The 57,671-nt window shown below is 71.1% G+C and carries 43 protein-coding genes and 2 pseudogenes (2 of these 45 only partly in view); 29 read left to right on the top strand and 16 right to left on the bottom strand.

Going from position 1 to position 57,671, the window contains the following annotated elements:
* On the bottom strand, positions 1 to 458 hold the start of the coding sequence (locus JYA75_RS02900) for an MBL fold metallo-hydrolase (RefSeq protein ID WP_029547011.1). It extends 1,093 nt beyond the left edge of the window; only the first 458 of its 1,551 coding nucleotides appear in the window; it begins with the start codon at positions 456 to 458; the stop codon falls past the left edge of the window.
* Positions 459 to 631: 173 nt separating this feature from the next.
* Between JYA75_RS02900 and JYA75_RS02895 the strand changes: the two genes are divergently transcribed.
* Together JYA75_RS02895 and JYA75_RS02890 are read left to right on the top strand one after the other, a co-directional pair.
* Complete coding sequence (locus JYA75_RS02895; RefSeq protein WP_006944520.1) at positions 632 to 1,393, top strand: lysophospholipid acyltransferase family protein; 762 nt, start codon at positions 632 to 634, stop codon at positions 1,391 to 1,393.
* A 70-nt stretch (positions 1,394 to 1,463) separates the two neighbouring features.
* Positions 1,464 to 2,285 (top strand): Cof-type HAD-IIB family hydrolase, encoded by an 822-nt coding sequence (locus JYA75_RS02890; protein WP_029547012.1) that lies wholly within the window; start codon positions 1,464 to 1,466, stop codon positions 2,283 to 2,285.
* A gap of 128 nt (positions 2,286 to 2,413) precedes the next feature.
* Here JYA75_RS02890 and JYA75_RS02885 read toward each other — a convergent pair whose 3' ends face one another.
* Complete coding sequence (locus tag JYA75_RS02885) at positions 2,414 to 4,522, bottom strand: N-acetylmuramoyl-L-alanine amidase (protein ID WP_203329673.1); 2,109 nt, start codon at positions 4,520 to 4,522, stop codon at positions 2,414 to 2,416.
* A 317-nt stretch (positions 4,523 to 4,839) separates the two neighbouring features.
* Here JYA75_RS02885 and JYA75_RS02880 point away from each other — a divergent pair, with 317 nt between their 5' ends.
* Entirely contained in the window at positions 4,840 to 6,393 is a 1,554-nt protein-coding gene (locus JYA75_RS02880; protein ID WP_203329672.1) for a SpoIID/LytB domain-containing protein, read from the top strand.
* A gap of 15 nt (positions 6,394 to 6,408) precedes the next feature.
* On the opposite strand, the pseudogene JYA75_RS02875 reads toward JYA75_RS02880, so the two are convergent.
* Positions 6,409 to 7,395 (bottom strand): annotated as a pseudogene (locus JYA75_RS02875) (LLM class F420-dependent oxidoreductase).
* Positions 7,396 to 7,593: 198 nt separating this feature from the next.
* Between JYA75_RS02875 and JYA75_RS02870 the strand changes: the two are divergent.
* The 4 genes from JYA75_RS02870 to JYA75_RS02855 are packed head-to-tail and all read left to right on the top strand — an operon-like array spanning position 7,594 to position 10,586.
* Positions 7,594 to 8,634 carry an AvrD family protein gene (locus tag JYA75_RS02870; RefSeq protein WP_185713449.1) on the top strand — a complete coding sequence of 347 codons (1,041 nt, stop codon included), beginning with the start codon at positions 7,594 to 7,596 and terminating at the stop codon, positions 8,632 to 8,634.
* On the top strand, positions 8,631 to 9,695 hold the full coding sequence (locus JYA75_RS02865; RefSeq protein ID WP_185713450.1) for a beta-ketoacyl-ACP synthase III: 1,065 nt from the start codon (positions 8,631 to 8,633) through the stop codon (positions 9,693 to 9,695). The genes JYA75_RS02870 and JYA75_RS02865 overlap by 4 nt, the downstream gene beginning before the upstream one ends.
* Positions 9,676 to 9,927 (top strand): acyl carrier protein, encoded by a 252-nt coding sequence (locus tag JYA75_RS02860; protein ID WP_006937172.1) that lies wholly within the window; start codon positions 9,676 to 9,678, stop codon positions 9,925 to 9,927. The genes JYA75_RS02865 and JYA75_RS02860 overlap by 20 nt, the downstream gene beginning before the upstream one ends.
* The gene (locus tag JYA75_RS02855; protein WP_168578910.1) at positions 9,924 to 10,586 is read left to right on the top strand and encodes an HAD-IB family hydrolase; all 663 of its coding nucleotides are present in this window, start codon (positions 9,924 to 9,926) and stop codon (positions 10,584 to 10,586) included. The genes JYA75_RS02860 and JYA75_RS02855 overlap by 4 nt, the downstream gene beginning before the upstream one ends.
* Here the strand turns inward: JYA75_RS02855 and JYA75_RS02850 are convergent.
* Complete coding sequence (locus JYA75_RS02850) at positions 10,532 to 11,368, bottom strand: helix-turn-helix transcriptional regulator (protein ID WP_043801803.1); 837 nt, start codon at positions 11,366 to 11,368, stop codon at positions 10,532 to 10,534. The two genes, JYA75_RS02855 and JYA75_RS02850, sit on opposite strands and share 55 nt — an antisense overlap.
* A 102-nt stretch (positions 11,369 to 11,470) precedes the next feature.
* Positions 11,471 to 11,878, bottom strand: a complete 408-nt coding sequence (locus JYA75_RS02845) for a helix-turn-helix domain-containing protein (RefSeq protein WP_006937168.1) — start codon at positions 11,876 to 11,878, stop codon at positions 11,471 to 11,473.
* A 201-nt stretch (positions 11,879 to 12,079) separates the two neighbouring features.
* Between JYA75_RS02845 and JYA75_RS02840 the strand changes: the two genes are divergently transcribed.
* The 4 genes and pseudogenes from JYA75_RS02840 to JYA75_RS28670 all read left to right on the top strand — a co-directional run.
* A complete protein-coding gene (locus tag JYA75_RS02840; RefSeq protein WP_006937166.1) occupies positions 12,080 to 12,706 on the top strand; it encodes an NAD(P)H-dependent oxidoreductase in 627 nt (208 codons plus the stop codon).
* A 34-nt stretch (positions 12,707 to 12,740) separates the two neighbouring features.
* Entirely contained in the window at positions 12,741 to 13,445 is a 705-nt protein-coding gene (locus JYA75_RS02835; protein WP_185713451.1) for an AAA family ATPase, read from the top strand.
* 11 nt (positions 13,446 to 13,456) lie between these two features.
* Positions 13,457 to 14,431, top strand: coding sequence for an NADPH:quinone reductase (locus JYA75_RS02830; RefSeq protein ID WP_203329671.1), 975 nt, complete (start codon positions 13,457 to 13,459; stop codon positions 14,429 to 14,431).
* Positions 14,428 to 15,480: pseudogene (locus JYA75_RS28670) on the top strand (MFS transporter); the annotation flags it as partial. The gene JYA75_RS02830 and the pseudogene JYA75_RS28670, both read left to right, overlap by 4 nt.
* Positions 15,481 to 15,592: 112 nt before the next feature.
* On the opposite strand, the gene JYA75_RS02825 reads toward JYA75_RS28670, so the two are convergent.
* Complete coding sequence (locus JYA75_RS02825) at positions 15,593 to 16,723, bottom strand: glycosyltransferase (protein ID WP_185713453.1); 1,131 nt, start codon at positions 16,721 to 16,723, stop codon at positions 15,593 to 15,595.
* Between the two features lie 80 nt (positions 16,724 to 16,803).
* On the bottom strand, positions 16,804 to 17,283 hold the full coding sequence (locus JYA75_RS02820; protein WP_161994934.1) for a DUF2231 domain-containing protein: 480 nt from the start codon (positions 17,281 to 17,283) through the stop codon (positions 16,804 to 16,806).
* A 132-nt stretch (positions 17,284 to 17,415) separates the two neighbouring features.
* On the opposite strand from JYA75_RS02820, the gene JYA75_RS02815 reads away from it, so the two are divergent.
* The 14 genes from JYA75_RS02815 (at position 17,416) to JYA75_RS02750 (ending at position 39,642) form a co-directional block, all read left to right on the top strand.
* Positions 17,416 to 18,168: a MerR family transcriptional regulator gene (locus JYA75_RS02815; protein WP_006937156.1), complete on the top strand. Its 753-nt coding sequence runs from the start codon at positions 17,416 to 17,418 to the stop codon at positions 18,166 to 18,168.
* A gap of 73 nt (positions 18,169 to 18,241) precedes the next feature.
* On the top strand, positions 18,242 to 19,462 hold the full coding sequence (glf, locus tag JYA75_RS02810; RefSeq protein ID WP_006937155.1) for a UDP-galactopyranose mutase: 1,221 nt from the start codon (positions 18,242 to 18,244) through the stop codon (positions 19,460 to 19,462).
* Positions 19,459 to 21,387 (top strand): glycosyltransferase, encoded by a 1,929-nt coding sequence (locus JYA75_RS02805; protein WP_006937154.1) that lies wholly within the window; start codon positions 19,459 to 19,461, stop codon positions 21,385 to 21,387. Before glf ends, JYA75_RS02805 begins: the two co-directional genes overlap by 4 nt.
* Positions 21,371 to 21,907, top strand: a complete 537-nt coding sequence (locus JYA75_RS02800; RefSeq protein ID WP_006937153.1) for a phosphatase PAP2 family protein — start codon at positions 21,371 to 21,373, stop codon at positions 21,905 to 21,907. The genes JYA75_RS02805 and JYA75_RS02800 overlap by 17 nt, the downstream gene beginning before the upstream one ends.
* Positions 21,904 to 22,809 (top strand): decaprenyl-phosphate phosphoribosyltransferase, encoded by a 906-nt coding sequence (locus JYA75_RS02795; protein ID WP_006937150.1) that lies wholly within the window; start codon positions 21,904 to 21,906, stop codon positions 22,807 to 22,809. The genes JYA75_RS02800 and JYA75_RS02795 overlap by 4 nt, the downstream gene beginning before the upstream one ends.
* 58 nt (positions 22,810 to 22,867) lie before the next feature.
* On the top strand, positions 22,868 to 24,745 hold the full coding sequence (zomB, locus tag JYA75_RS02790; RefSeq protein WP_044476001.1) for a flagellar motor control protein ZomB: 1,878 nt from the start codon (positions 22,868 to 22,870) through the stop codon (positions 24,743 to 24,745).
* Positions 24,746 to 25,051: 306 nt separating this feature from the next.
* A complete protein-coding gene (locus tag JYA75_RS02785) occupies positions 25,052 to 26,062 on the top strand; it encodes an alpha/beta hydrolase family protein (protein ID WP_029547027.1) in 1,011 nt (336 codons plus the stop codon).
* 216 nt (positions 26,063 to 26,278) lie between these two features.
* Positions 26,279 to 28,186, top strand: a complete 1,908-nt coding sequence (locus tag JYA75_RS02780; RefSeq protein ID WP_221776167.1) for an alpha/beta hydrolase-fold protein — start codon at positions 26,279 to 26,281, stop codon at positions 28,184 to 28,186.
* Between the two features lie 152 nt (positions 28,187 to 28,338).
* Entirely contained in the window at positions 28,339 to 28,890 is a 552-nt protein-coding gene (locus JYA75_RS02775) for a DUF732 domain-containing protein (RefSeq protein ID WP_185713454.1), read from the top strand.
* 11 nt (positions 28,891 to 28,901) lie between these two features.
* Positions 28,902 to 29,864 carry a cutinase family protein gene (locus JYA75_RS02770; RefSeq protein ID WP_043801822.1) on the top strand — a complete coding sequence of 321 codons (963 nt, stop codon included), beginning with the start codon at positions 28,902 to 28,904 and terminating at the stop codon, positions 29,862 to 29,864.
* Between the two features lie 150 nt (positions 29,865 to 30,014).
* Positions 30,015 to 31,016 carry an LLM class F420-dependent oxidoreductase gene (locus JYA75_RS02765; RefSeq protein ID WP_029547031.1) on the top strand — a complete coding sequence of 334 codons (1,002 nt, stop codon included), beginning with the start codon at positions 30,015 to 30,017 and terminating at the stop codon, positions 31,014 to 31,016.
* Between the two features lie 169 nt (positions 31,017 to 31,185).
* A complete protein-coding gene (fadD32, locus tag JYA75_RS02760; protein ID WP_006941930.1) occupies positions 31,186 to 33,075 on the top strand; it encodes a long-chain-fatty-acid--AMP ligase FadD32 in 1,890 nt (629 codons plus the stop codon).
* A 50-nt stretch (positions 33,076 to 33,125) separates the two neighbouring features.
* Entirely contained in the window at positions 33,126 to 38,090 is a 4,965-nt protein-coding gene (gene pks13 / locus JYA75_RS02755) for a polyketide synthase Pks13 (protein WP_185713550.1), read from the top strand.
* Between the two features lie 7 nt (positions 38,091 to 38,097).
* Positions 38,098 to 39,642, top strand: a complete 1,545-nt coding sequence (locus JYA75_RS02750) for an acyl-CoA carboxylase subunit beta (protein WP_006941932.1) — start codon at positions 38,098 to 38,100, stop codon at positions 39,640 to 39,642.
* 96 nt (positions 39,643 to 39,738) lie between these two features.
* Here the strand turns inward: JYA75_RS02750 and JYA75_RS02745 are convergent, their stop codons facing one another.
* The 5 genes from JYA75_RS02745 to JYA75_RS02725 all read right to left on the bottom strand — a co-directional run bounded on the left by JYA75_RS02745 (position 39,739) and on the right by JYA75_RS02725 (position 48,427).
* A complete protein-coding gene (locus JYA75_RS02745) occupies positions 39,739 to 40,695 on the bottom strand; it encodes a hypothetical protein (protein ID WP_185713455.1) in 957 nt (318 codons plus the stop codon).
* A 165-nt stretch (positions 40,696 to 40,860) separates the two neighbouring features.
* Positions 40,861 to 41,301 carry a hypothetical protein gene (locus JYA75_RS02740; protein WP_006933304.1) on the bottom strand — a complete coding sequence of 147 codons (441 nt, stop codon included), beginning with the start codon at positions 41,299 to 41,301 and terminating at the stop codon, positions 40,861 to 40,863.
* Between the two features lie 123 nt (positions 41,302 to 41,424).
* Complete coding sequence (locus JYA75_RS02735; protein WP_050034384.1) at positions 41,425 to 44,736, bottom strand: arabinosyltransferase domain-containing protein; 3,312 nt, start codon at positions 44,734 to 44,736, stop codon at positions 41,425 to 41,427.
* A 61-nt stretch (positions 44,737 to 44,797) separates the two neighbouring features.
* Positions 44,798 to 48,049 carry an arabinosyltransferase domain-containing protein gene (locus JYA75_RS02730; RefSeq protein ID WP_185713456.1) on the bottom strand — a complete coding sequence of 1,084 codons (3,252 nt, stop codon included), beginning with the start codon at positions 48,047 to 48,049 and terminating at the stop codon, positions 44,798 to 44,800.
* A 108-nt stretch (positions 48,050 to 48,157) separates the two neighbouring features.
* Positions 48,158 to 48,427, bottom strand: a complete 270-nt coding sequence (locus JYA75_RS02725) for a helix-turn-helix transcriptional regulator (RefSeq protein ID WP_006933309.1) — start codon at positions 48,425 to 48,427, stop codon at positions 48,158 to 48,160.
* 39 nt (positions 48,428 to 48,466) lie between these two features.
* On the opposite strand from JYA75_RS02725, the gene map reads away from it, so the two are divergent.
* From map to JYA75_RS02710, 3 genes are all read left to right on the top strand, one after another.
* Positions 48,467 to 49,234, top strand: coding sequence for a type I methionyl aminopeptidase (gene map, locus JYA75_RS02720; RefSeq protein WP_006933310.1), 768 nt, complete (start codon positions 48,467 to 48,469; stop codon positions 49,232 to 49,234).
* A gap of 72 nt (positions 49,235 to 49,306) precedes the next feature.
* Positions 49,307 to 52,081, top strand: a complete 2,775-nt coding sequence (locus tag JYA75_RS02715) for an FAD-binding and (Fe-S)-binding domain-containing protein (protein ID WP_050034385.1) — start codon at positions 49,307 to 49,309, stop codon at positions 52,079 to 52,081.
* An 82-nt stretch (positions 52,082 to 52,163) separates the two neighbouring features.
* Positions 52,164 to 52,583 carry a DoxX family protein gene (locus tag JYA75_RS02710; RefSeq protein ID WP_050034386.1) on the top strand — a complete coding sequence of 140 codons (420 nt, stop codon included), beginning with the start codon at positions 52,164 to 52,166 and terminating at the stop codon, positions 52,581 to 52,583.
* Between the two features lie 60 nt (positions 52,584 to 52,643).
* On the opposite strand, the gene JYA75_RS02705 is transcribed toward JYA75_RS02710, so the two are convergent.
* From JYA75_RS02705 to JYA75_RS02695, 3 genes are read right to left on the bottom strand one after another with little or no spacing between them, the layout of a single operon-like run.
* Positions 52,644 to 54,557, bottom strand: coding sequence for a galactan 5-O-arabinofuranosyltransferase (locus JYA75_RS02705; RefSeq protein ID WP_006932743.1), 1,914 nt, complete (start codon positions 54,555 to 54,557; stop codon positions 52,644 to 52,646).
* Between the two features lie 39 nt (positions 54,558 to 54,596).
* The gene (locus JYA75_RS02700; RefSeq protein ID WP_043800442.1) at positions 54,597 to 55,394 is read right to left on the bottom strand and encodes a decaprenylphospho-beta-D-erythro-pentofuranosid-2-ulose 2-reductase; all 798 of its coding nucleotides are present in this window, start codon (positions 55,392 to 55,394) and stop codon (positions 54,597 to 54,599) included.
* Positions 55,394 to 56,818 carry an FAD-binding oxidoreductase gene (locus JYA75_RS02695; protein WP_006932747.1) on the bottom strand — a complete coding sequence of 475 codons (1,425 nt, stop codon included), beginning with the start codon at positions 56,816 to 56,818 and terminating at the stop codon, positions 55,394 to 55,396. The genes JYA75_RS02700 and JYA75_RS02695 overlap by 1 nt, the downstream gene beginning before the upstream one ends.
* Positions 56,819 to 57,024: 206 nt before the next feature.
* On the opposite strand from JYA75_RS02695, the gene JYA75_RS02690 reads away from it, so the two are divergent.
* Positions 57,025 to 57,447, top strand: coding sequence for a GtrA family protein (locus tag JYA75_RS02690; RefSeq protein ID WP_006932748.1), 423 nt, complete (start codon positions 57,025 to 57,027; stop codon positions 57,445 to 57,447).
* Between the two features lie 76 nt (positions 57,448 to 57,523).
* On the opposite strand, the gene JYA75_RS02685 is transcribed toward JYA75_RS02690, so the two are convergent.
* Positions 57,524 to 57,671: the final stretch of a GtrA family protein gene (locus tag JYA75_RS02685; protein ID WP_006932750.1), read on the bottom strand. It continues 338 nt past the right edge of the window; only the last 148 of its 486 coding nucleotides appear in the window; its start codon lies off the right edge, out of view; the stop codon is at positions 57,524 to 57,526.

The following is a 57,671-nucleotide window of genomic DNA, read 5'->3' as shown; positions in this document are numbered from 1 at the left end:
TCGTTCATGTTGAACACCGTGGTCTCGCCGTCCGAGACGACGAGGCCGGAGTCGCCGATCGGCCCGTCCGCGGGCGCGCGCAGGGCGATGATCATGACGTCGAGGTCGCCCTTGGGGCCGCTGACGGTGTGCTTGACGGAATCGGTCGTCTCGAGGAACTTCGTGAACCCGAGCTGCTCGAGGTCGCGGCGCAGGTCCGGGACCGGGAAGTCGGGCAGCAGCACCGTCGCGTCCTTGTTGACGTGCTTGCTCAGGTTCTCCGGGTCGAAGTGGTCCTTGTGCAGGTGCGAGACGTACAGGTAGTCGACGTCGCCGAGCTTGTCCCAGTCCAACTGCGTGTTGTCCGGGAAGGGGAACCACGACGCGAAGTACGCGGGGTTGACCCACGGATCGCACAGGATCGATCCCGCTGCGGTCTGAATGTGGAACCCGGCGTGTCCGACGCTGGTGATCTGCACTTCGTTGCCTCCTGACGTGCTGACCGACGTACCACCCAGCGTAGGGGGACGCCGGTGCGGCGCCGCGCCCAGGCGGTGAACCCGGGCCGGATACGGGCCTTTGATCCCGAATCGGGCGGGCGGCGGACATCGGGCGGAGCCCGCAGCCGCCGATCCGGCTACTCTGACCGACTGTGGAACCCTTCTACCGGACCGTCATCGGCCTCGCCCGGACCGTCTTCGCCGCGCAGGGACTGAAGTTCACCGTCACCGGCGCCGAGAACATCCCCGCCGTCGGTGGCGCCGTGATCGCCATGAACCACGTCGGCTACATGGACTTCACCTACGCGGGCCTGCCCGCCCGCACCTCCAAGCGCTACATCCGGTTCATGGCGAAGAAGGAGGTCTTCGACCACAAGATCTCCGGTCCCCTGATGCGGGCCATGAAGCACATCCCCGTCGACCGGGCCGACGGCGCCGACTCCTACCGCGCGGCGGTGGCGGCGCTGCGTGCGGGCGAGCTGGTCGGGGTCTTCCCCGAGGCCACGATCAGCCGCAGCTTCGAGATCAAGGGCTTCAAGACGGGTGCCGCGCGGATGGCGCTGGAGGCGGACGTGCCGATCATCCCCGTGGTGATGTGGGGGTCCCAGCGGGTGTGGACGAAGGGGCACCCCAAGCGCCTCGGCCGCACGAAGACGCCGATCTCGATCGCCGTCGGCGAACCCATCGCGCCGAACGCGTCGGCGTCGGAGCTGACCGCGGAGCTGCACGAGACGATGGAGCGCATGCTGCGGGAACTGCAGGGCAGCTACGTCCACGAAGCCGGTGCGTACTGGGTGCCCGCCCGGCTCGGCGGCACCGCGCCCACGCTCGCGGAGGCCACGGCGCTCGACGACGCCGACACCGCCGCGCGCAAGGCCCGCCGGGCGCAGAAGGATGCCGGCACCGACCGGTGACGACGACAGCCGCGGTGAGGCCCGGGTCGTCCGGATGCGCCGTGTCGCGGCGGACCGGCACAATGGCGAAGTGAGCCGAGATCTGCCGAGCCTGGTTGCCACCGACGTCGACGGCACCCTCATCGACGACGAGGAGCGCGTCTCGGACCGTACCCGCGCGGCGGTGCAGGCCGTGGTGTCCTCCGGGACGCCGTTCGTCCTGGCCACCGGCCGTCCGCCGCGATGGATTCCGCCGGTGATCGAGCAACTCGGCTTCGCGCCCATGGCGGTGTGCGCCAACGGCGCGGTGCTCTACGACAGCGCCGCCGACCGGGTCCTGAGCGCCGCCGTGCTCTCCGCGGACGAGCTGGCCTGGGTTGCCGACGTCGCCAACAGCGTGCTGCCCGGCTGCGGTCTGGCCGCCGAGCGGATCGGGGCGAGCGCCCACGACGCCGCGACGCCGCAGTTCGTCAGCGCCCCCGGCTACGAGCATGCGTGGCTGAATCCGGACAACACCGAGCTCGCCGACCACGAGGTGATCGCCGAGCCGGCGGTGAAGCTGCTGATCCGGATGGCGTCGGCGACGAGCCACGAGATGGCCGAAGCGCTGGCCCCGCAGCTCTGCGGCCTGGTGGACGTCACCTATTCCACGGACAACGGCCTGATCGAGATCTCCGCCTCGGGGGTGACGAAGGCGTCGGGCCTGCAGCTGATGGCCGAGCACCTGGGGGTGGCGGCCGACGGGATCGTCGCGTTCGGGGACATGCCCAACGACATCCCGATGTTGTCGATGGCGCGCCACGGGGTCGCGATGGAGAACGCGCACCCGGACACGAAGGCGGCCGCGGACGAGGTCACCGCCACCAACACCGAGGACGGGGTAGCCCGCATCCTCGAGCGTTGGTGGCGGTGACGGCCCCGGCGAGGGGACCGGCGGCCGGCTAGGGCACCGGCGGCCGGCTAAGGCACCGGCGAGGGGACCGGCGGCCGGCTAGGGCACCGGCGGCCGGCTAAGGCACCGGCGAGGGGACCGGCGGCCGGCTAAGGCACGGGCGCCGGTGCCGGCGCTTCGGGCACGGGCGCCGGTGCCGGCGCTTCGGGAGCGGGTGCCGGTGCCGGCGCTTCGGGAGCGGGTGCCGGTGCCGGGGTCTCGGGGGCGGGGGCGGGCGCGCCGGCGGGCTGCGGCGCCGCCTGTTCGTACGCGTCGTTGTAGGCGCGCAGCACCTTCGTCACCGCACCGGTGAGTTCGTTGAAGATCAGCGAGCCGAACTCGAAGTCCGAACGCCAGCCGTCCGGCACGCGGTACTCGTCGCTGGTCGGCAGGCCGAGCTCGCCCGCGTCGAGGCCGCTGCGCTGCCACGTCTTGTAGATCTCGCCGAGCACCGTCCACACGCCGCCGTTCGGCGAGGTGTAGATGGCGCCGTTGACGAACTCGGCGCGCTCGTAGCCCGCCTTGGCGGGCAGGATCCCGGACACGGCGGTCCCCAGACGGCCGGTCTCGCCGCCCTCGGCGATCCACTTCTGCGCCAGCGGCGAGTTGTCGGTGAGCCGGATCAGCTCTCCGACCAGGTCCGCCACCTTCTCGGCCGAGCCGGTGTCGGGCAGGCGGTCCGCCGATCCGGTGGCCGGGGCCCCCGCGTCGACGTCGGGCAGCTGCGCGCGCGGACTGTCGGTGACGAGGTCGGACGAGTCGTCGCTCGGGGTGCTGGGCGTGGTGCTCTGTCCGGCCGCGGTGGCCGCGGCGATGTCACGGATCTCGTCCATCTTCGCGTAACCGGAGTCGCCGGGGCAGCTGGTGTTGCCGACGTCGCGGTGCGCGAAGATGATCGGCAGGTCCACGGCCGCGCCTTGGGGGTACGGGGTGAACGACGTGCCCTCCGAGTACATGGTGGTCTCGCCCTTGGGGTCGAGACCGGCCTTGGCGAGCCGCCAGCCGAGGAAGCGGCCCACCGCGTCGACCGTGGCCTTCGGCGGTTCGACGTTGGAGAAGTCGCCCATCATCGCGATGCCGACGGTGTTCTCGTTGAAGCCGCCGGCGTGCGCGCCCTGCACGGGCTTGTCCAGGCCGCCGGCGCGGCCTTCGAAGATCTGGCCGTAGCGGTCGACGAGCACGTTGTAGCCGACGTCGCACCAGCCCAGGGTCTGGGCGTGGTAGGCGTAGATGGCCCGCACGATCTCCGCCGATTCGGCCTTGGAGTAGTCGTTGCTGCCGGCGGTGTGGTGCACGGTGGCGCCGCCGAGCTCGTCGTCGTAGGTGGCGTCCTGGCAGCGGATGGACTCGTCGGCGCCCCACTGGGCTCGGGTGATCACCTTCGGTCCGGACCCTCCGACCGGACCGGCGATGTCCTCGAGCGCGGCGTCGGCGCTGCTCGACCCCGGGTTGATGAGCACGGCGCTGACGTCGTCGGCGGCGGCCCGCGCGGGTTCCTGGGCGTGCAACGGCCGTGACGACGACGCCGGCGCATAGCCCAGCTCCGGCTGGGCCGGAGCGGGCGCCGGTGCTGGGGCGGGTGCGGCCGGCGGCGCGGCCGGGGCGGGAATCTCGGCGCCGGCGAGCGTCGGTTCGGGCGCCGGGCGCGGAGTGAGCAGCACCTGCACGGCCTTGGTGGCACCGACGTAGATCGGTTCGGTGCCGGCCCGCTCGTCGGGGGTCCGGTCGGAGCGGCTCGTGTCGATCGGTTCGGTGGCCGTCCACGGTCCCCAGCTGCCGTCGTCGCGCTGGGCCCGGATGCGTGCGTCGGTGTCGGCAACGTCCTTCGCGGCCAGCGCGATCATGCTGAACGGGGCGTCGCGGGTGAGCTGCTTGACGGTGGCGCCGATGCGATCGACGACGTCGGCGGCTGCGGGTGCGGGCGCCGGGGTGGTCGACGGGGCGGGCGCGGTGATCTCCGGCAGGCCCGCGGCGAGTTCCTTCAGGCTCAGGTCCGGCAGGTTCAGGCCGGTGAGTTCGTGGATCGGGATCACGATGTCGGGCACCGAGGCGAGGACGACCTCGGCGATCTCGGGCGGTACGACGATGGGGACGGACTCGTTGGTGGAGCGGACGTCCGATGTGGTGCTCGTGACGCCGTAGACGGCGAATGGGCTGGCGACGGCCAGGGCGGCGACGGCACCCAGGACGATCGACGGCTTCGGTCGGCGATGCGGCACGGTGCTTCTCCCTGTCGGTGTTCGCGGCGGTCCTCGGCGGCCGGGCGGCGCTCGGCCGAGGCCGAGGAGCCGGCTCGAATCGAACCGAATCCTCCGTCATCCGGACGACCCGAAGTGCGGAACGGCCGAGAATCGTGTGCAACTTGTGATTCTGGTGTTACTGGTGTGGCTGTTGTTGCTTCATTCAGTCACTCTTGCCACACTAGTCGCAGACAACCTTAAGCCTCAACCTGAGCTTGAGGATCCGTCTCGAATGTCCGATACGCGCGGACCTGCGTCCGGGCGGCACACGGTGCGAGAACGAGGGAGTGCAGCGCATGCCACGAAAGTCCATCCGCCGGACCCATCGCCGGCGGCGTCTCGTCGTCGGACACCCCCTCCGCAACGGCTGGCGGCCCGCCACGGCCCGCGCCGCGGCGATCGGCCTCGCCCCCGCGCTGCTGGTCGGCGCCGCAATCGGCGGGGTGCTGCACGTGCACGCCGAACCCGACGTCGCCCAGGCCGTGGCCGCCGACACCCCCTTCACCTTCGTGGGCTTCGGTCACGGCCACGGTCGCGGCATGGGCCAGTGGGGCGCCTACGGCTACGCCACCGAGCACGGCTGGTCCGCCGACCGGATCCTCGGTCACTACTACGGCGGCACCACCCTCGGCGCCCTTCCCGAGAACACGATGATCGCGGTCCGGCTCGTCGGGCAGGACGACGCGCCCCTCGACGTGTACTCCGACACCGGGATGACCGTCGCCGGCCGGCAGACCGGGCCGGGCGAGGCCGCCCACCTGACGCCCACCGCGGACGGGGGAGCGGACGTCGTCGTCACCGCCGGTTGTTCCGGCGAGGTGCTGTGGCAGGGCCGCGCCGACCTGCCGTGGGTGGACCCCGTCGACATGGGCGAGGCCCGGCCCGTCGCCGAACACCTCAAGCTCTGCGGCAACAGCGCGCCCTACCGCGGCTCCCTCGGTGTCGTCCTCGACGGCTCCGCGCCGCGCACCGTCAACCGGCTGTCGATGGAGGACTACCTGCTCAGTGTCGTCCCGGCCGAGTCGCTGCCCAGCTGGGCCGACACCGGCGGCGCCGAGGCGCTGCGCGCGCAGGCCATCGCCGCCCGCTCCTACGCCGCGGCGGAGAACCGCTCGCCGCTGTGGCAGACGTGCGACAGCCAGAACTGCCAGGTGTACGCAGGGTCCGCCAAGGAGGACCCGCGCACGAACGAGGCGGTGAACTCGACCCGCGGCACCGTCCTCATGAAGGACGGCAAGGTCGTCGCCAGCGAGTTCTCCGCTTCGACCGGCGGTTACTCCGCCGGCGGCGCCTTCCCGTCCGTCGAGGACCTCGGCGACGCCGTCGCCCCCAACCGGCAGTGGGCCCAGACGATGACCGCCGGCGAGATCGGCACGGCCTTCGGCGTCGGCGAACTGCAGGCCTTCGAGATCGTCGGCCGCAGCAACCTCGGCGCCGACGGCGGCCGCGTCACCCACGTGCGCATCGTCGGTGCCGACCGCACGGTCGAGACCACCGGTGCCGAGGCGCGCGCCAAACTGGGCCTGCGCTCCGACTGGTTCACCGTCCAGGAGGGTGCCGACGCCACGGTTCCGCCGTCCACCCCCGCGCCCGAACCCGGCCCCGAGGTCGGCGACGAACCCTTCGAGACCGGGCAGGGCTCACCCATCGAGGAGAAGTACCTCGAGCTCGGCGGGCACGACGGCACCCTGGGCACCCCGGTCGGGCCGGAGCTCATGCTGCCCGACGAACGCGGCAAGTTCCGCGTCTTCACCGGCGGCATCATCGTCTGGACCCCCGACCTCGGCGCCCAGGTGATCGACGCGAGCATCATGCGCGAGTGGCTGCCGGGCACCGGCAGCGCCGAGTAGCGTCTCTTCCCCGGCTCACCGGCCGGCCAGCAGATCTGTGAGGGTGCGGCCGGTGAGTTCGACGATCCCCTCCTCGTGGCCGTTCGTCACGAGATTGACGATCAGTCGGTCGATGCCGTGCCGGAGCACCCGGTGATCGAACTCCTCGGCCACCTCCGCCGGTGTGCCCACGAAGTGCCGATCGGTGGCGGCCGCCGATTCGCGCTCCGTGAGCCGGCGGAGGTCGATTCCCCGGGCGAGCAGGAACTGCCGGTGCAGATCGCGGGCGCGATCGCCGTTCTCGTCGATCATCACGTAGCCGAGGTAACTGACGTCCAGGGACGCCGGGTCGCGGCCGAGCTCCGCGCATCGCGCCCGGACGGCCGCCAGCTTGCGCGGTATTTCGCGTGCGGCGCACAGGATATTGAGATGGTCGGCTCAACGAGCCGCGAAGGCGAACGTCCGTCGTTCGCCCCCGCCGCCGATCAGCACCGGCAGGTCGTTGCGCAGGCGGGGTTCGTTCCGGGCGTCCTCGGTGTGGTACCACCTGCCGTCCACCGAGGGGCGTTCGCCCCGCAGCATGGGCACGACGATCTCGAGCGATTCCCCCAGGCGTTCGAACCGCTCACGGAGCGAACCGAACTCGAAACCGTAGGCCCGGTGTTCGAACTCGTACCAGCCCGCCCCCAGCCCCAGCACGGCGCGGCCACCGCTGATCACATCGACCGTGGTGACCGTCTTGGCCAGCAGGGCCGGGTTGCGATACGTGTTGCCGGTGACCAACGCCGACAACCGGATCGACGTCGTCACCGCCGCGAGCGCCGCGAGCGTCGAGTACGCCTCGAGCATCGGTTCGTCGGGCGAACCGATCAGGGGCAGTGGATAGAAGTGGTCCATCACGAACACCGTGTCGAACCCGGATCTCTCGGCCGCGCGGGCCTGGGCGGCGATGGTGGGGAAGATGCCGGTGGCCGGTCCGGGATAGGTGAAGTTCGGGATCTGGTAACCGAGTCGGATGCTCACGGACCGCAACCGTAGCGCCTCCGAAGTGCCTGTGCGCCAACGAAAGGTGACGCGGATGCCGGCCGAACCGCGTCGGGGCCGGTCGCAGCGTGGTGGTGCCGACACCAGGATCGGCACACCCTGGCTGGGGCGGCGACGCCGGTTCACGATGGTGCCGGACACCGTGTTCGGACACCGATGTGATCTGGGGGTAGACACATGGCAGCGGCCGTGGCACAGGGCAGTTTCACGCTGGACTCACCGAGCCGATACCTCGGTCCGGCCGAGGACAGGTTCTTCGGGGCCGGCTATCGCCGAGTCCGGCAGAACCTCCGCTTCGCCGGTCTCCTCGACCATCCGGCGACCGGGATCAGGGCGAATGCCGGCGTGGAATGCCCGTCGGACTGGTCGACGAAGGGTACGACGGCGCAGCGCCCGCACCTGAGCACGATCGACGTTCTGCTCGTCGCCACGCGGGCGGCCGGCGCGGTGATCGGGGCCGCGTACGGTCTCGACGAGGCCGATCTGGCGGCGGCGTGGGTGCGGTCGGTGGTGATCCGCGCGGCCGCCGCGCCCGTCGAGCACGACCTCGGAAACCTGGACGTGACAGCCGAACACGTCCGATCCGAGGTGGAGCCCGGTCGTGCCGAGCACGCCGGACGGAGTGCGTGCGTGGACGCGGTGCGGGTGCGGGTCGCCGGCTTCGCGGTCGAGCTGGAGGTCGTCCACCCTGGAGTGGGGAGGCCCGCGTCGCGACTCGCCCCGGCCGTGGCCGACCGTCTGCTCGCCCACGCGGCCGGACCCTACGCCGACGGGTACCGCACCCACGAGATGCGCACGCGGGACATCCGCGTGGACGGTACCGTCGCGCACGCCCGGTCGAGGCTCGTCGCCGGCCCCGGCGACGGCATACCCGGTGCCGGACTGGCCGCGCGGTACGAGCCGCACGTGACGCTCGTCGACGCATTCGTGGAGACCCTGCAGCTCGGCCAGATCCTGATGTACGAACTCGACGGGATCGACCGCGCCACGAGCAACACGCTGTGGATGCGCCGCACGGTTCTGCACACCACCGATCCGGCCGTGCAGACCGAGGCCGAGGTGCCCGTCACCGTGGCGCTGGAGGCGCTCCGCTCCCTCGCCCGGGGCGGCGCGCTGTGGCGCGCGTGCGACATCGTCTCCGAGCGGAACGGCACCGCCGTGCGCTGCTCGGTCGCGCACGAACTGCCGGCGCCCGCCGCCGGATCGGATCTGCGGTGACCACCGCAGCGGGCGCCCGCGACCGGGGAACGCGCGCCGCCGTGATCGCGGGAATCGGCGGATACGTTCCCGGGGAGGCGATCCCCAATACGGCGTTCGAGCACCGCCTCGACACGAGCGACGAGTGGATCCGCCAGCGGACCGGAATCGGATTCCGGCACTTCGTGTCCGCCGGCACCGCCACGAGCGACCTCGCGGTGGCCGCGAGCCGGCGAGCCCTGGCGTCCGCGGGAGAACACGCGGTCGACATGGTGATCCTGGCGACGACCACCCCCGACCATCCCTGTCCCGCAACCGCACCCAGCGTCGCCAGCCGGCTGGGCCTCGGGCCGGTCCCGGCATTCGACGTCGCGGCCGTGTGCAGCGGCTTCCTCTACGCCCTGATGCTGGCGGAATCGACGATCCGCTCGGGCGGTGCCGAGCGGGTGCTCGTCGTCGGAGCCGACTCCTTCAGCACGATTCTCGATCCCGGGGACCGGAACACGGCGGTGATCTTCGGCGACGGAGCCGGCGCCATGGTGCTGCGGGCCGGACACCGCGACGAGGACGGTGCCGTACTCGCGACCCACCTGGGTTCCGACGGGGGACAGGCGGACTTGATCATGGTGCCCGGGGGCGGCTCCCGGGAACGAACCAGCGAATCCGCCTCGACCGGATGGAACCGCTACTTCACGATGCAGGGCAAGCGGGTGTTCGAGGCGGCCGTGGCGGCGATGTCGGAGTCCGCGGCCTCCGTCATGGGCCGGGTCGGCTGGACACCGGCGACGGTGGATCGCCTCGTGGCGCATCAGGCCAACCTCCGGATCCTCCGATCGGTGTCCTACCGGCTCGGGCTGCCCGCGGAACGGGCCCTCGTGCACCTGGACCGGGTCGGCAACACGAGCGCGGCGTCGATTCCCCTCGCCCTCGCCGACGCCGCCCAGCGGATCGGGGCGGGAGAACGCATGATCCTCACCGCATTCGGCGGTGGAACCACCTGGGGTGCGGCCGCGGTGACGTGGCCGCACCTCGTCTCTTCCCACTCTCACACAGGAGCGCAGGATGACTCTCTCGTATCGTGACATCGCGGCCGTCGTCGACGAGCACTTTCCCGAATTCTCCGGCCCCATCGACGAACACACCACCTTCGACGACCTCAGCTGCGACTCCCTGGTGCTCGTCGAGCTCGGGTCGATCCTGTCCGCCCGGTACGCGATCGACGTCGCGGAGGAGGACATGGTGGCGGCGCACACGTTCCAGGGCGTGGCGGACCTGGTCAACCGCCTGCGGGTGGACGACGTCGCGACGGCGTGACCGCACGGTGCGCGTTCGTCGACGTGGACGAGACGCTCGTCGCGCAGGTGACGCTGTTCTCGCTGCTACTGTTCGACGGCGCCGAGCGTGGCGCCGGCGGGCAGGCGCGGGCGCACCTCGCCGGACTGCGGTCGCTGAGGGTGCGCGGGGTGCCGCGAGCGGTGACCAACCGGGCGTACTACACGTGGTGGCAGGGTCGTTCGCTCGCCGAGGTCGCGGCCGCGGGCCGACGGTGGTTCGCGCGACAACTGTCCTTGGGCGGGTTCTTCCACGAAGCTGTGCTCGCGGACCTCGCCGCGCGGACCTCGGACGGTTTCGCGATCGTTCTCGTCTCCGGGTCCTTCGCGCCGGCCCTGGATCCCATCGCCGAACACATCGGTGCGGCGGCCGTGCTGTGCACCGACCTGGAGTCGTCCGCGGGGCGATACACCGGCGTCGTGCGCGCCACGATGCTGGGCCCGGACAAGGCGCGCGCCGTGGCGGCGTATGCCCGTGCCCACGGAACGGATCTCGGCCGCTCGATCGCGTACGGGGACCACGTCTCGGATGCGCCGATGCTCGATCTGGCGGGGGAACGCGTCGTGGTGGGGGAGGGGATGCCCGGTTATCCCGCGACGCGTTCGATCCGCACCGGCGTGTCCGAACCGGTGGACCGATAGCCGGATTCGGGAATCTGTAGAACGAGGGCCCGGCTCGGATCGGACCCGAGTGGGAACGAGACGGTGCGGAAGTCGATGCGTCCGAACTCCTCGTGGCGGAAGGCGAGGAGTTCGGGCGGTTCCGCGCACACGGAGCGTTCGTCCCACAGCGCGGCGAACACCTCGCTCTCCCGGCAGAGCCGGCGCGCGGTCTCGGCGAACACGGGATCGTCGACGTAGCGCGCCACCTGGAGACGGTACCGGCCGACGAGACTGCGCGCCGTGGCCTCCGGATCGCAGTACCGCTGTGCGCGACCGTCTTCCGTGAAGAACCGGACCAGGCAATTGGTGCCCGCCCGGACGTCGAGCAGGTCCCGGGCCGGGATGTTGGCCACGTCCACGCACCAGTGCCGGTTGACGATGTAGGCCGGCTCGCGGAAACCGTCGACGATGTACTGGAGCAGATCGTCGCGAACTGTGCTGCGCTGCTGCGTGTTCGGAGACCGGTCGGGCACACCCGCGAGCAGCCGCAGGTGGATCCGCTCCGCGTCGTCGAGGCGCAATGCGCGCGAGATCGCGTCGAGCACCTGGGATGAGACGTTGATGGGCCGGCCCTGCTCGAGCCAGGTGTACCAGGAGAGCCCGACGTTCGCCAGCGCCGCGACCTCCTCACGGCGAAGACCGGGCGTGCGCCGCCGGCCCGAGGCGACGAGGCCCACATCCGAGGGCGACAGCCGGGCCCGGTGTCGACGGAGGAAGATGCTCAGCTCGGTTCTGCGATTTTCCTTCGACGTCGCGTTCACAGGCGTGAATCCAATCGACGACGGTGCGGCAGGTCAATGCCGCCCGCCGTCGCGGGCGTCGACTGCGTTCGAAATCACAGGGAGTCGGTGCGGCGGACCACGTCACCCGGTGTTGCGGGTCGCGCGGTCGTACTCCTCGCGATGCACCAGGATGTCGGCGATGTTCGACTCCGCCCAGTCCTTGATCTCGGCGACGATCGGGACCAGGGACTCGCCGAGGGGCGTGAGGCGGTAGTCCACCCGCGGCGGGACCGACGGCGTCACCGTCCGCTCCACGACACCGTCACGCTCGAGGGTCCGCAGCGTGGTGGTGAGCATCTTCTGGCTCACGCCGGCGATCGTGCGGCGCAGTTCGCTGTGCCGCCGCGGGCCGTCCGTCAGGGCCGACAGGATCAGCGTCGCCCATTTGTTGCTCAAGGTCTCCAGCACCTGACGTGCCGGGCATCCGGCCAGGTAGATGCTGTACCGGGCCTTCTCCCGCTCGCGTCGTTCACCGGCGGTCGTCGTCATCGAATTCCCCCGTAACCGTTCCCCGCACCCGCGCCCCGCCGCAGCCCGGGAACCTCGAGGTGCCCGAGGCACTCGAAAGTGCCGTCTTGAGCTGCCGCGGCACGCGGATGATGCTGTCCCCTGCAGCCTAGCTGCGTGTGCGGGTGGCGGCCTGCTCGTCGGCACCCGCGGCCTGCGACGACATCTTCCGAGAGGATCCCGATGACCAAGCTCCTGCATGTGAACGCCTCTGCCCGTGGCGAACACAGCCAGTCCCTCGCCATCGCACGGGCCTTCGTCGAGGCGCTGGCGGATCGCCGGCCCGACCTCGAGGTCGACACCCTCGACCTGTTCTCCGCGGACCTGCCGGAGTTCGGCACGGTCGCCGCCGACGCCAAGATGGCCGTCTTCGGCGGTCAGGAACAGACCGCCGAGCAGAAGGCGGCGTGGGACGCGGCCCGGGCCGTGTTCGACCGGTTCGCGGCGGCCGACGTGTACGTGTTCAACGTGCCGATGTGGAACGCGGGTGTGCCGTACGTCCTCAAGCAGTGGATCGACATCGTCACGCAGCCCGGCTGGGCGTTCGGCTTCGACCCCGCCACCGGATACGAAGGGCTGCTGACCGGCAAGCGGGCTCTCGCCGTCTACACCAGCGGGGTCTACGCGCCGGGCGTGCCGCTCGAGTTCGGCGCGGACTTCGCCACCACCTTCTTCGACGACTGGCTGCGCTTCGTCGGCATCACCGACACCGAGGTCGTCCGGTTCGCCCCGACCGTTCTGACCGGCGCCCCCGACGAGGACCTGGCCGGCCACGTGGCGCACGCGCAGAAGCTCGCGGCCAACTTCTGACCACCGCGAACACCGCCACGGAAAGGCACGCGCAATGCGCTTGGGAATCTCGGGAACCTATTCCTCCGGAAAGACACTGACCTCCATCGCGTTGTCCGAGTACACGGGCATCCCCCGTACCCGGGCGAAGACGATGCGGGAGATCCTCCCCGAGGCCGCCCCCGGCAAGACGCTCGAGGAATGCACGTCCGCGGAGCTGCTGCAGATGATCGTCGTCCGGCACGTCGATCGGGCGATCCACGAACGGAACCTGTGGGACGGGTTCATCTCCGACGGTTCGTCGCTGCAGGAATGGATCTACGGCTCCGTCCGGGTCACCTACGGCATCAACCCGAACGAGTCGGTGGGCCTGGGCGAAGGGGTACCCGTGCCGCGCACGCCCGAACTGGCCTACTTCGAGGACGTCGTCGCCGAACTGGGCAAGGCGTTCAAGCGGCACGTGAAGGAGACGTTCGACGCCTTCGTGCACCTGCCCAACGAGCTGCCGCTCAGCGCGGACGGGCATCGTCCGGTCAACGAGCACTTCCGTGCCCGGGCCGACCGCATGCTCGAGGAGATCATGGCGGAACTGGCGATTCCGTTCCACGTGGTGGGCGGCGACCTGCCGGCCCGGTTGGAGCGGATCACCGAGCTCTTCGGCTTCACCCCGGTGCTGCCGGTCGACGTCGCCGTTGCCCGGGCGCTCGACGAGTACGCCGCCCTCGACACCCGCATCGAGACCGCACGGGCGGGAGTCTGACGGTGCCGGACATGCTCGCGGCGGTATACGAGCGCCTCGGCGCGGCCCGGGACGTGCTCGACGTTCGCCGGATGCCGCGACCGGAGCCCGGGCCCGGGGAGGTGCGCGTCCGCCTCCGGCTGTCCGCGGTCAACCCGTCCGATTGGCGGGCCCGGCTGCACGGCCGGGGGACGCCGCTGCAGTGGCAGATCCCGCACTCGGACGGCGTCGGAGTGGTCGACGCAGTGGGGCCGGGTGCCGATCCCGGCCGCATCGGTTCCCGGGTGTGGGTGTGGAACGCCGCGTGGCGGCGCCGGCACGGCACCGCAGCCCAGTGGACGTGTGTCCCCGATCGGCAGGCGGTGAACCTGCCCGAGCACGTCGGGGACGAGCTCGCCGCCGGGCTCGGCATCCCGTTCATGACCGCATGGCACGCCCTGTTCGCGGACGGTCCGCTCGACGGTGCGACCGTGCTGGTGGCGGGCGGGGCCGGCGCGGTGGGGAACGCGGCCGTGCAGCTGGCGAGCCGGGCCGGTGCCACGGTGCTGGCCACGGCGAGCACGGACGAGAAGGCACGGCTCGCGCGCGCGGCGGGGGCGTCCGTGGTGGTCGACTACCGCAGCTCCGAGGCCGCCGCGGCGCTGCGGGCCGCCGCGCCGGACGGCGTCGGGCGCATTCTGGAACTCGCCCTGGGACGCAACCTCGACCTCGACCTCGAGGTGCTCGCCGACCACGGCACCGTCGTCGTGTACGCCCCCGAACCCGAACCGCCGCCGATTCCCGTGCAGCGGTTGATGGCCCGGAACCTCCGAACCCATTTCATGCTCGTCTACACCATCGGTCTGCGAGCCCAGGAGGACGCGATGCGCGGCATCACGGCGGCACTCGAGGACGGCGCGCTCACCCCGTTGCCGACGGTGTGGTTCCCCCTGCACGAGGTGGCGGCGGCGCACGAGGCGGTCGAGGGTGGGGTGCTCGGGAAGGTCGTGCTGGGGCTGCCCGAATGACGGAGCCGGATCTCGCCTCGCCCCGGGACCGGTCGTCCGGCGAGGGGGATGCCGTGGCGGCGTTCCTCCCGGTCGTCGTACTGCTCGGACTCCTCGCGGTGCTCGTGCTGTCCCAGCTCTACGCCGTGATCCCCGTGTTCGGTGTCCTCGCCGACGACCTGGGCCTCGACGCGCAGCGGGTCACCGTGACCCACACCGCGTTCGGCATCGCCTATGCGGTGGGGTTCCTCGCCTGGGGCGCCGTCGTCGACCGCATCGGACCGCGGCGGACCCTGCTGACGGGTCTGGGTGCGCTCGTCCCGGCCACCGTGCTGGTCGCCACCGCCCGGGACGCGACGTGGATGATCGCCGCGCGGGTGCTGCAGGGCGCGGTGGCCGCGGCGTTCGCGCCTGCCGCCTTCGCGTACATCGGCACCCGGATCGCGGTGGCTCGCCGGGCGACGGCACTGTCGGTGCTCACCGGGTCCTTCCTCGCGTCCGTCGTCCTCGGGCAGATCGCCGCCCAGGCCGTGTCCGCGATCGCCGGATGGCGGTGGTTCTTCGGGATCGGTGCTGTCCTGTTCGCCGTGGCGACGGTGGCGGTGCTCGCCGCGGTCGACGACGAACCACCGCCGCGACCCGGCCCGCAGCCGGTGACGGCGGCCGTCGCGCTGCTCGGATCGGCACGCACCGTCGCCGTGCTGGCGGTCACCGCCACGGTGCTGGCCGGTTTCGTGGCGCTCCACACCGGCGTCCAACGCTTCGCCGTGGTGGGGGATCCCGACGATCTGCTGGTCTTCCGGGCGCCGGCGCTGCCGGCGATCGTCGCGGCACCGCTGCTGTCGGGTCTGCTCGGCCGGATCCGGACCGGGCACCGCATCGTCGTCTTCCTCCTCGTGGCGGCGGCCTGCGCGACGGTGGCGCAGGACGCGCCGGTGGCCGCCTTCGCCGCGATCACGTTCTGCGTGGCGGTGATCGCCCCCGCTCTGATCGCCCTCGTGCTCGACCGTTCGGGCCCGCACCGTGGTGCCGGGACGGCGCTCTACACCTGCGCGCTGTTCGCCGGCGCGGGGCTGGGGCCGCAGATCGCCGCGACGGCCTCGTCGTTCTCCGCGACCGCCCTCGCCGCCGCCGGCGTGTGGACGGGTGGGGCTGCGCTGGCGGCGATCTCGTCCGGCCGGCCTACCGCAGGGTTCCGGCCGGGTGCCCGGGGTCGCCGAGGACCGCGAGCATCCTGTCCACCGACGTCGCCCACCCGAACTGCTCGGCACGACGTCGCGCCGAGCGGCGCAGGAAAAGGTCGGGGGCGCCCAGCAATTCGTCGATCGCGTCGGCGAAGGCCGCGTCGCGGTCGGCGGACAGTACCCCGCACTGGGGGGTGAGGATCTCGGTGAGCGCCGACGACCGCGACGCCACCACCGGGGTGCCGGCGGCCAGCGATTCGAGCGCCGACAGGCAGAACGTCTCGTGCGGTCCCGGGGCCAGCGAGACGTCGGCGGTGGCGAACAGCGCGGCCAGCCGATCGGGGTCGCCGATGAATCCGGTGAACGTCACCGGGAGCCCTTTCGCCTTGTGCTCCAGGGCGTGACGTCGCGGCCCGTCGCCGGCGACGACCAGGTGGACGTCGTGCCCGCGCCGGTGCAGCAGGCGCGCCGCGTCGATGCTGCGCTCCGCCTTCTTCTCGACGGACAGCCGGCCGCAGTGCAGCAGCAGCCGGGACGAGTCCGGTAGGAGCCGCTCGCGCAGGCGGCGGTCGTGGCGGGCGGGGTGGAAGCGGTCCAGGTCCACGCCGAGCGGCACCCGCACCAGATTCGGCGTGCCGATGCGGGTGAACTCCGTGCTCGCGAATTCCGTCGTGCACACCACCGTGTCGTAGTCGGTGGCCATCCGCCGGTTGGCCAGGTCGGCGGCCCGCCGGGCGACCGGCGCCGGCAGCACCTGGCCGAGGAGGCGGTCGAGCCGCTCGTGGGAGACGACGACGCTGCGCACGTCGCGCCGGCGCGCCCACCGGCCGAATCCGCGCAGCGTCAGCCGGTCCGACACCTCCACCGCGTCGGGCCGCAGGCCGCGCAGCACGTCCGCGACGCGCCGCGGGTCGGCCACCCGGTACCCGCCGGTCCACGGGACGACCGGTGCCAGCACGGTGATCCGCAGGACCCCGTTGCCGAGCAGTTCCTCGCCGCGACGGGGTCCGGGCACGATCAGCGCGACGTCGTGCCCCCGAGCGGTGTACCCGCCGCCCCACTGGTGCAGCGCGGTGCGCAGGCCGCCCGACCGGGGGCCGTAGAAGTTGGCGAGCTGAACGATGCGCACCGTTCTCATTGAGCCGGGACGCGGCGACGGGTGCGGCAACGGCGCCGGGCGCCGCGGTGAACGCGCGTCGAATCTCTCCGTCAGTCGGCCGTCGCGGGGGGCACGCGGCCGGTCCACACGGCCTCGGCGCCGGACTCGCCGACCCGGACGGTCTGCACCGTCGCGCCCACCGCGGCGACGACGGCCAGCACCGCCGCGACGACCGTCAGGGCTCGTCGCCCGCCGCCGTCGCCGCGGCCGCGCAGCATGTGCGCCCCCGCGAGCAGCGCCGTCGCGGCGAACAACAGCGCGACGACGAGGGTCATGGTCTCGCCGAGTTCCTCATGGGCCTCGATCAGCGGGGTGTCGCCCAGGGCGCCGGCGAGCTGCTCGCCGGTCTCGGCGGTGAGCGGCGTCAGCACCAGCGCCGCGGCCGCCAGCACCACGACCGGCCACAGGAGGTGCCGGCGCGCGGCCGGCCACAGCGCGCACAGGATCAGCCCCGTCGACACCAGAGGCACCAGCACGACGACCGCGTGCACGAGCAGCGGGTGAGCGGGCAGTCCGCCGATCAGCGTCATACCGTTTCTCCTTCCGGCCGGAGCGTCCAGGGAAACCGTAGGCGCCGATCCGGACGAACGGGATCCGAACGGGCTTGACGTTGACGCGACGTCAAGACGCATCCTGGGCGTGCCCGACGAGAGAGGCCCGCGATGAAAGGCGAATGGTCCATCCAGGAACTGGCCCGCGCGGCCGGCGTCACCAGCCGCACCCTGCGGCACTACGGCGACGTGGGCGTGCTCGAGCCCAGCCGCACCGGCCCGGGCGGCATGCGGTTCTACGACGCCGACGCCCTGGTCCGGCTGCAGCGCATCCTGCTGCTGCGCGACCTCGGCCTGGGACTGCCGGCCGTCGCCGAGGTGCTCGACGGCCATCGCGACGCCACCGCGGCGCTGCGCGTGCATCTGGAACTGCTCGAGCACGAGCAGCGGCGGCTGGCCCGGCAGATCGAGTCGGTGCGCACCACCATCCGCAGAACCGAGAGAGGAGAGGAACTGATGGCGAACGAAGTGTTCGACGGATTCGACCACACGCAGTACCGCGACGAGGTGATCGAACGCTGGGGCCAGGACGCCTACGACAGCAGTGACCGCTGGTGGCGTGGCATGAGCGAGGCCGAGCGCGACGACTGGAAGTCCGTCGCGGCCCGCCTGGGCGCGGACTGGACGGCCGCCGCGGCCGCCGGTCTCGATCCGGCCGGCCCGGAGGGGCAGGACCTGGCCCGTCGCCACGTCGCGTGGCTCGGCAGCATCCCCGGTACCCCGGGCCACGGGGAGGAGCCGAACCGGGAGTACGTCCTGGGGCTGGCAGAGATGTACGTCGCGGACGAGCGCTTCGCCGCGAACTACGGCGGCCCGGCGGGTGCGGAATTCGTCCGGTCCGCCCTGCGGGCCCACCTGGCCTGACCCGTGCGCGTTTCCGGTCGCTCCCGCTACCGGAAACGCGCACGGCCCCACGGGTCGCCTACCCTGGTCTTCCGTGACTGCTGCACCCTCGCCCCAGCCTGCCACCCGTGAGTACGACCTGATCGTCGTCGGCTCCGGGTTCTTCGGACTGACGATCGCCGAGCGTGCCGCCACGCAACTCGGCAAACGCGTTCTCGTCGTCGAGCGCCGCCACCACCTCGGCGGCAACGCCTACTCGGAGCCCGAGCCCGAGACGGGCATCGAGATCCACAAGTACGGCGCCCACCTGTTCCACACCTCCAACAAGCGGGTGTGGGACTACGTGAACCAGTTCACCGACTTCACGAACTACCAGCACCGCGTGTTCGCGATGCACAAGGGCCAGGCCTACCAGTTCCCGATGGGTCTCGGGCTGGTGTCCCAGTTCTTCGGCCGGTACTTCAGCCCCGAGGAGGCGCGTGCCCTGATCAAGGAGCAGGCCGCCGAGATCGACACCGCGGAGGCGCAGAACCTCGAGGAGAAGGCCATCTCCCTGATCGGCCGGCCGCTCTACGAGGCGTTCGTGCGCGACTACACCGCCAAGCAGTGGCAGACCGACCCGAAGGAACTGCCCGCCGGCAACATCACCCGCCTGCCGGTCCGCTACACCTTCGACAACCGGTACTTCAACGACACCTACGAGGGCCTGCCCGTCGACGGCTACACCGCGTGGCTCGAGAACATGGCGAAGGACGAGAAGATCGAGGTGCGGCTCGACACCGACTGGTTCGAGGTGCGCGACGAGATCCGCGCCGCGAGCCCCGGCGCCCCCGTCGTCTACACCGGGCCGCTCGACCGCTACTTCGACTACGCCGAGGGCCGCCTCGGCTGGCGCACCCTCGACTTCGAGACCGAGGTGCTGCCCACCGGCGACTTCCAGGGAACCCCGGTGATGAACTACAACGACGCCGACGTGCCCTACACCCGCATCCACGAGTTCCGGCACTTCCACCCCGAGCGGGACGGCTACCCCACGGACAAGACGGTGATCATGCGCGAGTACTCGCGCTTCGCCGGCAACGACGACGAGCCGTACTACCCGATCAACACCCCGGAGGACCGGGCCACGCTCTCGGCCTACCGGGAGCGGGCCAAGCGGGAGGCCGCGGAGAACAAGGTGCTGTTCGGCGGCCGGCTCGGCACCTACCAGTACCTCGACATGCACATGGCCATCGCGAGCGCGCTGAGCATGTTCGACAACGCCCTCCTCCCGTACTTCGAGTCGGGCACGCCGCTGGCGGGGGACGCCTCGTGAGCGCCCGGCACCAGCTGGCCGAGCCCGTCGCGCCGGAATCCGAACTGCTCGGCAGGGCACTGCTGCAGCGGGTGATCCTGCCGCGCCCGGGTGAACCGCTCGACGTGCGCACCCTCTACCTGGAGGAATCGCCGACCAACGCACGGCGCGCGCACGCCGTCGGCCGGACGTCGCTGAACATCGGCGCCGAGTCCGAAGTGTCGATGTGCACCTACTTCAACGCCTTCCCGGCGAGCTACTGGCGACGGTGGAGCACGCTCACCTCCGTGGTGCTGCGGCTCGAGCTCACCGGCCACGGCCGGGCCGACGTGTACCGCTCGAAGGCCGACGCGAGCCGCATCCACGTCGAGGGCCGCGAGTTCTCCGGCGGCGCCCCCGCCGGGGACGACGCCGCGACGGTCGAGTTCGAGATCGATCTCGGCCCGTTCGAGGACGGTGGCTGGATCTGGTTCGACATCACCACCGACTCGGACGTCACGCTGCGCTCGGCGGGCTGGTACGCGCCGGTCGAGGCACCCGGCGAGGCGTCCGTCGCCGTGGGCATCCCCACCTTCAACCGCCCCACGGACTGCGTGAAGGCCCTCGTCGCCCTCGCCTCCGATCCGCTGGTCCTCGACGTCGTGGACGCCGTGATCATCCCGGACCAGGGCACCCGGAAGGTTCGCGACGAGCCCGGTTTCACCGCGGCGGCGGCCGCGCTCGGCGACCGGCTCGCCATCCACGACCAGGGCAACCTCGGCGGTTCGGGCGGCTACAGCCGCATCATGTACGAGGCGCTGAAGACCACCGACTGCCCGTACATCCTGTTCATGGACGACGACATCGAGCTGGAACCGGACTCGGTCCTGCGCGCGCTGGCGCTGTCCCGGTTCGCCAAGAGCCCGATGCTCGTCGGCGGCCAGATGCTCAACCTGCAGGAACGCAGCCACCTGCACACGATGGGCGAGGTGATCAACCGCGCCGACTTCATGTGGACGGCCGCGCCGAACGTCGAGTACGACCACGACTTCTCCACCAAGCCGCTGCGCGACCGCGAGCAGTCTCGTCTGCTGCACCGGCGCATCGACGTCGACTACAACGGCTGGTGGATGTGCATGATCCCGCGGCAGGTGGCCGAGGAGATCGGTCAGCCGCTGCCGCTGTTCATCAAGTGGGACGACGCCGAGTACGGGCTGCGGGCCCGCGCCGCCGGCTACCCGACCGTCACCATGCCGGGCGTCGCGATCTGGCACATGGCGTGGAGCGACAAGGACGACGCCATCGACTGGCAGGCGTACTTCCACCTGCGCAACCGCCTCGTCGTGGCGGCCCTGCACATGCCGGGCGACGGACGCGGCCTGGTGCTCGACACCGTCAAGGCCACGCTCAAGCACCTGCTGTGCCTCGAGTACTCGACGGTGGCGATCCAGAACAAGGCGATCGAGGACTTCCTCGCCGGCCCGGACCGCCTGTTCGAACTGCTGCCCACCGCGCTCGGGGAGGTGCACGCGCTGCGCAAGCGGTTCTCCGACGCCGTGGTGCTGCCGTCGTCGACCGAGCTGCCGCTGCCGTCCGGCGCCGAGGTCGGGGCGGTCGGCGAGCCGCGCGGGGCGGTGCGCAAGATGGTGCGGCTCGCCAAGGGCCTGGTGCACAACGTGCGGCCGGCGCATCCAGAACACCACCAGCGTCCGCAGCTGAACGTGCCGACCCTCGACGCCCGCTGGTTCCTGCTGTCGCAGGTGGACGGTGTGACCGTGACCACCGCGGACGGGCGCGGCGTCGTCTACCGTAAGCGCGACCCTCGGCAGGCACAGGCTCTGCTGTCCGAGGCCGTGCGGCTGCGCCGCGAGCTGGCACGCAGGTTCCCCGAGTTGAAGAACGAGTACCAGGCCGCGGTTCCCGCCCTGACGAGCAAGGAGGAGTGGGAGCGTGTCTTCGAGTCGTGAATGGCCGACCACCGAGGCGGAGATCCAGGTGCTGCAGGCCGTGCAGGCCACGGTCGGCTCCCGGCCGGGAGCGATCGCCGCGGCCCGTGGGCTGTCGCACTTCGGTGAGCACGCCCTCGGCTGGGCGGTGATCGGCGGCGTCGGCGCACTGGTCGACCGCCCGCGCCGGCGGCGGTGGGCCGGGGTCGCGGTCGGCGCCGTGGGCGCCCACGCTGCGTCCATCGTGGTCAAGCGGGTCGTGCGGCGTCCCCGGCCCGTGGATCCGACCATCCGGGTCAACGTGTCGACCCCGAGCCGGCTCAGCTTCCCGTCCTCGCACGCCACCTCGACGACGGCCGCTGCCGTGCTGCTCGGTCGGCTGACCGGGCTACCCTTACCGGCGGTGTTGGTCCCGCCGATGTTGCTGTCCCGCCTCGTGCTCGGCGTCCACTATCCGACGGACGTGCTGGCGGGCGCCGCGCTCGGCGCCGCGTCCGCCGCGGCCGTCGTGCGGGCCGAGAAGAAGTTTGGAGAGAGATGAGCGAGGAACCGGTAGCCGTCGCGGCGCCTCCGAAGAATCTGGCCGAGGGCATCGTCAAGGCGGTTCGCCCCCGGCAGTGGGTGAAGAACGTGCTGGTGCTGGCCGCGCCCCTCGCGGCCGGCTCGGCGACCGAGCTGGACGTCCTGATCCCGGTCGCCCTGGCCTTCGTGGTGTTCTGCATGGCCGCGTCGGGCATCTACCTGGTCAACGACGCGATGGACGTCGAGGCCGACCGCGCCCATCCCACGAAGCGGTTCCGCCCGATCGCCGCCGGCGTGCTGCCGGTGAACCTGGCCTACGGCATGGCGGTGGTGCTGCTCGTCGGCTCGATCGGCCTGTCGTTCCTGGCGAACTGGCAGCTCGCGGTGGTGATGGCGGTGTACATCACCGTCCAGCTGGCCTACTGCTTCGGGCTCAAGCACCAGCCGGTGCTGGACATCGCCATCGTCTCCTCCGGGTTCCTCATCCGGGCGATCGCCGGTGGCGTGGCCGCGGAGATCCTGCTGTCGCAGTGGTTCCTGCTGATCATGGCCTTCGGCTCGCTGTTCATGGCGGCCGGCAAGCGGTACGCGGAGCTGCGGCTCGCGGAGCGGACCGGCGCGAAGATCCGCAAGTCGCTCGAGTACTACACGGGCACCTACCTGCGGTTCGTGTGGACGCTGTCGGCGACGGCGGTCGTCATCTGTTACGGCCTGTGGGCGTTCGAGCGCGACCAGGCCAACGACACCAACTGGTTCGCGATCTCGATGATTCCGTTCGTGATCGCGATCCTGCGGTACGCGGTCGACGTGGACGGCGGGGAGGCCGGCGAACCGGAGGAGATCGCCCTGAAGGACCGGGTGCTGCAACTCCTCGCGCTGGCCTGGATCGGGGCGGTCGGCGGTGCTGTCTACCTCTTCTGACCTCGACGAGGATCTCGGCGCCCCGGCCCGCCGGCCCCGGCCGGCGGGCCGGGGCGGCATGCGGCCGTGGGTGCCGACCGCGGTGTTCTCCGGCGGAGTCGCGCTGACGGCCCTGCTGATGTTCTGGGGCGCGTGGGAGCGTCGCTGGATCGCCGACGACGGCCTGATCGTGCTGCGCACCGTGCGCAACCTGCTGGCCGGCAACGGCCCGGTGTTCAACGCCGGCGACCGGGTCGAGGCGAACACGTCGACCCTGTGGACGTATCTCGTGTACGCGGCGGGCCGGCTCAGCGGGGTGCGGCTCGAGTACGTGGTGCTTGCCACGGCGCTCGTGCTGTCGACCGCGGCGGTGGTGCTGGCGATGCTCGGCACTGGCCGGCTGTACCGGGGGCGGCTGCGGGGCAGTGGTGCCACGTTCCTGCTGGTGCCCGCCGGCATGTTCGTCTACATCGCGGTGCCCCCGGCCCGGGACTTCGCCACCTCCGGACTCGAGAGCGGGCTGGTGATCTGCTGGATCGCCCTGCTGTGGCTGCTGCTCGTGCGGTGGGCGACGGTGCCGGGGTTGCCGTCGACCCCGTCGGTGCTGGCGACGGCGTTCGTCGCCGGTCTCGGGCCGCTCGTGCGCCCCGAACTGGCGCTTCTCGCTCTTCCGGCCCTGCTCATGCTGTTCCTCGCGGCCGGACTCACGTGGCGGGTGCGGGTCGCCGTGGTGGCGGTGGCCGGTGCCGTGCCGGTGGGCTATCAGATCTGGCGGATGGGCTACTACGGTCTGCCCTATCCGAACACGGCGGTGGCCAAGGACGCGGGCGGGGCGAAGTGGGCGCAGGGCTTCGAGTACCTCGGGAACCTGGTGAGCCCGTACCTGCTGTGGCTGCCGCTGCTGCTCCTGCTGCTCGGTGCCGCGCTCGCGTGGCGGTACCGGGGACCCCGCGAACAGGACGCGCCGAAACGTGAATTCCGTCACAGGGACGGGTCCTTTCCGGCGCGCGCACAGCGCGCGCTGCGCACCCCCGCGGCCGTGGTCGTCTTCATGCTCGGCGCCGCATTGTTGCTCACGCTGTACGCCCTTCGCGTCGGCGGCGACTTCATGCACGGCCGGGTGTTGCTGCCGCCGTTGTTCTGTCTGCTCATTCCCGTCGCCGTGATTCCGTTGCGGGTTCCGCAGCGGGCCGAGATCGGCCGCACTCGCGCGACGGCCGTCGCGGGGGCGGCGGGGGTGCTGTGGCTCGGTGTGGTGGTGTGGTCGGCGATCGCTGCGAACACCACCGGCATGCCCGAGGGTGCGGTGGTGGGCCGCTCCGGGATCGTCGACGAGCGGGCGTTCTACGCCCTCAACACGGGCCACCTGCATCCCGTCCGGGCCGAGGACTACCTCGACTACCCGCGCATGCGGGCGATGGTCGAGGCGATCTCCAACACCCCCGACGGCGGGCTGCTGCTGCCGACACCGTCGTTCGACGCATGGGACGTCGTGCCGCCGCCGGGGCCGGTGCCGCCGGGCGGAGCCGGCCACACGGTCTACTTCCTCAACCTCGGCATGACCAGCATGAACGTCGGGCTCGACGTGCAGGTGCTCGACCAGATGGGGCTGGCGTACCCGCTGGCGGCGCACACCGAGCGGCTCGAGGACGGGCGCATCGGGCACGACAAGCTGCTCTACCCCGACTGGGTCGTCGCCGACACGGGAATGGTGGACGTGCACCCGTGGCTGCCGGCCTATCTGGACGAGGACTGGGTGGCGCAGGCGCAGGTGGCGCTGACGTGCCCGCAGACGCAGGAACTGCTCGCGTCCTCCCGCGCGGAACTGACGTGGCCACTGTTCAAGCGGAATTTCCGCAACGCGTTCGACTATGCGGACTACCGCTTCGACCGGGTGCCGAAATACGAGATCCAGCGCTGCGGCCTCGCGCTTCCGCCCCCGCGCGACGGGGGCTGACGCGGTCGTCCGGCCCGCGAATTACATCGATGTCGTTTTCGCCCCGGTGGGCCCGTGCGGTCCGCCGGGCGTATCTCGGTATGATCACAGTCGATAACGGATGTGTAACGCATCGGGGGTGCAGGCCGATATCGAAGCCGACACACGGTTCGTTGACCTGGGTTACCGGGGGTTTGTCAGAGCTCACGGTGTCCTTTACAGTCTTGACCGCAGTGTGACTTGTGACGGCCCGCTCGGTCGTCGCCGCCGGTATCCGACGGGGGACGCGCACGCGGACGCCGCAGATCGAGAAAGAGAGCATTGTTCATGCGTTTTGTCCCGAGGTTGTCGCAGCGCCTCCGCAGGCGCGTGCTCGGCGTGGGTGCCGCAGCCCTCGTTCTGCCGGTTGCCGCCGGCGTCGCCGGAAGCACCGCCGCGCTCGCCGCTCCCGCAGCCGCCGCCCCGATCTCGCATCGGGCACCGGCCGGCGGTTTCGAGGAAGTCTTCGTCGACTCCGACATGGGTCCGATCAAGGTGCAGATCCAGTGGGCCGCCCGCGGCGGTGACGCGGCGCTGTACCTGCTCGACGGCCTGCGTGCCCGCGACGACGCGAACGCCTGGAGCTTCGAGACCAACGCCCGCGACCAGTTCGCCAACGACAACGTCACCCTGGTGATGCCGGTCGGCGGCCAGTCGAGCTTCTACACGGACTGGTACGCGCCCAGCAATCTCAACGGCCAGGACGTCACCTACAAGTGGGAGACGTTCCTGACGGAGAAGCTGCCGGACTACCTCGCCACCCGCGGCGTCTCGCGCAGCAACAACGGCATCCTCGGCCTCTCGATGGGCGGCAGCGCCGCGCTGACCCTGGCGGCCTACCACCGCGACCAGTTCAAGTTCGCCTCGTCGCTCTCCGGCTACCTGAACCTGTCGGCCCCGGGCATGCGTGAGGCCATCCGCGTCGCGATGCTCGACGCCGGCCGCTTCAACGTCGACTCGATGTGGGGCCCGCCGTGGAGCCCGGCGTGGCTGCGCAACGACCCGTTCGTGTTCGCGCCGAAGCTCGCCGGCCTGTCGATGTACATCTCGGCCGCCAGCGGCCTGCCCGGCCAGCACGACACCCCGCAGGGCCTGGTCGGTGTCTACAACACGGCCAACGCCATGGGCCTCGAGGCGCTCGCGCTCGCCCAGACCCGCGCCTTCCAGATCAAGCTGGCCACCCTCGGCATCCAGGCCCGCTTCGACTTCCCGGCGCGCGGCACGCACTCCTGGAAGTACTGGGAAGAGGAGCTGTGGAAGGCTCGCCCCCAGATCCTCGAGGCACTGAACGCCTACTGATCGCGCCGAACTCCCCGGCGCACACTGACGGTACGCATGCCGCCCCACGACCCGCGAGGGACGAGGGGCGGCATGCGCCGTTTCGCGGATCGTTGACAAAAACCACACCCGTCACAGCGCGGCGCCCCCACCCGGCGCCCGTTCACGTGTAGAAACAGTCTTCGAGACGCGGGGCCCGGTCGCCCGCCGACGCCCCAGCAACGCAGAAAGTGAGCGATGCCGATGCGAACAGTGCTTGGCGGACGTCGAACGGTGCGCGCCCAGCAGCCGGCGCCGCGTGCCCGTCGGGGGCGGCGGGTCCTCGGGGCGGTCGCCGCCGCGCTCGTCGCGCCCCTCGTCGCCGGAACTCTCGCGGCCGGGGCCGCGTATGCGGAGCCGGTGGACCGCAGCGAGCCGACCGCCGTGCAGGCCCCGGCCGGGGTCACGGTGCAGCGCGTCGACTGGCTGACCGACCGGCGCGTGGCCCTGTGGGTGAACTCGCCGGCCATGGGCACCCCCATTCAGGTGCAGCTGCTGCTCGCCCGGGACTGGAACATCGAACCCGAGGCGCGGTTCCCCGCCGTCTACATGCTCGACGGCCTGCGCGCCCGCGACGACGAGAGCGGCTGGACGATCGAGACGGACGCCGAGGCCTTCTTCGCGGACAAGAACGTCAACGTGGTGCTGCCGGTGGGCGGGCAGTCCAGCTTCTACGCCGACTGGATGGACCAGAACAACGGGCGCAACTACCAGTGGGAGACGTTCCTGACCAAGGAGCTCCCGCCGATCCTCGAGGGCAACTGGCGCACCACGAAGGACCGCGGCGTCGTCGGCCTGTCGATGGGCGGCACCGCTGCGATGTTCCTGCCCGCGCGCAACCCCGGCTTCTTCAAGTTCGCGGGGTCGCTCTCCGGCATCCTCACCACCACCACCCTGGGCATGCCGCAGGCCATCCAGTACGCGATGCAGGACGCCGGCGGCTTCGATTCGTCGGCCATGTGGGGTACCCCCGGCGGCGAGCAGTGGGCCGCCCACGATCCGTACCTGCTGGCGGACAAGCTCGAGGGCGTGAGCCTGTACGTCTCCAGTGGCAGCGGCAGCACCGGCCCGTACGACCAGCCGTCGGGTATCCCGGGCGTGAGCACGAACTACGCCGGCATGGGCCTCGAGATCCTGTCGCGGCTCACCTCGCAGGCGTTCGCCACCAAGCTCAACAAGATCGGCATCCCTGCGCAGGTGGTCTACCGGCCGTCGGGCACCCACTCGTGGCCGTACTGGGAGTTCGAGCTGCACCAGCTGTGGCCGCAGCTGGCCAACGCCCTCGGAGTGGAGGTCACGAAGCCGAACTGCAGCGCCGCCGGCGCGATCGGCGACGCAGCGGCCGCCGGTCCCTGGATCGGCGACTGCCTCACGCCGGAGTACGCCGTCGCGGGCGGGCGCGTCCAGGACTTCCGCTTCGGCCGGATCTTCTCCTCCACCGACGGCGGGGCCCGCCCGGTGGCGGGTGCGATCGGCGGGGCCTACCAGGCCGCGGGCGGCCCGGGGGGCCCGCTCGGCTACCCGACCACGGAGGAACGCGGCACCCCCGACGGCCGCGGCCGGTTCAACCACTTCCAGCAGGGCTCGATCTACTGGACCCCGCAGACCGGGGCGCACGCCGTGCGCGGCGCCATCCGCGACGAGTGGGCGCGGCAGGGCTGGGAGGGCGGCCCGCTGGGCTACCCGGTGGCCGACGAGGTCGCCACCCCCGGCAAGCCCGGCGTGGTGCAGGGCTTCGAGATCGGCGCCCTCTACTGGAGCGAGCCGTTCGGGGCCCACGCCGTACAGGGCATGATCATGGGCAAGTACGCCGAGCTCGGCTACGAGAACGGCTGGCTCGGGTTCCCGAAGACCAGCGAGATCCCCGTCAAGGACGGTGGCCGGTTCAACGAGTTCGAGGGCGGCAACATCTACTGGAGCCCGCTGAGCGGGGCGTGGTCGGTCCGCACCGGGCCGGTCTTCGACGCGTGGAAGAGCGCCGGTTACGAGAACGGTCGCCTCGGCTTCCCCGTCGGGGACGAGTTCCCCATCCCCGGCGGTGTCCAGCAGAACTTCCAGGGCGGATTCGTCACGGTCGTCGACAACGTGGCCACCGTCCGCCCCTAGGATCGGCCCTCGCACACCCGGTGCCGCCACGGCGGCCCCGCGACCACCGGATCGGGCGGTGACCGCGACCCATGGGTCCGGTCACCGCCCGATCCTCATCTGTAGCCTGGGCACTGCCCATTTCCGACGATTGGATGCGAGGACACCACCACATGCCTGCACGGACCCGTTCGAGCCTGACCCGCGTCCTGGGCGCCGGCGCCGCGGCGCTCGCCGCCGCCGCCCTCCTGGGCGCCTGCGGTAGCGACGATTCCACGGCGACGAGCACCCCGTCGACGTCCGTGTCGGCGACCACCTCGACATCCGCCGCGGAGACCACCTCCGGCGAAGCGACCACCACAGCCCCCGGCGGCACGGCCACCACGAGCCCGGGCGAGGCCGCCACCGCGCCGCCGGCGCAGCCGGAGACCGAGCCCGGATTCCCGGGCCCGACCGAGGTGCCGGTGGACGACCGCGGCCAGGCGTTCCTGGACGGGCTCCGGAAGCAGGGCGTGGAGCCGGCCGCGGACGGCAGCATCGCGATCAACACCGCCAACTACATCTGCGCCGCGACCGCCCAGGGCAGCTCGCCCGAGGAGATCAAGACGATCGTGACCGCATCGGTGGGCAGCGAGGCCGCGGCCGCCGGCAAGGAGATCTCCGAGGCCGACGCCGCGACGACCGCCGACGTCTACATCACCGTCGCACGCGACACCTTCTGCTAGGAGCGGCAATGATGACGGCCCGAGCGAAGCAACGACGCCGGAGGCGGGGAATCCTCGTCCTCGGGATCCTGGTCGTCCTGGCGGCCGTGCTCGCGCTCTGGTACATCCTCGCGGGCCGGCTCCCGGTGCCCGGGCCGCCGGGGCCCCTCGGGCCCGAGAAGCCGGAGGCGCAGCCCGCATCGTGCCCGGACGTCCAGGTGGTGGCGGTACCGGGCACGTGGGAGTCGGCGGCCTGGGACGATCCGTACAACCCGACGTTCAATCCGCTGTCGCTGATGCTGAACGTCACGCGTCCGCTGCAGGAGCGCTTCGACGCGCAGCGTGCCGACGTGTACACCGTTCCGTACGTCGCCCAGTTCTCGAATCCGGTGGCGCTCCCGCCGGACGGGCAGCAGTCCTACAACAACAGCCGCACCGCCGGCACCGCGGCGACGGAGGACATCCTCGCGCGCCGCTTCGCCGAGTGCCCGCTGACCAACTACGTCCTGACCGGCTTCTCGCAGGGTGCGGTCATCGCGGGCGACGTCGCGGCGCGCATCGGCGCCGGTGACGGGCCGGTTCCGGCGGATCGGGTGCTCGGCGTGGCGCTCATCGCCGACGGCCGTCGCGACCCGGGCACGGCCGAGACGATCGGCCCGCCCGTCGCGGGCGTCGGCGCCGAGCTGTCCCTGGACGGACTGCGGCTGCCGGGGATCACCATGACCGGCGCGCGGCCCGGCGGGTTCGGGGAGCTCGAGGACAAGGTGGTGGACATCTGTGCACCGACGGACGGCATCTGCGACGCGCCGCCGAACGCGCTGAACCCCGGCAACTGGCTCGCCAGCGCGCCGCGGTTGCTCGAGTACGCGAACAACCCCGTGCACGCCCTGTACAACTCGTTCGTCGTGGACGATTCGGGTACGACGGCGACGCAGTGGGTGGCGAACTGGGCGATCGAGAAGATCGAGGAGGCGCCGAAACCACCGGAGGAGTGATCCCTCCCCGTTGTTACCGGCCGGTAGTGTCGGGGATCACCACCCGATACAATCGTTCCTCGGTCGGCGCTTAGACTCGACCTTCGGTCCTGACCCGGGAAGCTCTCCGGGTCGGTGACGCGCGACCACCGCCACACGAGAAGAGGTTCGATGAGCGCCACCGACGGCTCGGCCGCCACGCAACCGCGGAAGTTTCGTTTCGCCGCGGGTGGCGAGGGCAACGCCGAGGAGGGCGGCGCCCGGCGCTTCGTCAAGCTGGCGCAGAAGGCCGAGGAGCTCGGCTACGACAGCTTCATGATCCCGGACCACCTGGGCAACCAGGTCGGACCCATCGCCGCGCTCGGTGCGCTCGCCGTCGCCACCGACAAGATCCGCCTCGGCACCGCCGTCCTCGCGAACGGCTTCCGCCATCCCGCGATCCTGGCCAAGGACGCCGCGACCGTCGACGTCCTCTCGGGCGGCCGGCTCGAACTCGGGATCGGCGCGGGATGGATGAAGGAGGAGTTCGACAAGGCGGGCATCGCCTACGAGCGCCCCGGCGTCCGGATCGAGAAGCTCGAGGAGACGCTGCAGATCCTGGACGTGCTCCTGCGCGGCCAGGAGTGCAATTTCGAGGGCAAGCACTACCGCATCGACGGCCTCAAGGGCAGCCCGCGGCCGCGCCAGGGCCCGCGACCGCCCATCGCGGTCGGCGGCGGGGGACCGAAGATGCTCGCGCTGGCGGCGAAGTACGCCGACATCATCTCGGTGGCCACTCCCACGAACCGCGACGGCCGGTTGTTGCTGTCGGGGATCACGATGGACAAGACTGTGGAGCGGGTGGACGTGATCCGTCGCGCGGCGGGGGATCGGTTCGATGACATCGAGCTGAACTGGACCATCACGATGATTCTCGTCACGGACGATCGCGAGCAGACCGCCGAGATGGCGCTGGCCGCCCTCGACCAGGGATTCCCCCCGAACATCGAGGTGGACGTCAAGCTCACGGTGGACGAGATCCTCGAATCGCCATATCTCGCAATCGGTTCCTACGAGGAGATCGCCGAGCAGATCCGCAACGTGCGGGCGAAGACCGGGATGTCCTACGTGGGGGTCTTCCCCACCCAGATGGAGGCGTTCGCACCGGTGATTCCGCTGTTGGCGGGAGAATGACCGATGCGGATCTGTAACATAATCGTGATTTCGGATCGATGGACAGATTCGTGAGATGCACGGCCGGATGCTGTTGAGCTGTACAGGTACGACGATCCGCTAGCGCGAAGACAAGTGCGGGGCGCAACCATGTCGAGTGGTTGTGGGATCGCTTCGACAGGGAGAAGGAATGAGCGTCGGGTTCGAAGAGTTCATCGATGAGAACGGACAGATCGTGTTGCCCGAGGGCAACACTCTGCTCGACCACCTCGAGCAGCATTTCGCCGAGAACGGCGACGATCTTGCGTACCGTTACATCGATTACTCGCGGGAACGTGACGGCGAGGTCCACGAGCTGACCTGGCAGCAGTTCGGGGTGCGCCTGCGCGCGATCGCGGCCCGGCTGCAGCAGGTCACCAAGCCCGGTGACCGCGTCGCGATCCTCGCCCCGCAGGGCCTGGACTACGTCGTCTCCTTCTTCGCGGCCATCTATGCCGGCACCATCGCCGTCCCGCTGTTCGACCCCGACGAGCCCGGCCACACCGACCGGCTGCACGCCGTGCTCGGCGACTGCACGCCCAGCGCCATCCTCACCGCCACCTCCTCGGCGGCCGGGGTCCGGCAGTTCTTCCGGCCGCTGCCCGCGGCGGAGCGGCCCCGCATCATCGCGGTCGACGCGATCCCCGACACCGTCGCCGGCTCGTGGACGCGGCCCCACATCGGCACCGACGACATCGCCTACCTGCAGTACACCTCCGGATCGACGCGCGTGCCCGCGGGCGTGGAGATCACCCACCGCGGTGTGCTCACCAACTGCATCCAGATGGCCGACTCCATCGAACTCAACGAGGGTTCGCGCGGCGTGACGTGGCTGCCGCTGTTCCACGACATGGGCCTGCTCACCGTCATCCTGCCGGCGATCGGTGGCAAGTACATCACCATCATGAGCCCGCGCGCCTTCGTGCAGCGGCCGGGCCGGTGGATCAAGGAACTCGCCGCCGTCTCCGACGGGGCCGGCACGTTCGCCGCCGCGCCGAACTTCGCGTTCGAGCACGCCGCCGCGCGGGGCCTGCCCAAGCCGGGCGAGACCCTCGACCTGAGCAACGTGATCGGCCTGATCAACGGCAGCGAGCCGGTGACCACGTCCTCGATGCGCAAGTTCAACGACGCGTTCGCGCCGTACGGCCTGCCGAAGACCGCGATCAAGCCGTCGTACGGCATGGCCGAGGCGACGCTGTTCGTCTCGTCCACGCGGCACACCGACGAGGCCCGGGTCATCTACGTCGACCGTCACGAGCTCAACGCCGGCCGCATCGTCAAGGTCGACAAGGAGGCGCCGAACGCCATCGCGCAGGTCTCCTGCGGTTACGTCGCGCGCAGCCAGTGGGCCGCGATCGTCGACGCGGAGACCGCCACCGAGGTGCCGGACGGGCACGTCGGCGAGATCTGGCTGCACGGCGAGAACATCGGCATCGGGTACTGGGGGCGCACCCAGGAGACCGACGAGACCTTCCACAACAAGCTCGTCGACCGCCTGCCCGCGAGCAGCCACGCCGAGGGCACGCCCGCGGACGCCCACTGGCTGCGCACCGGCGACTACGGCGTGTACGTCGACGGCGAGCTGTACATCACCGGCCGCGTCAAGGACCTGGTGATCGTGGACGGCCGCAACCACTACCCGCAGGACCTGGAGTTCTCGGCGCAGGAGGCCAGCTCCGCGCTGCGTCCCGGCTTCGTCGCCGCCTTCGCCGTGCCGGCCAACCAGCTGCCGCAGGTGGTGTTCGAGAATTCGCACTCGGGTCTGCAGTTCGATCCCGACGACGCCTCGGAGCAGCTGGTCATCGTCGCCGAGCGGGCGCCCGGCGCGGGCAAGGCGGATCCGCAACCCGTCGCGGACACCGTTCGCGCGGCGATCTCGGCACGGCACGGGGTGACCGCGCGCGACGTGCTGCTCGTGCCTGCCGGGTCGATCCCGCGCACGTCGAGTGGCAAGATCGCGCGGCGCGCCTGCAAGGCCGCCTACATCGAGGGAACCCTGCGCGGTGGTTACACCCAGCAGGCATTCCCCGATAGCGTATAAAAATTGTTCTCTTTCCCGGGTAGCGTGGTGGGTTGATGGCTGACACTGAAATGACCGTCGCGCAGCTGCGCGAGTGGCTGCGGAACTGGATCGCCGAGGCTACCGGGCAACCGGTGGCGCAGATCTCCGACGATCGCCCGATGGAGGAGTTCGGCCTCTCGTCCCGCGACGCCGTGGCGCTCAGCGGCGAGGTCGAGGAACTGCTCGGCGTCACCCTCACCGCCACGATCGCCTACCAGCACCCCACCATCGCGTCGCTGGCCACGCGCATCATCGAGGGCGAACCCGAGCTTCCGGAGGGCGACGACAGCGCCTTCTACGCCGCCGGTCCGGCCGGCAGGACGCACGATGTCGCGATCGTCGGTCTCGCCGCCCGGCTGCCCGGGCACGTGAGCACCCCCGCGGAGATGTGGGAGCTGCTCGCCCAGGGCCGCGACGGCATCACCGACCTCCCCGAGGGCCGCTGGTCCGAATTCGCCGACGATCCGCAGATCTCGTCGGCCATCGCCGCAGCCAACACCCGCGGCGGCTACCTCGACGACGTCAAGGGCTTCGACGCCGAGTTCTTCGCGATGTCGCCGCGCGAGGTCGAGATGGTCGACCCGCAGCAGCGCCTCGCCCTCGAACTCACCTGGGAGGCGCTCGAGCACGCCCACATCCCGGCCAGCGACCTCAAGGGCCGCCCGGTCGGTGTGTTCATCGGCAGCTCCGCCAACGACTACCAGCTCCTCGCGGTGAGCGACCCGTCCGCCGCACACCCGTACGCCCTGACCGGCACGGCCACGTCGATCGTGGCCAACCGGGTCTCGTACTTCTTCGACTTCCGTGGCCCGTCCGTCGCCCTGGACACCGCATGCTCGTCGTCGCTCGTGGCCGTGCACCAGGCGGTGCGCGCCCTGCGCGACGGCGACGCCGACGTGGCGCTGGCCGGTGGCGTGAACATGCTCGTCGCGCCCGCCGCGACCCTCGGCTTCGACCAGCTCGGTGTGCAGGCCCCCGACGGCCGCATCAAGGCGTTCTCGGCCGACGCCGACGGCATGGTCCGCGCCGAGGGCGGCGGCCTCGTCGTGCTCAAGCGGCTCGAGGACGCCGAACGCGACGGCGACACCGTGCTCGCCGTCATCGCCGGTTCCGCCGTCAACCAGGACGGCCGCTCCAACGGCCTGGCGGCCCCGAACCCGGAGGCCCAGGTCGACGTGCTGCGCCGCGCCTACCGGGACGCGCGCATCCTGCCGTCCGGCGTCGACTACATCGAGGCCCACGGCACCGGAACCGTGCTCGGCGACCCGATCGAGGCGGACGCCCTCGGCCGCGTCGTCGGCCGCGGCCGCGACGCCGACAAGCCGGTGCTGCTGGGCTCGGCGAAGACCAACTTCGGCCACCTCGAGGCGGCCGCCGGCGCGGCGGGCCTGATCAAGGTGGTCCTCGCCATGCAGGAGAACCACCTGCCGGCGACGCTGAACTACACCGCGCCGAACCCGTACATCCCGTTCGAGCAGGCCCGCCTGAAGGTCATCCCCGAGGGCGCCGAGTGGCCGCGCTACACCGGCAAGGCGATCGCCGGCGTCTCCGGCTTCGGCTTCGGCGGCACCAACGCGCACGTCGTGGTCCGCGAGTACACCGGACCCGAAACGGACGCGGAGTCGAGCGAACGTATCGTTCCGTCGGCTGAAGGAGCTGAAGGGCACATTCGCTCGGAGCAGGGCGAGGAACACCCGGTGCTGCTCGCGGTGTCCGCGGCGATGCCGTCGCGTCGTCGCCGGGCCGCCGCCGACCTCGCCGACTGGCTCGAGACCGAGGCCGGCAGCACCACGCCGCTCGCCGACATCGCTCGCACCCTTTCCCGCCGCAACCACGGCCGCTCACGCGCCGTCGTGATCGCGAAGACGCGCGCCGAGGCCATCGCCGGGCTGCGCGCCGTCGCCGCCGGCAAGCCCGCGCAGGGCGTGTTCTCCGCCGACGCCCCCGCCGCCAACGGGCCGGTGTGGGTGCTGTCCGGTTTCGGCTCGCAGCACCGCAAGATGGCCAAGCAGCTGTACCTCGAGAACCCGGTGTTCGCCGCGGCCGTCGACGAGATCGACGAGCTGATCGAGGACGAGGCCGGCTACTCCATGAAGGAGAAGTTCCTCGACGACGGCCAGGACTACGACGTCGAGACCTCGCAGGTCGGCATCTTCACCATCCAGGTCGCCCTCGCGAAGCTGCTGCGCCACCACGGCGCCGAGCCGTCCGCCGTCGTCGGCCACTCCATGGGCGAGGCCGCGGCCGCGTACATCTCCGGCGGTCTGTCGCTCGAGGACTCCGTCCGCGTCATCTGCGCCCGCTCCCGCCTGATGGGCGAGGCCGAGGCGCTGCTCGAGGGCGACGACATCCGGCTCATGGCGCTCGTCGAGTACAGCGCCGCGGAGATCGAGCTGGTCCTCACCGACTACCCGCACCTCGAGGTCTGCGTCTACGCCGCGCCGACGCACACCGTCATCGGCGGCCCGCAGGACGAGGTCAACGCGATCGTCGCCCGGGCGGAGTCGGAGGAGAAGCTCGCCCGCGTCCTGCAGACCAAGGGCGCGAGCCACACCTCGCAGGTGGATCCGCTGCTCGGCGAGCTCGCCGCCGAACTCGCCGGCATCGAGCCGCACAAGCCGAAGGTCGACGTGTACTCGTCGGTCGACCAGGACACCCACTACCGCGCCGGCCACGACCCCATCCACCAGGTCGAGTACTGGACCAAGGGCCTGCGGCACAGCGTGTACTTCACCAACGCGGTCAAGCTCGCCGTCACCGACGGGCACACCACGTTCGTCGAGCTGGCACCCAACCCCGTCGCGCTGATGTCCGTGGCCGCGACGGCGTACGCCGCCGGCGTGATCGACACCCAGCTGATCCAGACCCTCAAGCGCAAGGAGGACGAGCCGCTCGGCGTGCTCACCGCCCTCGCCCAGCTGTACGTGCACGGACACGCCGTGGACCTGCGCAGCCTGCTTCCGGCCGGCGAGTACGCGGACCTGCCGCGGACGGTGTTCCTGCGCAAGCCGTTCTGGCTCGAGACCCGCATCGGGACCGGCGGCAACGCCCGCGTGCCCGGCGCGCACGTCGCGCTGCCCGACGGCCGGCACGTGTGGGAGGTGCGCGCCGACGCCGTCACCGACCTGGGCGAGCTCGTCGTCGCCGCCGCGTCGCAGACGCTCGCCGACGTCACCCTCACCGCGTCCGTCCCGCACGGCGACGTCCCCACCAGCGGCACCCTCACCACCACCCTGACCCGGCACCCCGGCGGCGCGTCGCTGCACGTGCACGGGCGCGATGCGGCGAGCGGCGAGTTCCGGTTGCTGTTCGACGCGGTCGTGGCCTCCGGCGAAGCGCTGCCCGCGCCCGCCGCGGCGCCCGCGCCGGCCGAGCGGTCCAGCGGGCCGGTCGAGACGCTTCCCGAGGTGGTCGAGACCTTCGGCGACAAGTGGAACCCGGCCGGGTCGCAGACCCTCGAGGATCGGCTGGCGCTGATCGTCGCCGAGTCGATGGGCTACGCGCCCGAGGACCTGCCCGTCGAGATCCCGCTGATCGAACTGGGTCTGGACTCGCTCATGGCGGTGCGGATCAAGAACCGCGTCGAGTACGAGTTCGACATCCCGCAGCTGCAGCTCGCCGCGGTGAAGGACGCCAGCCTGCGCGACGTCGCGAAGTACCTGCGGTACGCCGTGGAGAACCGCGAGGAGGTCGCCGCCCTCGCCGCACAGCAGGCCGCCGACCGCGAAACCGCCGAGCGGGAGGACACGACGCTCGAGCTGCCTCCGATCTCGGCCGTGGAGGACACCGGGGTGGTGCACGAGGCGGAGGCGATCCTCGAAGCAGCCGAGGCCGCTGAAGCCGCGGAGGCCGGTGCGAGCACCGAAGCCGACAAGGCCACCGACGTGACCGACCGGCAGGCGGTTGCGGAGGCATCCGGCACCGACGTGCCCCCGCGCGACGCGGCCGAGCGACTCACGTTCGCGACCTGGGCCGTGATCACCGGACAGTCCGCGAAGGGCATCTTCAACACCCTGCCGATCCTCGACGACGAGACGGCCGAGCGCCTCGCGGCCCGGCTGACCGAGCGGGCGAACGGCGAGATCACCGTCGACGACGTGCTCGACGCCGAGACCATCGAGCAGCTCGCCGAGAGCGTGCGCCGGCACCTGGAGTCCGCCGACCGCATCGACGGGCTCGTCCGTACGCTGCGCCCGCGCCCCGAGGGGTCGGACGCCGTCCCGGTGTTCGTGTTCCACCCGGCCGGCGGTTCCACCGTCGTGTACGAACCGCTGCTGCGCCGGCTGCCCGAGGGCACCCCGATGTACGGCTTCGAACGCACCGAGGGCCCGATCGAGAAGCGCGCCCAGGAATATCTGCCGCAGATCAAGGAGATCCAGGGCGACGGTCCGTACGTGCTGTACGGCTGGTCGCTGGGCGGTGTGCTCGCCTACGCGGTCGCCAAGCTGCTGCGCGCGGAGGGCAAGGACGTGCGGCTCGTCGGCCTCATCGACACGGTCATGGCCGGGGAGAAGGTCGAGGACACCCCGGAGGAGATCACCAAGCGCTGGCAGCGGTACGCGAGGTTCGCGAAGAAGACGTACGGGGTCGACGCACCGCTGCCGTACGACAAGCTCGCCGCGACGGACGACGAGGGCCAGGTGCGCATCCTCATGGACCTGCTCAGGATGAGCGGTACCAGGATCCCCGGCGGCATCATCGAGCACCAGCGCACGTCGTGGCTGGACAACCGGGCCATCCAGACCGCGAAGCTCGAGCCGTACGACGGCGACGTGGTGCTGTACATGGCGGACCGCTACCACGACGACGCCATCGAACTCGAGCCCGCGTTCGGAACCCGGCAGCCCGACGGCGGCTGGGGCGAGGCGGTCCGTAATCTGGAGGTCATCCATGTCGGCGGCGACCACCTCCAGGTGGTCGACGAGCCGTACATCGGGAAGGTGGGGGCCGACCTGACACGCAAGCTGGCCGACATCGAGGCCACGAGGAGCTGATCGAGTAGTGACCACGACGACGGCCGGGAAGCTGGCCGAGCTGCGCAAGAATCTCGCGATCGCGAAGGAACCGGCCGGGGAGGCCGCGCTCGCCAAGCGCGCCGCCAAGGGCATCCCCAGTGCCCGGCAGCGCATCGACATGCTGCTCGACCCGGGCAGCTTCGTCGAGATCGGTGCGCTGATGAAGACGCCCGGCCGCGACGACGCCCTCTACGGTGACGGTGTCGTCGTCGGTCACGGCACCGTCGAGGGCCGGCCCGTCGCGGTCTTCTCGCACGACCAGACCGTATTCGGCGGCAGCGTCGGCGAGATGTTCGGCCGCAAGGTCGCCGCGATCCTCGACTTCGCGCTGAAGATCGGCTGCCCCGTCGTCGGCATCAACGACTCCGGCGGCGCCCGCGTGCAGGACGCCGTGACGTCGCTGGCGTGGTACGCCGAACTGGGCAAGCGGCACGAGCCGCTGTCCGGTCTGTGCCCGCAGGTGTCGATCATCCTCGGCAAGTGCGCCGGCGGCGCCGTGTACGCCCCCATCAACACCGACGTGGTCATCGCCACCGAGGAGGCGTACATGTTCGTCACCGGACCGGACGTCATCAAGTCCGTCACCGGTGAGGACGTCAGCCTCGAGGAACTCGGCAGCGCCCGCAAGCAGGCCGAGTACGGCAACGTGCACCACGTCGCGCCGGACGAGAAGGCCGCGTTCGAGTGGGCCCGCAAGTACCTGAGCTACATGCCGTCGAACGCGCAGGAGAAGCCCCCGATCGTCAACCCGGGGCTCGAGCCGGAGATCACGCAGGACGATCTCGAGCTCGACACGTTCATGCCCGACGCCGACAACTCCGGCTACGACATGCACGACATCCTGCTCAAGATTTTCGACGACGGCGACTTCTTCGAGATCCGCTCGCAGGTCGCGCCGAACATCATCACCGGATTCGCCCGCGTCGACGGCCGGCCCGTCGGTGTCGTCGCCAACCAGCCGCTGTACCTGTCGGGGGCGCTCGACGCCGCCAGCTCGGACAAGGCCGCCCACTTCGTGCGGGTGTGCGACGCGTACGACATTCCGCTCGTGTTCGTCGTCGACACCCCGGGCTTCCTGCCGGGTGTGGAGCAGGAGAAGATCGGCGTCATCAAGCGCGGCGGCCGGTTCCTGTTCTCGTTCGTCGAGGCGTCGGTACCGAAGGTGACCGTGGTGGTGCGCAAGTCCTACGGCGGTGGCTACGCGGTGATGGGGTCGAAGCAGCTCGGCGCCGACGTGAACTTCGCCTGGCCCACCGCCCGGATCGCGGTGATGGGTGCCGAGAGTGCCGTCGCGGTGATCGGTCGCCGCCAGATCGAGGCCGCCGGTGACAACGCTCCCGCGGTGCGCCAGCAGCTGATCAACTTCTACAACGAGCACATCGCGACGCCGTACATCGCCGCCGAGCGCGGCTACATCGACGCGGTGATCGAGCCGCACACCACGCGCCTCGAGATCCGCAAGGCGCTGACGTTGCTGCGCGACAAGACGGTGTTCAAGAACCCGCGCAAGCACCACCTGCTTCCGCTCTAGTTCGTAACACCCGAATTCTGTTCGGGTGGGCCGAATGTCACATGCATGCAATGGAAATGAATGCATGTGACATTCGGCCCACAGCGGTGTCCGGGGTCAGTCCGCGCGTGACCGCACCGGGGGACGTGGGCGCTGTGTGCCCTGGTGGTAGGCGGCCTCCAGGTCCGCGAGCACCGTGGCCGGGTCGTCGCGGATCTGCCTCGGTAGGTGCGACACCACGATGATGCCGTTGCGCTGCATCGCGGCCCGTCGGACGAGCGTCGCCTCGTGCGCCTTCGGTGAGAAGTGGTATTTCAGCGAATCGATCTCCCATGCCACTGCGACCGAATCGAGCCACCCGTCGGGGCGAGCGATCCACGTACCGTCGTCGGTCTCGACGTCGACGTTGTGGGCCATGGGTGGCAACCCGCTCGTCGCGTACAGCTTCTGTGCTGCGATCTCGGCCACGGAATGCGCGTCGTGCGAGAGCTCTCGAACTACGGTGCGCGGCACGGCGCTACCGCGGCAGCTGCCGGCGCGCAGTTCGTGTGCCAGGTCGTCGACGGTCACGTCTCCGCGCTGAATCCCCGACGCCAGCAGGGCACGGCACGGATCGAGCTGCGACATTCTGCGTGCCGCATCGAGCAGACAGCGGTCCACCGGAGCAATTCTCAGCGTGCCTTTGATGATGGGTTCGGGTATCCGCCAGCTCCGCTCGACGGCGACGAACGAGAAGTTGCGTCGATGCTGGGTATGCGGAATGAGTAGCAGCACCTCACTTTTCGTCGCCGAGTTGGTGTAGCCGTGTATCCCGAGCGCGGCATGACCTGAGATCAGCGCCGAATCGCCGCCGTACAGCAGCGCGGCCGTGTTGCGCTGCAACACGGACAGCGGCCCGTTGTGCAGCGCCACCACGCCCGGCAGGACGCGCTGCCACGGACCACCCTTACGGCATCGGCCGGCGATCGTGCCGCCGGCGACGCCGTGCCTCAACAGCGTTGCCGTCCGGATGACGCCGTTGGTGCTCAGTGCGAACAGCTCTTCGGGATCGTCTCCCCATGTCCCCCGTTTCATGGCTACAGCCTGCAGGGGGATCGTGTCCTACGAAAGACCGTCTTGTCGGCCTGTGGATAACCTTGTGGTGGCCGAATGTCACATGAGTTCAATGTAAGTGACGGTATGTGACATTCGGCCGGGAGACGTGAAGGCGCATGCGGGGGTATTGCGTGCGGGAGTGGGTCAGGGAACGACCCAGCTGCCCGACGCCGAGACCCAGGTCGTGCCGTCCGGGACGGTCACCGTCGCCCGCACCCGTCCGGGGCCGGTCTCGGCTCGACCGCTGAGGACCTGCTCCTCGCCGATCTCGGGGAAGTCCGGTAGTTCGTTCACGCCCGTCGTGCCCGTGTCCTCGTTCACCCACGTGACGAGGCAGAAGCACTTGACGCTCCCACCGAAGTGCGTGACGCCGGGCGTGTTGACGTTGGTGTAGACATTCACGTAGTCGTGGACGAGCGCCTCGGTGGGAGCGGCGGATCCGGTTCCCACGCCGGTCGATCCGACGACCGGTCCCAACGTCGCTGCGTGAACGGTCTGCGCCGATGCGGCCGGCGCGTTCAGCAGCGCCAGGACCACAGCGGATGCGGCCACGGCGGTGGTCCGGGCGGCGAACTTCCTCGACATTCAGGTCCTTTCGTTGCCGGCCGTGCCCGCCGGCCGGATGTCACGTTCGGTCGATCGAAGCGAACATATGTGACATTCGGCCGGAAGGCACGCGCGGCACGCGGACGGGGCTCGCCGACGGACCTACTCGTATACGCGCAGCGTGCCCGGATTCCACAGGCCGGAGCGCGTGATCGCCTCGGTCTGCGGCTCGGCCGGCACGGCGTTCGGGTAGAACCGCACGTACCGCTCGAGCGAGCCCCAGTCGCGGGCCCAGTCGTTCTCGAGGTACGTGGGGATCTGCTCGGGGCGGGCGAGGGCTTCGGTGAAGCCGAGAGGGCCGCCGTTGTCCGCGGATTGCCAAGTGTCGGTGGAGGATACGGCCAGCGGACGGTCCGGCAGGATGCGGTAGTCCGGCATCTCGGCGATGCCGTAGCGGTGGTCGAACGGGCGCTGGCACGGGAACTGCAGTCCGACCGCCCAGTCGAGCAGCACCGGCTGCTCCGAGCCGATCACGGTGTTGAGCGTGTCGAGCTTCGGCACGCGGGGCGGGGTGAACGCCAGCCACTGGTCGCCGGTGAGGTTGGGATCGTTGGCGACGATGCGGACGGCGTCGGTGTCGGCGGGGAGCTCGGACAGCGGGATCCGCAGGTTCCGCCACGACGGTGCGGGCCCGATGTCGCGCGGCAGGTAGGTGCCCTGCGGCTCCACGGTGCCGTCGGGCAGGCGCCTGCCGTACTCGACGAGCAGCGACTGGCCGTAGGTGGTGGCGCCGGTGTCGTCGACGGACCAAATGCGGCCGGCCGCCGAGATGACGACGAGCGGCGCGTCGTCGCTGCGCTCGGGCAGCCCGTACCAGCTCGACGTGAGCAGCGCCGGTTCCTGCACACCCTCCTGGTAGCTGCCGAGCACCGGGGTGACGGCCGGGTCGAGGCCGAAGGGCAGCTTGGCCTCGGAGCCGTTGACGGTGCGGGCGCCGGTGCCGCCCGTGGTGCCGCCGCCGGCGCCGGTCTCGAACGTCGGCCCGACGCTCTGGTTGTCGGTGTTGCCCTGGCCGGGCTTGACCTCCACGTAGTCGGCGGTGAGGTCCGACGGGATGCCGTTGGGGCTGAAGCCCTCGGGGGCGGCGCCGGCGAGGGCGTCGCCGTTCAGCGGCGGGTTGTCCGGGTCGACGATGGGCGCGAGCCGCCCGGAGTTCGGGTCCGATTCGACGAGTACGTCGTTCGCCAGGCCGCACGTCTGGCCGGCGAGCGCGCCGACGTTGGACCGGGCGAGCGAGTACGCCGGGTACTGCGACACCGCGCCCTTGAGCAGCGACAGCACCTCGAAGAGCACCATCGCTCCGGCGACGACGGTCAGGGGCGCCGCCGCGAACTTGCGGATCCGGCGGCCCTTGCGGGTCGTGGGCTTGGGCTGCGGCGGCGCGTAGCCCTCACGCAGGTACTGCCACGCGACGAGCCCGAGAGCGAGCCCGAAGAGGAGCAGGAACAGCGAGCTGGACTGGTTGCCGCTCAGCGAGACGGTCTTGTCGAACCACGGGATGCCGTAGCTCGACACGTACCACCAGCCGTTGATACCCGCGAACGACACGGCCAGCACGAACAGCAGCCCGGCGAGGAAGATGGTGCGGTTGCGCCGCGACCGCAGCGCGCTCGCGGAGACGATGACCGCGGTGAGCGCGGCGAGAGAACCCGCGATGCCCGCGTACGCCCCGAAGTGGTGGGTCCACTTCGTGGGGTTGAACATCATGAAGAAGATCGTGCCGAAGACGATGCCGATCAGCCGCCACGACGGGCCCGTCGCGACGCCGGGGATGCGGCGGCGGCGCAGCAGCACCAGCAGCGACGTGAACAGGCACAGCAGCATGACGAGGAACGCGAACCGGCGCGCGAGCGAGCCGTCGACGGTCTGCACGAACAGGTAGTAGTAGCGGAGGAAGTCGTTCCACCACTCCTCGTTCGGGCCGATGATGGTGCGCACGCGGGTGGCCTCGAGCACCGCGGCGAGGGTCTGGTCGGAGAACACGACGACGAGCACGAGGGTGCCCGCGGCGGCGATCGGTGCGAGCAGCGGCAGTGTCCCGACCTCGCGGTGGCGGCGGACGACGATGCGGGTCATGGGCCGGATGCCGGCGAGCAGCGCGGCCACACACATCAGGCCGGTCGGGGCGGCGGCGAGGGTGAACGCGCCGATCATGACCGCCGTCGCGGCCGGCAACAGGCGGCCGGTGGCGATCGCCCGTTCGATCGAGCACCAGGTCAGCAGCGCGCCGAGCGCGACGATCGGCTCGGGGCGCAGGCCGTTGTTGTAGGGCAGCCAGAAGGCCAGGAACACCAGGCCGCCGGTCCACAGGGCGACGGTGTTGTGCCGGACGGCGCGGCCGAGGCGGGGCACCACCTCGCGGCTGATGACCATCCAGCAGGTGATGCCGGCGAGCAGGGCGGGCAGCCGCATCCAGACGCTGGCGGTGGAGACCTCGGCGAACGCGGCGAGGACGTCGTAGTACCAGCCGAACGGGGCCTCGGGGACGCCGAACCAGCGGAAGTAGTTGGCCATGTAGCCGGAGTGCTCGGAGACCCGGGCCATGGTCAGCAGGTAGCCGTCGTCGGAGGTGTTCGCACCGAAGAAGTGCCAGCCGGCGAGGGTGCCGACGACGACGGCGTCGACGCCGGTGAACTTCCACCAGTGCGACGGCAGGAAGCGGCGGTGCCCGCGGCCGTCGGTGCCGTCGAGCTTGGCGAGCGCGGCGACCGCCAGCGCGGTCGACAGCGTCGCCAGGATCATCGCGAGGAGCTTGACCAGCGTCGGCGACGACGAGAACCGGGAGTCGACGTCGACGGTCACCGACATGCCGGGAACCGGGGTGTCGAGGTCGCTGAACACGCCGACGACGAGGGGACGCAGGTCGCCGGTCAGCTCACCGGCGCGCGGGTTGCCGTTCTCGTCGCTGAGGCCGACGAACTCCGCGGTGGTGCGGTCGACGTCGGAGAAGATGCTGATCTCGGTGCACGCGGCGGACTCGACGTCGCTGCGCGGGGCGGTGGCCACGACGACGTTGCGGTCGAGGACGTCGACGTTCTCGGCGCCCACTCGCACGAACATCGCGTTGAGCGCGGCGCCCTCACCGCTGGCCGGTGCGGTCGCGAGGAGCAGGCCGCCGCCCGGGGGCATGCCGGCGACGGCGGTGCACGGCACCGTCGCACTCAGCTGCCGCGGCACCTGCGACATGAGTGGCACCTCGACCGGCCCGGTCGAGCCGTTCTGCGGCCACGTGACGGTGGCCTCGGTGACCTTGACGGGCAGGAACGGGGTCGCGACGGCGAGGAGCACACCGAGCAGACCCGCCACCGCGGCGACGAGCCGGGCGGTGCGGTACTGCGCCCGCAGATCCCGGGCAACCGGCGGCCGGGGAACGGCTGCGGAGGGGGCGGGAACTGTGGTCACGTCGTCGGGCACGATTGTCGATGGTATCGGGCGCAGCTGAGTGGACGCACCGTCCCTACCACCGCGTAGGACCCTATTCACGCATTACGGGCACTCCGTCGCGGATCGGTCCGGGCGACCACCAGCCCCAGCGGACGACGTTCTCGGTGGCAATCTCGGCGGTCGTCGCGCCCGGGTCGATGGGCGTGTACCGCTCCAGCGAGCCCCAGTCGCGGTCCCAGTCGTGGTTCAGATAGGTGGGGATCGTCTCGGCGGTGAGCAGCAGCGGTATCCAGCCGAGCGGGCCGCCGCCGATGTCGTCCTGCCAGCCGTTGGTGGAGTCGGCGCCGACCCGGTCGGGCAGGATCCGGTACTCGGGGACCTCGGCGACGCCGTAGCGGTGATCGAACGGACGCTGGCAGGGGAACGCCAGGCCCACCGACCAGTCGAGCAGGACCGGGGCCGTGGAGCCGACGAGGGTGTTCAACGTCTCGAGGCGCGGCATCCGCGGCGGGGTGACGGCCACCCACTGGTCGGGTGCCAGGTTGCCGTCCGTCACCACCAGCCGGACCGCGTCGGCGTCGGCGGGGATCCGGTCGCTCGGCACCCGCAGGTTGCGCCACGACGGGGACGGCCCGATGTCGACGGGCGCGACGCGCGCCAGCGGTTCGACGTTCGAATCGCCGCCGGTTCGCCCGAACTCGAGCAGCACGTCCGCGCCCGGGGTGAGGACGCCGTCGGGGTCGACGTAGTGCACGCGGCCGGCGGCGGTGACGACCAGCAGCGGCGTGGCGTCGGTGCGTTCGGGCAGCGCGTACCAGCCGGACTCGAGGTCGGCTTCCTGCTGCGCCCCGGTGCGGTAGCTGCCGAGCACGGGGGTGCGGGCGGGGTCCAGGCCGAACGGCAGCGCGACGGTGCTGTCGTTGATGCCGGCGGCGCCGCGGCCGCCGCCGGTGCCGGCGCCCGTGGAGGTGGTGGTGCCGCCCCCGTCGGTGTCGACGGTGTTGGCGCCGCCCGTGGTGGAGATCTCCTCGTCGGCGGTGAGGTCGAGAGCGACGCCGTTCGGGGTGAAGCCGTCGGCGGCGCCGGCGCCGAGCGCCTCGGCGACGTCGCCGTCTAGGGGGGCCAGCGCGGTGGCGCTGGGGTCGGTCTCGACGAGGACGTCGTCGGCGAGGCCGCAGCTGCTGCCGGTGAGGGCGGCCGCGTTCGACCGGGCGATCGAGTACGCCGGGTACTGCGCGACCGCGCCCTTGACGAGCGAGAGCACCTCGAACAGGACGACGCCCGCGGCGACGACGGTCAGCGGCGCCGAGGCGATCGCCCTGACCCGGCCGTTGCGGTCGGGTTTCGGGGTGGCGAACGGTTCGCGCAGGTGGAACCACGCGGCGATGGCCAGCGCGACGAGGGCCAGCGCGAGCAGGGCGGTGGAGAAGGCGCGTCCGGAGATGGACGGCGGCTTGTCCCACCACGGGATCCCGTAGCTGGAGACGTACCACCAGCCGTTGGAGCCGGTGAACGCCAGCGCCAGCACGAACAGCACCCCGGCGGTGAAGAGGGCGCGGTTGCGCGCGGAGCGGATGCCGACGGCGCCGACGCCGACCGCGGCGAGCGCGGCGACGGACCCGGCCAGTCCGGCGTACACGCCGAAATGGTGGGTCCACTTGGTCGGGGTGAGCATCATCAGCAGCAGCGACGCGAAGACGATGCCGAGGATGCGGCGCGACGGACCGAGGGCGGTGCCGGGGATGCGGCCCTTGCGCAGGATCAGCATCACGCACACCACCAGGCACAGCAGCATGACGAACACGCCGAAGCGGCGGCTGAGGGAGCCGTCGGGGGAGACGGTCAGCAGCGCGTCCCAGCGCAGCCGTTCGTCGAACCAGGGCACGTTGGGTCCGACGGCGGAACGCACCCGGGTCGCCTCGAGCACCGAGGCGAGGGTCTGGTCGGCGAAGACGACGACGAGGACGACGGTGCCCGCGGCGAGGATGGCAGCCACGGGCGGGAGGATCCCGACGAGCCGGCGGCGACCGGCCAGCCGGACGACGACGGGCCGGGCTCCGGCGACGAGCGCGGCGACCGCGATGAGCCCGGTGGGACCCGCGGCGAGGGAGAAGGCGGCGAGCAGCACGGCGATCGCGGCGGGCAGCATGCGGCCGGTGGCGACGGCGCGTTCGATCGAGCACCAGGTGAGCAGGGCGCCGAGCGCGATGATGGGCTCGGGCCGCAGGCCGTTGTCGTAGGGCAGCCAGAAGGCGAGGAATACCAGGCCCGCCGTCCACAGCGCGATGCGGTTACGGCGGACGGCGACTCCGAGCCGGGGGATGACCTCGCGGCTGATGACCATCCAGCAGGCGACGGCGGCGAGCAGGGCGGGCAGCCGCATCCACACGCTGGCGGTGGAGACCTTCGCGAGCAGGACGAGCACGTCGTAGTACCAGCCGAACGGGGCCTCGGGGACGCCGAACCATCGGTAGTAGTTGGCCATGTAGCCGGCGCCGTCGGAGGCTCGGGCCATGGTGAGGATGTAGCCGTCGTCGGAGGTGTTGGCGCCGATGACGTGCCACAGCAGCAGCGTGCCGACGACGACCGCGTCCACCGCGGTGAACCGCCACCAGTGGGCGGGCAGGACCCGGCGGGCGCGGCGGTTGTCGACGCCGTCGAGCCGGTGCAGCGCCACGAGTGACAGCAGGGTCGCAAGGAGGCAGGCGACCATCGCGACGAGTTTGACCAGCGTCGGGGTGGAGGTGAACCGCGAGTCGAGGGCGGCGCGGACGGACAGCCGCTCGGCGTTCGGGCCGGAGTTGAGGGCCTCCACCGAGCCCTGCAGATCGGAGTAGACCCCGACCATCTGCGGCCGGTGATCGCCGTCGAGCATGGCGACGTGGTGCCCGTCGTCGTGTTGCTCGAGGCCGACGATCTCGGCGGCGGTGCGGTCGGCGTTGGTGGCGACGGTGACGGCTGTGCACCGGTGCTCGTCGTCGATCGGTGCCGACACGACCACCGAGTTGCGCAGCACCACCTCCACGGTGGCGGAGCCGCCGTCGGTGCCGGCGACGGTCCGGATCACGAGGGCGTTCTCGGTGGCGTCGGGGGCGCCCGGCGGCACGGTGGAGACCAGGGTGCCGCCGTCGTCGCCGAGCAGGGGGAAGGCCGAGCACGGCACACTCGCCCGCAGTTCGAGGGGGGTGTAGGAGACGAGGGGCGCCTCGAGGTTGGTCAGGTCGGTGCCCTGCGGCCAGCTGACGGTGGCGGCCTCCTGCCGGACCGGCAGGAACGGCACGGCCAGGGCGAGCACCATGCCGAGCAGTCCGGTGACCGTCGCGACGATCCTGGCCGTGCGCACGCGGGCCTTCGTATCGGCGTAAGCGGGCGTTTCGGGCGAAAGGACATCGACGGGCACAAGGATCGATGCTAGGCGAGGGAGGGTGGTGCCGGGGGTGAGCACCTCCGGTCAGGAGGCGGCCCCGTGCTCGACGGGGTCGCCCGCCGCGTCGCCGGCCAGGTCGTCGAGGGAGAGCCCGAGGACTCGGGCGAGCGCGGTGACGGTGAAGAAGGCGGGCGTGGCGATGCGGCCGGTCTCGATCTTCCGGAGTGTCTCGACGGAGATGCCGGCGTCGCCGGCGACCGTTGCCATGCTGGCGGTGCCGCGCGCCGCGCGCAGACGTTCGCCGAGCCGCCGGCCGCGTTCGAGTTGGACGGGGGTCAGCGGTTCGCGCACCATGCCCGTATAGTAATACCGGTATTTCTATTGGGAGGCGACATGGTCGAACTGAAGACGCCCGGCGAGATCGAGGCGATGCGGGCCGCCGGCGCCGTGGTCGCGGACGCGCTCGCGGCCGTGCGGGCCCACGCGGCGATCGGGGTGTCCCTGAAGGAACTCGACGACGTCGCCGCGGCGGTCGTCCGCGACGCCGGCGCGACCTCCCCGTTCCTCGGCTACCACCCCGAGTGGGCTCCGTCGCCGTTCCCCGGAGTCGTGTGCGCGAGCGTCGACGACGGCGTCGTCCACGGCATTCCCGGCGGCTACCGGTTGCGTGACGGCGATCTGGTGAGCATCGACTGCGGGGCCGTGCTCGACGGCTGGTGCGGGGACGCCGCCGTGAGCTTCACCGTCGGCGCCGCCGACCGCGAGGCCCTCGCCCTGATCGCCGCGACGGAGGAGGCCCTCGCGCGCGGCATCGCCGCGGCCGTGCCGGGCAACCGCCTCGGCGACATCGGCGCGGCGATCGGCGGCTACGTCCGCTCCCGCGGCTACGGCATGCTCGCCGACCACGGTGGCCACGGCATCGGCCGCCGCATGCACGAGGACCCGCACGTGCCCAACGAGGGCCGGGCCGGTCGCGGGATGCGGCTGCGGCCCGGGCTGGTGCTGGCCATCGAGCCGATGCTGCACGCCGGGGGCGGCGACGCCTACCGGCACGACCCGGACGGGTGGACGCTGCGCACCGCCGACGGCAGCCGGGCCGCGCACTGCGAGCACACCGTCGCGATCACCGAGGACGGACCGGTCGTCCTCACCCAGCGCTGAGGACGTATCGATCCGCGGGTGCGCCGGTCCGACCCGCGACGAAGCGACCCCGGTAGGCACTAGCATCGGCCTATGGCCAGGGCGACGGCGATCGGCGAGGCCCTGCGTGGCGCGGGCATCTCCGACGTGCTCGACGACACCACCACCCGGGCCCTGTACTCGTCCGACGCCTCCCTCTACCGGGTGCCCCCGCAGGCGGTGGTGCGGCCCCGTGAGATCGACGAGGTCGCCACCGTGCTCGAGGTGTGCCGCCGGCACGGCGTTCCGTTCACCTCGCGCGGCGGCGGAACGTCCGTCGCCGGCAACGCCGTCGGCCCCGGCGTCGTGCTCGACTTCAGCCGTCATCTCGGCCGTGTCCTGCAGATCGACCCCGAGGCCCGCGCCGCGACGGTGCAGCCCGGCGTCGTCCAGTCCGAACTGCAGCGCGCGGCCGCCCCGTACGGACTGCGCTTCGGGCCCGACCCGTCCACCCACAACCGCTGCACCGTCGGCGGGATGATCGGCAACAACGCCTGCGGTGCCCGCACCCTCGGCTACGGTCGCACCTCCGACAACGTCCTCGGCCTCGAGGTGCTCACCGGCGCGGGCCGGCACCTGTCGCTGCCCGACGACGCCCCCGTCCTGGAATCGCTGCGCCGCCTCGTGCTCGACCACCTCGCCACCATCCGCACCGAGTTCGGCCGGTTCGGCCGGCAGGCGTCCGGCTACGCCCTCGAACACCTGTTGCCGGAGAACGGGTTCGACGTCCTGCGCTTCCTCGTCGGCAGCGAGGGCACGCTCGGCGTCGTCACCGAGGCGACGGTGCGGCTCGTCGCCGATCCCGCGGTGCGCGTCCTGGTGGCCCTCGGCTACCCCGACATCGCGACGGCCGGCGACGCCGCCCACGCGCTGCTCGGCTTCACCCCGACCGCGTGCGAGGGACTCGACTCGCGGATCGTGGACGTGGTGCGTGCGCGGCGCGGCCCGGCGGCGGTGCCGCCGCTGCCGCGCGGGGCGGCGTGGCTGTTCGTCGAACTGTCCGGCGACGACGCCGGCGAGGTGCTCGCCCGGGCGTCGTCTCTCGAACACGCCGTCTCGGCGGTGGATTCGCTGATCGTGACCGATCCGGGGAAGGCCGCGCAACTGTGGCGGATCCGGGAGGACGGCGCCGGGCTGTCCGGGCGCAGCCCCGCCGGGTTGCCCGCCCACTCCGGCTGGGAGGATGCCGCCGTCCCGCCGGAGCGGGTGGGGGAGTACCTGCGCGAGTTCGAGTCGCTGCTGACCCGCTACGGCGTCACCGGCTATCCGTACGGGCACTTCGCCGACGGCTGCATCCACATCCGCCTCGACGTGCCGCTCGAGATCCCCGGGATATTCCGCGAATTCCTCTTCGCGGCAGGTGAACTCGTGGCTTCGTTCGGGGGCTCGATGTCCGGCGAGCACGGCGACGGCCGGGCGCGCAGCGAACTGCTGCCCCTGATGTACTCGCCGACCGCGCTGCGGCTGTTCGGGGCGGTCAAGGCGGTGTTCGACCCCGAGGGCCTGCTCAATCCCGGCGTGCTCGTCGATCCCGTCCCCTCGGATCGGGACCTCAGAGTCCCGGCCGCGCAACGGGTCCAGGACGGCCTGGCGTTCCGGTATACCGGCGACGGCGGCGACTTCACGCAGGCCGTGCACCGCTGCACCGGCGTCGGCAAGTGCCGCGCCGACACCGCCGGCCTCGGTGGGGTGATGTGCCCGTCGTACCTGGCGACGCGGGAGGAGAAGGATTCCACCCGCGGCCGGGCCCGGGTCCTGCAGGAGATGCTCAACGGCACCCTCGTCACCGGATCCTGGCGCTCACCGGAGGTGCACGAGGCGCTCGAACTGTGCCTGGCGTGCAAGGGCTGCGCCTCCGACTGCCCGACCGGTGTGGACATGGCCACCTTCAAATCCGAAGTGCTGCACCAGAGTTACCAGGGCCGCGTGCGTCCCGTCACGCACTACACCCTCGGGCGGCTGCCGCGCTGGGCGGCGCTGGCGAGCCGGGCGCCGCGCGCGGTGAACGCGCTGGGCAAGGTGCCGGGGGTGGCGGCCGCCGGGCTGACCCTCGCCGGAGTGGACCGGCGCCGCCGCGTGCCCGAGTTCGCGCCGCGCACGTTCCGCCGCTGGTTCGCAGACACGGCCGCCGAGCGTCGCACGGACGGCGAGCCCGTCCTGCTGTTCGTCGACACCTTCACCGAGTACTTCACCCCGGAGGTGGCGATCGCCGCGGTGCGGGTGCTCGAGGCCGCAGGCCGACGGGTGTGCGTGACCGACCGGCAACAGTGCTGCGGCCTGACGTGGATCACCACCGGTCAGCTGGATGCCGCCCGGAAGATCTTGGGCCGCACCCTCTCCGCCCTGTTCCCGGCCGGCATGCCGATCGTGGGGCTCGAACCGTCGTGCACCGCGGTCCTGCGCTCCGACGCCGTCGAGCTGCTCGGGTTCGAGCCGGCGCGCGTCGTCGCCGAGTCGACGGTGACGCTGGCCGAGCTGCTCGGCGACTGGGAGCCGCCGTCGCTGTCCGGGACGACGGTGGTGGCCCAGCCGCACTGCCACCACCACGCCGTGATGGGGTGGGGCGCCGACGCCGCGCTGCTGCGCCGGGCCGGCGCGACGGTCACCCGGCTCGGCGGATGCTGCGGTCTCGCCGGCAACTTCGGCGTAGTGCCCGGGCACTACGACGTCTCCGTCGCCGTCGCCGGGCACCAGCTGCTGCCCGCGATCGCCGCCGCGGGCACGGACGACGTCGTGCTCGCCGACGGCTACTCCTGCCGCACCCAGATCGCCGACCTCACCGACCGGCGAGGGGTACACCTCGCGCAGCTGCTCGCGTCCAGGCTGTGAGCCGACGATCCACGGCGATGAGTTTTTCCGGGCCGGCCGGTCAGTCCGTAGCGAGACCACCCCGCGACCCCAGGAGCCCGTCATGATCTCGACCACCACCCGCCCCGCCGAGCGCACGACCGACCGGAAGTTCCGCATCGCCGGCCTCGTGCTCACCGGCCTCGTCGTGCTGTTCCTGCTGTTCGACGTCACGATCCACATCCTCAACGTCGACCAGGCCCGGGAGGCGATGATCGATCTGGGCTTCGACCCGGACCTCAACTACGTCATCGGCGTCGTCCTGCTCGTGTGCCTGGCGCTGTACCTGGTCCCGGCCACGTCGATCCTCGGGGCGGTGCTGCTGACCGGTTACCTCGGCGGCGCCGTGGCGACGAACATGTTGAACGAGATGCCGCTCTTCAGCACCATCCTCTTCCCGGTGTACGTCGGTGTCCTCGTGTGGGCCGGGCTGTACCTGCGCGATCCGGTGGTGCGGTCGGTGATGCCGCTGCGCCGCGCCTGAGCCCCCTCCCAACCGCTGCCGGTCGTCCGCGAACACCGTCGGGTTCGCGGACGACTGCGGCTATCCGGTGCGGGTGACGACGACGAACGGCCCGATCTCCGAGATCGTGAAGCGCGGATCGTCGAACAGCGACTTCGGGTACGTCACCGTGTAGCGGCGCACATTGGGGTCGTTGGGGTACACGTCCTCGGCGAGCCGGAGCGTGTAACCCTCGGCGCCCTGCCGGAATACGATCGCGTCGGGGCCCCGCCACGGCGACTCGTCCCACGCCGCGAGCAGCTCGTCGGCCGTCTCGAGCGACGCCCAGTCCTCGATCGCGGCGGCGCGAGCCTCGAAGTCCGCCAACGGATTCGCGTAGTGCGACGTCAGCGCCTGGAATCCGAGGTAGGGGTGGTAGGCGAGGAAGGTGGTGTCGGCGGTGAGGACGACGATCTCGTCGCGGGGCCGGTCCAGCGCCGCGGTGATCGCCTCGTCCAGCTCGGCGTAGTAGGCGCCGGCGCCGGGCGGACGTTGGTCGGCGCGTTCACCGTCGCCGTCGGTGTCGGTGTAGGCGACGGTGATCTCGCTCGCGAGGACCTGCGGGATGTTCTGGGTGAACGCGACCGCGCCCAGCGCGCCGACCGCGATCAGGGACCACCGCACCCGCTGGTTCTCGCTGGTGGCCAGCACGATCCACCGGGTGAAGTCGACGAATGCGAACGTGCCGGCGGCCGCGAGCAGCACGAGCAGGATCACCTCGAGGCGAAAGGCGAGCAGGGTGTTGCCCAGCGCGGTCAGCGCCATCGACGCCAGGTACCACAGGTACACGGATACGACGCCGAGTCCGAGGGCCTGCGCGCGCCGCGACGACGTGGCCCGTCCGACCAGCCACACCGTGCCGAGCAGGCACAGCAGCCCGATCAGCGAACCGTGGAACATCGGCAGCGGCAGCCGGGCCCCGGTCTCGGGCAGATAGTGCGTCGCGGTGCCGGATCCGGCGGTGGACCCGCCCCGCAGCACCTCGAGCACGAACGGCGCCCACACGAGCAGCGCGACGAGTGCCGCGATCGCACCGATCACCACGAACCGCACGAGCACCGGGACCGCGGCGCGCCACGTGCCGGCCGCGCGTCGCGCCAGCACCGCCGCGACGACGGCCATCACGGTGACGGCGAACGCGGCGATGCCCAGGTAGAGCGTGTAGAACGTGGCCGCCAGCCCGAGGAACAGCCCGGTCCCGACGGCGGCTCCGCCGCCCGGTGCGCCCTTTGGGCTGCTCCAGCCGCCCGAAGGACGCACCGGGCGCGACAGTGCCCCCCACGCCATGACGAGGGCGGGCGCGAGCAGCAGCGCGATGACGGCGCCGTACGGCTCGGGGGAGCCGTAGGCGAGGACGACGGCGGTGGTCGCGGTGGCGACCAGCACGGCCAGATCGACCCGCACCAGCGCGGTCCACAACACGAGCGCGCCGACGGCGGCGACGGCCAGCGACACGATCGACCACGGCTTGAACGCCTCCCAGCCGTCCATGCCGAGCAGGTTCGCGAAGCGGCCGCCCACCCAGAACCAGCCGGCGGGATAGAACGGCGGCAGGTCCGCGTACGTCATGTCCCGCAGGGCCGGGGAGTCGGTGAGCCGTGTCAGGTACTCGGTGCGGAACTCCTGGTCGACGGAAATGCCGTGCAGATAGAGCTTCGTCGCGGCCAGCGGCATCCCGAGGGTGACGGTGACCAGGCCCGACAGGCCGGCCCACGACAGCACCCGCGCGAACGGCGTCCACCGTCGCCGCCGGTGCAGCACGACGGAGACGGCGAGCACGGCGAGCGCCCCCACCTGCAGCACCGTCGTGACGGCCTGCGTGACGTTCGACGAGTTGAAGGCGGGCCACTGCACGCGTGCGAACGCGAACAGGCCGACGGCGGCGACGATCGCGGCGACGAGAACCGCAGCGGCCCCCTCGCCGGCGGTGCGGAGCGCACGCCGGAAGGGGGCCACGTCGGAGGAGAGTACGGCTGGGTCGGACACCCCCGCAGCCTAGATCGGCAGCTTTCGGAAGATCGCGCGCGGGACGTGCCGCAGCACCATCATCACGTAGCGGAAGGCGCCCGGAGCCCACACGAGTTCCTTGCCCTTCTCGGACGCGGAGACGGCGAGCTTGGCGACGTCCTCCTTGTTCACCGTCAGCGGGGCTTCCTTCACCCCGGCGGACATGCGGGTGCGGACCTGCCCCGGCCGGATCACCAGGACACGGGGGCCGTACTCACGCAGCGCCTCGCCGAGCCCGAGGTAGAAGCCGTCGAGACCGGCCTTGGTGGAGCCGTACACGAAGTTGGAGCGGCGCACCCGCTCACCCGCGGCGGAGGACATGGCGATGATGCGGCCGTAGCCCTGCGCCTTCATCTTCTCGCCGACGAGCACGCCGACGGATACGGCCGCGGTGTAGTTGATCTCGGCGATCTGCACGGCCTTGGCCTGGTTCTGCCACAGCTCCTCGGCATCGCCGAGCAGTCCGAACGCGACGATCGCGACGTCGACGTCGCCGGCAGGAGCGGAGCCTGCGGAGCGACCGTTTCCGGCGAGGTCCCAGGCTCGGTCGATCACCTTCGGGTGGCTGCCGGTGTCGAGGGCGTCGAAGTCGATCACGTCGACCTTGGTGGCCCCGGCGGCCTTCACCTGCGCGACGGCGTCGTCGCGCAGCGGGTCGTTCGGCAGAGCCGCGAGGATCACGCGGGCCGGCGCCCTGCGCAGGTACTCCTCGACGATGGCGAGGCCGATCTCGGACGTGCCACCGAGGAGCAGCAGGGTCTGGGGGTTGCCGACGGCGTTGATCATCAGTGGAGTTCCAACCTTCTGGACATATCGGAGGCGAACACGTTGGTGGGATCGACCGAGCGGCGGATCTTGATCCATTCGCCGATGCGCGGGTACATCGCGTGGAACGTCTCGGCGGAGGTGCGCGAATCCTTGGCGGTGTAGAGGCGGCCGCCGAATTCGAGGACGCGGCGGTCGAGTTCGCGGACGAACTCGTTCAGGCCCGCCTTGATGGGGAAGTCGACGCAGATGTTCCACCCCGGGATCGGGAAGCTCAGCGGCGCCTTGTTGCCCGGGCCGAACAGCTTGAAGACGTTGAGGAACGAGTAGTGCCCCGACTTCTGGATGTCGACGATGATCCTCTTGAACTCCTCGACGGCCTCCGTGGGCACCACGAACTGGTACTGCAGGAAGCCGTTCGAACCGTAGGCGCGGTTCCACTCACCGAACATGTCGAGCGGGTGGTAGAACTGCGTCAGATTCTGGACCTTGCCGCGGTAGGTGCCGGACTTGCGGTACCACAGCTCGCCGACGGCGCTGAAGGTGTACTTGTTGGCCAGGCCGTTCGGGAAGATGTCCGGGAACGTCAGCAGCGTCGGCGCGTCGAACTTCAGCGGGTTCTTCTGCAGCTTCTTCGGCAGCTGGTCGAGCTTCGCGAGCGAACCGCGGGAGACCGCCGCGCGGCCGAGCTTCGGCGGCGGTGCGACCGCGTCGAACCAGGCGCTCGAGTAGTCGTAGTTCGCCTCGCTGCCGTCGCTGTGCAGCGCGATTGTCTCGTCGAGGGTGCTGGTGACGTCGCCGTCGGCGATGAAGTACGCCGTCTCGGTGGGCGTCATCTCGATCGTGGCGCGCAGGATGATGCCGGTCAGGCCCATGCCGCCGACCGTCGCCCAGAACAGCTTGGAGTTGCGGCCGTTCGGGGTGAGGGTGCGCACCTGGCCGTCGGCCGTGAGCAGGTCCATCGACCGGACGTGGTTGCCGAAGCTGCCGGCGCTGTGGTGGTTCTTGCCGTGGATGTCCGCGCCGATGGCGCCGCCCACGGTCACCTGCCGGGTGCCCGGCAGCACCGGCACCCACAGGCCGAACGGCAGCGCCGCGCGCATCAACTGGTCCAGGTTGGCGCCCGCGTCGACGGTGACCAGACGCGATTCGCGGTCGATCGTGTGGATCCGGTCCAGCGCCGTCATGTCGACGACGAGCCCGCCCGCGTTCTGCGCCGGGTCACCGTACGAGCGGCCGAGGCCGCGGGCGATGACACCGCGGCGCAGATGCGACGGCTTGGACTCGTTCTGCTCCGCGACCCGGGCGACCGCCTGCGCGATCACCTCGACGTCGGGAGTGGACAGCACCTCCGCGGTGGTCGGGGCGGTGCGCCCCCAGCCGGTCAGAGTGCGGGTCTGGGTGGGGAGCGGCGCGGCGGCCGGCTCTGCAGCTGTCGTGGACATCGCCGTACAGGTTACCCGCCGGTCGCAGCAGCGAGAGTGTGTCGGTGGCGACGTCCCCGCCCCGGCGTCCGGATTGCCGGAACCGTCCCGGTGCGTTCCGTCGCGGAGCGGGAGCGCTCGCGCCGCTCGCATAGGCTGTCGCCGTGTCCGAGCACCCGCAGCACCCGCACTGGCAGACGCAACCGGAGCACCACGCCCCCCTGCCGGTGGAGATCCCCCTCACCGACAGCACCGCCGACGAGGCGCTCGACCTGAAGACGCAGATCGTGCGGTTCGTCCTCACCGGCGGGCTGTCCGCGATCGTGGACTTCGGTCTCTACGTGCTGCTGCTGGCCGTGGGGCTGCACGTCAACGTCGCGAAGTCGCTGTCGTTCGTCGCCGGCACCACCACCGCCTACCTGATCAACCGGCGCTGGACCTTCAGGGCGGAACCGAGCCGGGCCCGGTTCGTCGCGGTGGTGATCCTGTACGCCGTCACCTACGCCGTGCAGGTCGGCATCAACTACGTGCTGTACGACGCGCTGCCCGCCGAGTGGTGGCGCGTGCCGCTCGCATTCGTCGTCGCGCAGGGCACGGCCACCGTGATCAACTTCGTGGTGCAGCGCGCCGTGATCTTCCGCCTGCGCTGATCGGTCGGCCGTGGGGGCGAGCGAATGTATCGCTCACCTCCGTGGTCCGACGAAATGGTCCATTCGCTCGGGTCGCTCAGTCGTGCTTGGCGCGGCGGAAGGAGAAGTCCCGGTAGCCGAAGAAGCTCGCCGTCGCGGTCACGAAGGTGATCACGATCTGCGCGGGGATCGGGGGGAATCCGAGGACGGACACCGCCAGCGTCATGAGCGCGAGGTTCAGCAGG

The sequence above is a fragment of the Rhodococcus sp. PSBB066 genome (assembly GCF_017068255.1).
Lineage (GTDB): Bacteria > Actinomycetota > Actinomycetes > Mycobacteriales > Mycobacteriaceae > Rhodococcus > Rhodococcus aetherivorans.
The sequence above is the reverse complement of the archived record's forward strand: the minus strand, read 5'-3'. Positions and strand labels throughout refer to the sequence as shown.

What these genes read in the sequence shown, in the direction of transcription:
- JYA75_RS02880 (WP_203329672.1), top strand. Translation starts at nt 4,840, where the DNA reads ATGCCACGAAAGTCCATCCGCCGGACCCATCGCCGGCGGCGTCTCGTC.
- JYA75_RS02870 (WP_185713449.1), top strand. Translation starts at nt 7,594, where the DNA reads ATGGCAGCGGCCGTGGCACAGGGCAGTTTCACGCTGGACTCACCGAGC.
- JYA75_RS02860 (WP_006937172.1), top strand. Translation starts at nt 9,676, where the DNA reads ATGACTCTCTCGTATCGTGACATCGCGGCCGTCGTCGACGAGCACTTT.
- JYA75_RS02845 (WP_006937168.1), bottom strand. Translation starts at nt 11,878, where the DNA reads ATGACGACGACCGCCGGTGAACGACGCGAGCGGGAGAAGGCCCGGTAC.
- JYA75_RS02840 (WP_006937166.1), top strand. Translation starts at nt 12,080, where the DNA reads ATGACCAAGCTCCTGCATGTGAACGCCTCTGCCCGTGGCGAACACAGC.
- JYA75_RS02835 (WP_185713451.1), top strand. Translation starts at nt 12,741, where the DNA reads ATGCGCTTGGGAATCTCGGGAACCTATTCCTCCGGAAAGACACTGACC.
- JYA75_RS02830 (WP_203329671.1), top strand. Translation starts at nt 13,457, where the DNA reads ATGCTCGCGGCGGTATACGAGCGCCTCGGCGCGGCCCGGGACGTGCTC.
- JYA75_RS02820 (WP_161994934.1), bottom strand. Translation starts at nt 17,283, where the DNA reads ATGACGCTGATCGGCGGACTGCCCGCTCACCCGCTGCTCGTGCACGCG.
- JYA75_RS02815 (WP_006937156.1), top strand. Translation starts at nt 17,416, where the DNA reads ATGAAAGGCGAATGGTCCATCCAGGAACTGGCCCGCGCGGCCGGCGTC.
- JYA75_RS02795 (WP_006937150.1), top strand. Translation starts at nt 21,904, where the DNA reads ATGAGCGAGGAACCGGTAGCCGTCGCGGCGCCTCCGAAGAATCTGGCC.
- zomB (WP_044476001.1), top strand. Translation starts at nt 22,868, where the DNA reads ATGCGGCCGTGGGTGCCGACCGCGGTGTTCTCCGGCGGAGTCGCGCTG.
- JYA75_RS02785 (WP_029547027.1), top strand. Translation starts at nt 25,052, where the DNA reads ATGCGTTTTGTCCCGAGGTTGTCGCAGCGCCTCCGCAGGCGCGTGCTC.
- JYA75_RS02780 (WP_221776167.1), top strand. Translation starts at nt 26,279, where the DNA reads ATGCCGATGCGAACAGTGCTTGGCGGACGTCGAACGGTGCGCGCCCAG.
- JYA75_RS02775 (WP_185713454.1), top strand. Translation starts at nt 28,339, where the DNA reads ATGCCTGCACGGACCCGTTCGAGCCTGACCCGCGTCCTGGGCGCCGGC.
- JYA75_RS02770 (WP_043801822.1), top strand. Translation starts at nt 28,902, where the DNA reads ATGACGGCCCGAGCGAAGCAACGACGCCGGAGGCGGGGAATCCTCGTC.
- JYA75_RS02765 (WP_029547031.1), top strand. Translation starts at nt 30,015, where the DNA reads ATGAGCGCCACCGACGGCTCGGCCGCCACGCAACCGCGGAAGTTTCGT.
- fadD32 (WP_006941930.1), top strand. Translation starts at nt 31,186, where the DNA reads ATGAGCGTCGGGTTCGAAGAGTTCATCGATGAGAACGGACAGATCGTG.
- pks13 (WP_185713550.1), top strand. Translation starts at nt 33,126, where the DNA reads ATGACCGTCGCGCAGCTGCGCGAGTGGCTGCGGAACTGGATCGCCGAG.
- JYA75_RS02745 (WP_185713455.1), bottom strand. Translation starts at nt 40,695, where the DNA reads ATGAAACGGGGGACATGGGGAGACGATCCCGAAGAGCTGTTCGCACTG.
- JYA75_RS02740 (WP_006933304.1), bottom strand. Translation starts at nt 41,301, where the DNA reads ATGTCGAGGAAGTTCGCCGCCCGGACCACCGCCGTGGCCGCATCCGCT.
- JYA75_RS02725 (WP_006933309.1), bottom strand. Translation starts at nt 48,427, where the DNA reads ATGGTGCGCGAACCGCTGACCCCCGTCCAACTCGAACGCGGCCGGCGG.
- map (WP_006933310.1), top strand. Translation starts at nt 48,467, where the DNA reads ATGGTCGAACTGAAGACGCCCGGCGAGATCGAGGCGATGCGGGCCGCC.
- JYA75_RS02715 (WP_050034385.1), top strand. Translation starts at nt 49,307, where the DNA reads ATGGCCAGGGCGACGGCGATCGGCGAGGCCCTGCGTGGCGCGGGCATC.
- JYA75_RS02710 (WP_050034386.1), top strand. Translation starts at nt 52,164, where the DNA reads ATGATCTCGACCACCACCCGCCCCGCCGAGCGCACGACCGACCGGAAG.
- JYA75_RS02700 (WP_043800442.1), bottom strand. Translation starts at nt 55,394, where the DNA reads ATGATCAACGCCGTCGGCAACCCCCAGACCCTGCTGCTCCTCGGTGGC.
- JYA75_RS02695 (WP_006932747.1), bottom strand. Translation starts at nt 56,818, where the DNA reads ATGTCCACGACAGCTGCAGAGCCGGCCGCCGCGCCGCTCCCCACCCAG.